This is a genomic window from Kluyvera sp. CHPC 1.251 (genome assembly GCF_036759945.1).
GTDB classification, from domain to species: domain Bacteria; phylum Pseudomonadota; class Gammaproteobacteria; order Enterobacterales; family Enterobacteriaceae; genus Kluyvera; species Kluyvera sichuanensis.
Window position 1 is genome coordinate 1 of sequence record NZ_JAPKIC010000016.1, and the last position, 47,050, is coordinate 47,050.

Here is a 47,050-nt window from a genome sequence, read left to right on the forward strand (position 1 = left end):
AAAAACAATATTATCAGCGGCTCGGAAGTGTCTAGATTATCTGTGGCGATTCAATTCATCTCCCTGGAATGGAGACATCAACCGGTTATAGGATTTTGGGATACGCAGATTCGGTCAGCTATGTAGATTATCTTTAACTGAATAAATCGTTTAATGGCTAACAGGAATACTTTAGTCTTTGTGTAGGATTGGCCTCTACTCCTCGCAGTCTAGTTTGTGGATGAAACGCTACACTGAAAACTATTGAATCAAAATCAATAAAATTAGGCATCTTCCCACAGCGACATCAATTCTCCAGGTAATTGTTCCTTATCAAACCCCTCAAACCAATATACTGAGCCTTGTGGTCCAACAATTGGTACTTCTCCCCACCCCTGATGAAACAATGCGCGATTCCAGTCCGGCTTGAGACGACCACGCCGTTTAAGGCGCTCACCATTATAAGCCGTTGCTCGTATTGAGGGAAAGTTAATAAAGAAACTTAACGGCATTTCCTCTTTTTGCGCACGTTGCAATTGCCTTGATATCCAGTCTTGGTTACGTTTGCGAAGTTTTTGTTTCATTGGCTACTGTTCTGATTCGATTCACTTATCAATCAATGATCTCACTGTAATCCGGTGCTATGCTTTGTACAAGAATGTCCGCTTCTCGCTCAAAGCAGACTTTCTTTTTCGTAAGTTAGTTCCAGTATTCATATTTCGCCGTCATTACGGCGTTATGTTTGTCCACATACTGTTTGCCGGTCCGATCGGTTGGGGTGATCGTGATATCCATATTGGCATGTGTGCACTCTCCATGTGAGTTCCACTCCTTGCAGGTGGTCAGGTTTTTTTCAATCGTGAAGTACGTCTGGGTCTTGCTCAGGGTCAACTCACGGCCCTCGTTATCATAGCCATACTCTTCTATGGTTGAAGGTGACTGGGTTCTGATCAGACGATGATTATCATCATAGCTATATACAATCGTATTATTGTCTATCGCCATACTTCCTTTGTTTACTGCGCTTGCCAGTAATCCGGATGAATTGAAGGTGTAGTCGATTGTGCCTACTGAGGTTTTGTCTTTATCTCCCGGTTTTGTAGCCACGAAAACGGAACGATTAATCGCGTGGCTGATAATTCCTTTGCTGTTAAGCTGGTACATTCCCTCAAGAGTCTGCCGATATATCTGCGTAGTTTTCTGGCTGTTTTTATCGGCTATGACCCCGTTTGAGTCTACCTGGATGCGCCAGCCAAATTCTGTTTTATCCAACTGAATGTCAGAGGTTGCCGTGAAAACGCCGTTCGGGCCCGTTGAGGCTTTGACCTCTTTCATATGGCCGCTCATTAGTTCACCGCATTGATTGAAGTTGCTTTGAAGCGATGTGCGGAGATATCCATCAGGGCTATCAATAGTGACTGATACAGATTTGGGCGTTTCAGTTCTTACCTGCTGACCAAGAAGGATGAAGTTGTTCAGTTTGTTTTTAGCGAGGGTTTCCACAGTGCATTGTGCTGCATAGGTCTGAAATGTGCAGAGAGATAAGAGAGTAATAAACAGATTTTTATTATTGAATGACACTATTTGTTGTCCTCATGAACCAGTCCGTTATCCAGATTATCTCATTAAGAGGTAACCTGCTCCTGAGTGCGCTGGTAAACATCATACATGGATGAACATTTCATCGGTTTAACCGACCAATGAAACCGTGTTCCTTTGCCAATGTAACACGTGGGAGAAATGCCGCGTGGGTATTCAATAGCAAACAGAGCATCGAGCCTGATGACATAAACACACCGTTTAAGATCCTCCTGACTAACGCCTCTGCATACCTGACTTTGTTATCAAATTGCAGACTTAACAGCCATAAGCGTCCTTTTTCGAATCCATCCACTACCTGCCCGTATTGCCAGCCAGTAAGCCGCCATTTTCAGCTGAGTGGCGCTATCCGGACAGTAAATAAACGTCTCAGTTTTCAGCTCGTATTGCCCTTCTTTCACTTTTTTTACTTGATAGCGCAGTAAGAGCTTTGCGCTCCCCGGCTTCACTGGCGCCAGAAAAGCATCAGTATTCGGCACATTTTCCAGACCGAAATCTGCGCGCCAGAATTGTCCACGCAGTCCGTAGCAGAGATCGGATGCCGACTCTTTAAGACGTGTAAAACTAGCCAGGCCAAAGTGGCTCATCGCCTGGTGTTGTTTATTGCGCCGGAATTTTTGCGGCAGTTGTCGTACAGACATCAATAACCGGATGACGGCATCCTGCTGAATATCGAAATTCGCTATTAACGGAAGGATTTTTTCAGGCGAGTGCGTCTTGATGACAGTCTGGTGTTTTTCATAGAACTGAAACTGTGGCAAAAACTCGGGTATATCCTGCCACTGAGCAAGAGCCCTACGGGTAACGAATCCAGGATTCAACATGCGCAAACTCAACAAGATAAACAATGCTGAAAAGCCGAGCGTACATTTTCGTATAGCACGGGTGAAAGTATGACATTTTCCCAAATATTATTGTGCCCAGCGTCAGGGGCTATCAGAAGTTGCTTTTGACAACAGCCTGAAGCAGAAGAGAGGATTTTTTCTGGTATTTCAGCGGGGATAATTACGTCATTTTCGGCAGCGATAACCAGTAAATTCCCTTTAAATTGGGCAGCAATCCCCCACGCATCTGAATGTTCCCAGCTTCTGTTTTTGCGTATGATGGCAGAAAAGTCAGAACCAAAATTAACGTGATAGGCCGTTGCTGAGTAAACACCGGGAACCATAAGGATAAGAGACTGAAAGCGCATCGTTTTACTAAGCTGAAGCGCATTGTAGGCTCCCATACTGACGCCCATGCAACCTGTAATCTCCTGTCCCTGTGAAGCAATCACCGCCTCAGCTTGCATCGTGCGACTAAAAAGAGAAGATTCGTGAATGTCTCCCCCTGTTTCACCATGCCCCAAAAAGTCAAATATCGTCGTTCCAAAACCTAAGGTATCCAGAAGATCCCTATATTTGTAGAAAACCGTCCGATCCTTGCCACCGCCATGCAGCATCAGAACATGTCCATTGCAGCCAAATGTGCTTTCAGCATGAATCGTTTTGCTTTGGAACGGGACCTGGAAGTGATGGCTAGAGATCATCTGCGTATGTGCTATTTGGCGACATGATTCATTCGTTGTATCAAACCCGATCGCGCCATGCAATTCTAGCGGCTGCGTTTGGCGTGGCGCTCCCAGTTTTCTTGCTTTGCCGCCTCCGACTTTCGCAGCGCGACATAGCACGCACCGCTACCGCCATGATGCGGTAGCGCACTGCAAAACGCCTGCACATCTTCAAACTCGGTTAGCCAGCGAGCCAGGTAGCTGCGAATGATATTGGCGTGAGCATTATCCGTTTTGCCTTTGCCGTGAATAATCAGCACATTGCGCAGATTTTCTTTTTGCGCCTGATGAATAAAGGCATACAGACTCTGACGGCATTTTTCCACCGGCTGATGCAGCAGGTTCAGGCTGGCCTGTTGGCCATACTTACCCAACCGGAGTTTATCCAGCACGCCAGTTTGCAGCCCTTCTCGTTTAAACTCCAGCGGTGTGGCAAGCGGGACGATATCCAGAAAACCGGTGGTAAGAAAATTATCCAGCTGCAGCGTGTCTAGCTGCTGTCGGGCGCGGGCATTTCGGGCTGGTTGCCAATGAACATCGTGGCACTGCTTCAGCGGCTGGACATCCTCCATGGCGTCAAGAAACAGCGATTTGTCGTCAAGATTCATGGGGCATCCTCTTCATTACGTCTGGCCCATACTATAGCCGTGTCGCCGGACGGGCTCAATGTGTTGTCTGCGTGTTGAGTAGATTCTCATCGCTCAAATATCTTCATTCGGAACCCATTGTTTATTTGAATATATTAATTCACACTTAAACTATGTAAATTGAAAATTAATTTTTCAATGGGCGTCACCAATACGTGAAATAAATCACCAAGAATTATCTGGAAAATTAACGCGAACCCGTTATAAATAGTAATACCCGCTGTTCGGAGCAAAAGTGGGCAACAGTACGGATACAATTGTGTGGTTGCTGCGGGGTCTGGCGATGTCGACAGACCCCGATTTTTATTCTGCAGCCCGGATGAAAATCACTATTACCTATGATTATCAATGCATTAATTATAACCCTAAGTCATAACGTTATATTATTGAGTGTTCCCTCTGTTATTTATCTCACTATCTATCCACGCTTTTCCGGTAGAAAATAAACAATCCTCTTAATTTATCGGGTTACACATCTGGGGTATAGAGAATGTTCACATTCACATGGTATGGTGGAGTATAGGAATAATTCATTTTAATGAGAGCGTACTGATGCTGACTTTGCTCGAAGATAAAATTGCTACACCGGTTGGGCCGCTGTGGATCCTTTGCGACGAGAGTTTTCACCTACGAGCGATTGAGTGGGAAGAACATAGCGATCGCATGGAACAACTGCTGGACATTCACTACCGTCAGCAGGGCTATACCAGAGTGGCTTCACGTAACCCAGGCGGGCTCAGCCAGAAACTTGCAGACTATTTTGAGGGTGATCTTGCCATTATTGACACGCTATCAACGGCAACCGGCGGCACGGATTTCCAGCGTGAAGTGTGGCAGACCTTACGCACCATTCCCTGCGGGCAGGTCATGCACTACGGTCAGCTTGCCGAACAACTCGGTCGCCCCGGCGCGGCGCGGGCGGTGGGTGCGGCTAACGGTTCGAACCCCGTCAGCATTGTCGTACCCTGCCATCGCGTGATTGGCCGCAACGGCACCATGACCGGCTACGCGGGCGGCGTGCAGCGCAAAGAGTGGCTCCTGCGCCATGAAGGCTACCTGCTACTTTGATTTTCTGTGCCTTATAACCGGGGTGACAACATCCCCTTTCACAATCGCACCTAAAAATTATTGATGCATATCAACAATATACACCACAACAGGAACTATCCCTTTTTAATATTGGGTGAATCCCTACGCCGAGACTTACCTGCTCCATAAAAAGATGTTAAAATTGACTAATATCAATTACGGCTTGAGCAGACCTATGATCCCGGAAAAGAGAATTATACGACGCATTCAGTCTGGCGGTTGCGCTATCCATTGTCAGGATTGCAGCATCAGCCAGCTTTGCATCCCGTTCACTCTTAATGAGCATGAGCTTGATCAGCTGGATAATATTATCGAGCGCAAAAAGCCCATCCAGAAAGGGCAAACCCTCTTCAAGGCCGGTGATGAACTGAAGTCTCTGTACGCCATTCGCTCCGGTACTATCAAGAGCTATACCATCACCGAACAGGGTGATGAGCAGATTACGGGCTTCCATCTGGCCGGTGATTTAGTGGGCTTTGATGCCATCGGGACAGGTCATCACCCTAGTTTTGCTCAGGCGCTGGAAACCTCAATGGTTTGTGAGATCCCATTCGAAACGCTGGATGACTTATCCGGCAAGATGCCGAACCTGCGCCAGCAGATGATGCGTCTGATGAGCGGTGAGATCAAAGGCGATCAGGACATGATTCTGTTGCTGTCGAAGAAAAATGCGGAAGAGCGTCTGGCTGCCTTTATCTACAACCTGTCACGGCGTTTCGCGCAGCGTGGTTTCTCTCCTCGTGAGTTCCGCCTGACGATGACCCGTGGCGATATCGGTAACTACCTCGGTCTGACGGTAGAAACCATCAGCCGTTTACTGGGTCGTTTCCAGAAAAGTGGCATGCTGGCGGTGAAAGGCAAATACATCACCATCGAAAACAGCGATGCGCTGGCGGTGCTGGCGGGTCATACTCGTAACGTTGCCTGATAGGTTCTGCACTTCCTGCCTGAAAACCCCGAATCTTCGGGGTTTTTTATTGCGTCTTTTAAATAAAACTGGCCCCTTTTCTCTCCGCTCAGTCACGCTTAGCGTTAGCCTTTCTGCACATCAAATTTATCCTGTTTATTGATCTGGCAAAGGTTATCCCCTGTTTCATTCTCCATATATGAGTTATCTTTTACTTACAAACTGTGGTTACAGCTGTAAGGAGACCTGTATGGCCAAGTATCAAAATATGCTCGTTGCTATCGATCCTAACCAGGACGATCAGCCTGCGCTGCGCCGTGCTGTTTATCTGCATCAACGGATTGGCGGTCGCATCAAAGCCTTTTTGCCTATCTACGACTTCTCTTATGAAATGACCACCCTTTTGTCTCCTGACGAGCGCACCGCAATGCGCCAGGGCGTAATTAGCCAGCGAACCGCATGGATCCGCGAGCAGGCGAAATTCTACCTGGAAGCAGGCGTTCCGCTGGAGATTAAAGTGGTGTGGCACAATCGGCCATTTGAAGCGATTATCCAGGAGGTCATCAGCGGCGGTCACGACCTGATGCTGAAAATGGCGCACCAGCACGACAAACTCGAGTCGGTCATCTTTACGCCTACCGACTGGCACCTGCTGCGTAAATGCCCTTGCCCGGTGTGGATGGTGAAAGACCAGCCCTGGCCGGAAGGCGGTAAAGCGCTGGTGGCCGTCAACCTCGCCAGCGAAGAGGAATACCACAACGCGCTGAACGAGAAGCTAGTAAAAGAGACGATTGAACTGGCAGACCAGGTTAACCATACCGAAGTGCACCTGATAGGAGCCTATCCTGTTACCCCTATCAACATTGCCATTGAACTGCCTGACTTTGACCCAAGCGTATATAACGATGCTATTCGCGGTCAGCACCTGCTGGCGATGAAATCACTGCGTCAGAAATTCGGCATTGATGAGAAGTTCACCCACGTAGAGAAAGGGCTGCCTGAAGAGGTCATCCCGGACTTAGCCGCGCATCTGGATGCCGGTATCGTGGTGCTGGGCACGGTTGGTCGTACCGGTATTTCGGCGGCGTTCCTCGGTAATACCGCGGAACAGGTCATTGACCATCTGCGCTGCGATCTGCTGGCTATTAAGCCGAACGATTACCAGACGCCGGTGGAGATGGATGACGAAGAGGACGATTAACGCGCCTGGTGATGGTAATAAAAAACCGGCTCAGGCCGGTTTTTTTCTGTCTGGAGCAGAATCCACGGCATCGCGATGTTCGGCCGGGATTCAAACGATACACCTATCAGTGGAGCCCTAGTCGCCAGGCAAAATCGATCTCTTCTTTAAGCTCGATGGCGGAAAGCGACATCAGGTCGGCAAATTCCAGCTCAAGCTGCTTAACGCGTTTCAGATATTGTGCGGGGGTTAACGGCGTGGTTTCACGGCGGAGATATTCGATGGCCAGTTGTGCAGGCGATAACAAGGTATCCATAATTTCCTCATAGGTGTGGACGACGTTGTGTAGTATAACACCGATGAGCGAGCAATTTTTGACCAAAAACAATCAAGCAACAAATAAAAAAGCCGCCGGTCAGGCTGACGCGGCGGCTTAGCATTCACATTACCTATCAGAGCGCTTTCAGAATCGCATCCACGCTGGCTTTGGCATCGCCAAACAGCATTGAGGTGTTCTCTTTAAAGAACAGCGGGTTCTGTACACCAGCGTAGCCGGTGTTCATTGAGCGTTTGAAGACGATAACGTTCTGCGCCTTCCACACTTCCAGCACCGGCATCCCGGCAATTGGGCTTTTCGGATCGTCCTGGGCAGCCGGGTTAACGGTGTCGTTCGCGCCGATAACCAGCACGGTATCGGTATCGGAGAAGTCGTCGTTAATCTCGTCCATTTCCAGCACGATGTCGTAAGGCACCTTCGCTTCCGCCAGCAGCACGTTCATATGACCCGGCAGACGCCCGGCAACCGGGTGAATACCGAAACGCACCTTAATGCCGCGCGCACGCAGTTTGTCCGTAATTTCAGCCACCGGATACTGCGCCTGCGCCACCGCCATGCCGTAGCCTGGGGTGATGATCACCGTATGGGAGTTTTTCAGCATTTCAGCCGTCTCTTCCGCGGTGATTTCGCGGTGCTCGCCCACTTCTTCGTCGCTGCCGGTAGAGGAACCATCGGTACCAAAACCACCGGCGATAACGCTGAAGAACGAACGGTTCATCGCTTTACACATGATGTAAGACAGGATGGCACCGGAAGAACCCACCAGCGCGCCGGTGACGATCAGCAGGTCGTTGCTGAGCATAAAGCCCGCCGCCGCCGCTGCCCAACCGGAGTAGGAGTTCAGCATGGACACTACCACCGGCATGTCCGCACCGCCGATAGAGGCCACCAGATGCCAGCCGAAAGCCAGCGCGATAACGGTCATCACCAGCAGGCAAAGCACCTGGGTACCAACGCTATCGGTACGCACGAAGGCCACCAGCAGCAGGAAGGAAACCACCAGCGCCGCCAGGTTCAGCTTGTGACGGTTTGGCAGCATCAGCGGTTTAGAAGACATCTTGCCGCACAGCTTGCCGAACGCCACGATCGAACCAGTAAAGGTTACCGCACCAATGAAGATACCGAGGAATACTTCGGTCAGGTGAATATTGACCAGAATCTGTTCCATGCCGGTTTCGTGCTGCAGGTAGCTGTTAAAGCCAACCAGCACCGCCGCCAGACCAACGAAGCTGTGCAGAACCGCCACCAGCTCCGGCATTTCGGTCATTTCGACTTTCTTCGCCAGGCGAATACCAATCGCGCCGCCGATGATCATCGCCAGCAGGATCCACGCTACGTTGCTGGTATCCGGTCCGAAGATGGTCGCAATCAGGGCGATAGCCATCCCGGCAATGCCGTAGTAGTTGCCCTGCTGGGACGTTTCGTGTTTTGACAGCCCTGCCAGGCTAAAAATAAACAGGATCGCGGCAACAATGTATGCAGCTGTAACTAATCCTCCAGACATTTGTTAACCCCTTATCCTTTGCGGAACATTTTCAGCATGCGCTGAGTGACGGTGAAACCACCAAAAATATTAATGCTGGCGATCAATACCGCGATAAAACTCAGGAAGCTGACCCAGCCACCATGGCCAATCTGCAGGAGCGCGCCCACCACGATAATGCCGGAGATGGCATTCGTGACCGACATCAGCGGCGTGTGCAAGGCATGAGAGACGTTCCACACTACGTAGTAACCCACTACGCAGGACAGTGCAAACACCGTAAAGTGACCGAGGAACTCTTTCGGCGCGACGTTTGCCAGCCAACCGAACAGAATAATCACCAGCGCCATCAGCGCGTATTTGCGCCATGGTGAAGCCGGTTTCGGCGCTTCTTTCGGCTCTTCAACCGCTTTCTTCGCCGCCTGAGGCTGTGCAGAAACCTGAATCGGCGGTGCCGGCCAGGTGACTTCGCCTTCGCGGATCACGGTCACACCGCGAATCACGACGTCGTCAAAGTCGATGGTGACGTTGCCGTCTTTCTCTTTGCACAGCAGCTTCAGCAGGTTAACGAGGTTAGTGCCGTAAAGCTGGGAGGATTGGGTCGGCAGGCGACCCGCAAGGTCGGTATAGCCAATCACCTTCACGCCGTTTGGCGTGGTGACGATTTGGTTTGCCACGGTGTATTCGCAGTTGCCGCCGTTTTGCGCCGCAAGGTCAACAATCACGCTGCCTGGGGTCATGGAATCAACCATTTCGCGAGTGATCAGCTTCGGCGCCGGTTTACCAGGAATCAGCGCCGTAGTGACAATGATATCGACCTCTTTCGCCTGTGCGGCAAACAGCGCCATTTCCGCCGCGATAAACGCTTCGGACATCACTTTCGCGTAGCCATCACCGCTGCCTGCTTCTTCTTTAAAGTCCAGCTCAAGGAACTCGGCGCCCATACTCTGCACCTGTTCTTTCACTTCTGGACGCGTATCGAAGGCACGCACAATCGCGCCGAGGCTGTTTGCTGCGCCGATCGCCGCAAGTCCTGCGACGCCAGCACCAATCACCATCACTTTCGCCGGAGGCACTTTCCCCGCCGCGGTGATTTGGCCGGTAAAGAAGCGACCAAACTCGTGCGCCGCTTCAACAATCGCGCGGTAACCGGCGATATTAGCCATCGAGCTTAAGGCATCGAGCGACTGCGCGCGGGAAATGCGCGGCACGGAGTCCATCGCCATCACGTTAACACCACGCGCGGCAAGTTTTTCCATCAGCGCAGCATTTTGTGCCGGCCAGATAAAACTAATCAGCGTAGCGCCAGGATTCAGCAGCGCAATCTCTTCGTCCAGCGGCGCGTTGACTTTCAGGATAACGTCAGAGTGCCAGACCGCATCGCCAGAGACAATTTCAGCCCCGGCCTGAACAAACGCGTCATCATCAAAACTTGCCAGTTTTCCTGCACCACTTTCAATTGCCACGCTGAAACCGAGCTTAAGCAGCTGCTCCACCGTCTTCGGCGTTGCTGCGACTCGCGTTTCCTGGGCCCACCTCTCTTTTGGTACACCAATACGCATAACTATTCCCTTACATCGGTTCTAATTTGATGGTTTGCCATTTTGTCAGTATGTTGCGGATGACCCGTCAGCGAACAAACAGGCGAGCAACCTGAATAAATAAAACAGTAACAAACTGTCTATAACCTACTGAAAATAACGATTGTGATCTAGCTCCGAAAAACACTATTTTTGCATTAAATGCCAAACACCGAGTGGTGACGGTTACAAACAGCGATATTTACCCCAGATTCGCTAAGCGAGCCTAATAAATCGCTTCATCCGCGAGTGAAAACATGATTATTTGCGGGCAAGATATACCAGTTAACATTCTATTAACTTAAAAAAGTCATATGGTTGACCGGTTTTTCCGGTCAAGAGCCCGTTTTTTCAACATATCAGGAAAAGTTATCCAAAACCGTCATCGGGTTCGCATCTGAAGTTAAAAATGACGCAGACAGTGGAGTCATTTCAATGCCATAATCAGGCGTTTCCCGTTTACACCATTTCCCGAATTTGGTTTGCGCAAGGCGAAGGATTATTTTTATGAAGCTTAAGAACACCCTCCTCGTGTCCGCCATGCTGACTGCCGCGGCCATGTCCGCTCAAGCAGCAACTGAGCTGACCCCGGAGCAAGCGTCCGCACTGAAGCCCTATGACCGTGTCGTGATTACCGGCCGTTTTAACGCCATTGGCGATGCCGTTCAGGCAGTTTCCCGTAAAGCGGACAAAGACGGCGCAGCCTCCTTTTACGTTGTCGACACCTCCGATTTCGGCAACAGCGGGAACTGGCGCGTAACGGCTGATTTCTACAAAGCCGATGCAGCAAAATCAGAAGCCCCGAAAAACCGCGTGATCAACGGTATCGTTGAACTGCCAAAAGATCAGGCGGTCGCACTGGTGCCTTACGACACCGTGACCGTACAGGGATTCTACCGCAGCCAGCCTGAAGTCAATGATGCGATCACCAAAGCGGCAAAAGCGAAAGGTGCGGCATCATTCTTTATCGTTCGTCAGGTTGATGCCAACGACGGCGGTAACCAGCGCGTCACCGCGTACATCTATAAAGCCGATGCAGAAAAACGCGTTCTGCAGAGCCCGGATGCGATTCCAGCCGACTCTGACGCTGGCCGTAAGGCGCTGGCCGAAGGTGGCGAAGCCGCCAAACAGGTTGAAATTCCAGGCGTAGCCACCACTGCAGCCGTGGGCGCAGGCACCGGCGTAGGTCGTTTCTTCGAAACGCAGTCCTCTAAAGGCGGTCGTTACAGCGTCACGCTACCAGACGGCACCAAAGTGGAAGAGCTGAACAAAGTGGCTGCCGCGCAGATGGTTCCGTTCGACAGCGTCAAATTCACCGGTAACTACGGCAACATGACCGAGGTTTCCTACCAGGTCGCGAAGCGCGCCGCGAAGAAAGGCGCGAAGTACTACCACATTACGCGTCAGTGGCAAGAGCGTGGCGGCAACGTCACCATCAGCGCCGACCTGTACAAGTAATATCAAAAAAGCCGGTGATACTCTCGCCGGCTTTTTTTCATCACGATCCTATCTTCCCGTATCTGTGTATTTTTAAACCAGCCACCCCGTCTCGCCATCCATTTTTTATCCTCCCTCATCCGATAGTGTGACTTTTTCGGACATACATTGTTGCATGTATGCACTGCACTCCGTAAAATCGCCGCCTCAGCGCAATCCTCCATTTTTATGCGATTTCGCCAAATAAATATTCTTGTTCTTCTTCTTCCACGACAGGATTCACATGGAAAAGAAATTAGGGCTTAGTGCCCTGACGGCGCTGGTGCTGAGCTCAATGCTTGGAGCAGGCGTTTTTAGTCTGCCGCAAAATATGGCGGAAGTCGCCAGCCCCGCTGCGCTGTTGATCGGTTGGGCGATCACCGGTGTCGGCATCCTGTTTCTCGCCGTCGCAATGCTGGTATTGACCCGCATTCGTCCTGACCTCGACGGCGGCATCTTTACCTACGCGCGCGAAGGTTTCGGCGAACTGGTTGGCTTCTGCTCCGCCTGGGGCTACTGGCTGTGCGCGGTTATTGCCAACGTCTCCTATCTGGTTATCGTCTTCTCGGCGCTAAGCTTCTTTACCGATACGCCGGAGATGCGCCTGTTTGGCGACGGTAATACCTGGCACTCCGTCGTCGGCGCGTCGATACTGCTGTGGATCGTCCATTTTCTGGTCCTGCGGGGCGTACAGACTGCCGCCAGCATCAACCTGGTGGCAACGTTAGCAAAACTGGTGCCGCTCGGGCTGTTTATCGTGCTCGCCGCCCTTGCCTTCAACAGCGACGTGTTTACTCTTGATTTCCACGGCATCGATTTAGGCGTGCCGGTCTGGGAACAGGTGAAAAATACCATGCTGATTACCCTGTGGGTGTTTATCGGCGTGGAAGGCGCGGTGGTGGTTTCTGCTCGTGCGCGCAATAAAAAAGACGTCGGGCGCGCTACGCTGCTGGCGGTCATCTCAGCACTGGGCGTTTATCTGCTGGTGACGCTGCTGTCGATGGGTGTCGTTGCGCGCCCTGAGCTTGCTGAAATGCGCAACCCGTCGATGGCGGGCCTGATGGTGCGCATGATGGGCTCATGGGGCGAAGTGGTGATTGCTGCCGGGCTGATTGTTTCGGTCTGCGGTGCTTACCTGAGCTGGACGATTATGGCGGCGGAAGTGCCGCTGCTGGCCGCTACGCACAAAGCGTTCCCACGTATTTTTGCTCGCCAGAACGCCAATAATGCGCCATCCGCTTCGCTTTGGCTGACCAACCTCAGCGTGCAGGCAAGCCTGGTGCTGATCTGGCTTACCGGGTCAGACTACAATACGCTGCTGACCATCGCGTCCGAAATGATCCTCGTGCCTTATTTCCTGGTCGGCGCGTTCCTGCTTAAAATTGCGAATCGTCCGTTACACAAGCTTATTGGTGTCGGCGCCTGCATTTATGGCTTATGGTTATTGTATGCTTCTGGCCCCATGCACCTGCTGCTGTCGGTTGTACTCTATGCGCCGGGGCTACTGGTCTTTATTTATGCGCGCCGCACCCATGTCGATAACGTCATGCTGAAGCGTCGTGAGTTGGCTTTAATTGGTTTGCTTCTGGTTGTCGCCGTACCGGCAACGTGGATGCTGGTGGGGTAACGCATGTGGCCCCATCATCTTTAATATAAGGAGAGTACGATGGGAAACATGCTGTCACGCCCGATTCTGATAACCGGTGGAGGCCGCCGCATTGGCCTCGCCCTTGCCCACCACTTTCTCACCCAGCAGCAGCCGGTTATCCTAAGCTACCGCACCCACTACCCGGCTATCGACGTGATGCAGCGGGCGGGGGCGGTCTGCATCCAGGCGGATTTATCCACCGATGAGGGGATTTACACCTTCGCGGATGCGGTGAGAACCCACTGCTCCAGCCTGCGCGCGGTTATCCATAATGCCAGCGGCTGGCTGGCGGAGAGCCCTGGCGCATCCCTTAGTCATGTGCTGAACGCCATGATGCAAATTCACGTTCATGCTCCCTATCTGCTTAACCACGCGCTGGAAGATATGCTACGCGGCCACGGGCACGCCGAAGGCGATATTATTCACTTTACCGATTATGTGGTGGAGCGCGGCAGCGATAAGCACATCGCCTATGCCGCCAGTAAAGCGGCGCTGGATAATATGACCCGTTCCTTCGCCCGCAAGCTGGCACCGGAAGTTAAGGTGAACGCGATTGCGCCTGCGCTGGTATTGTTTAATGAAGATGATGACGCAGAGTATCGCCAGAAAGCGCTCAATAAGTCGCTGATGAAGATTGCCGCCGGGGAGAAAGAGATTATCGATCTCGTCGAATATATCCTCGGCAGCTGCTACGTGACCGGGCGTACCTTTGCCGTCGATGGCGGTCGCCCGCTGGTCTAGCGTTTAGTGGAAACGCCCCCACAAAAAGATCAGCAGCCAGGCGCTGACGCCCCAGCAGGCCACAGCGCCTGCTAGCGCCAACGGCAGGCGCATCATACCGGTGAAGTACCACAGCGATAACAGATAGAGAAAATACGGGATAATCGACCACATACCGAACACGATGGTCGTCCGTAGCGCCTCAGTGCCTCGCTCGCTGGCGACAATATAGTGAGCGATCAGCGCAAAGGTGGGAAACAGCGGGATCAGCCCCGCAATCGCGTAGTTTTTGGTTTTCGCTAAAATACCGATCAGGACAACCACCAGCGCCCCAAGCAGCGCCTTAATTAACAATCCCATTGCATTATTTACCGATAAACAACATGTTGCCTGAGCATAACGGAAGTCTGCTCATAGATAAAAGGTTAATGCAGCTCGGGAATTGAGAAAGCAGAGGTGGCAGGCGACGGGCGCTCAGTGTATCGTAGCGTTTTTTCCGTCAGTGCGTAGAGTAATGAATAAGATCGTTTATGTTGAGGATGATCCGGATGTTGGGGCGCTGATCGCCGCTTATCTCGGAAAGCATGATATGGATGTGGTGGTCGAGCCGCGTGGCGACAATGCCGAAGCAACGATCGCCCGGGAAAACCCGGACCTGGTGCTGCTGGACATTATGCTGCCGGGCAAAGACGGCATGACGCTGTGCCGCGACCTGCGCGGCCAATGGACCGGGCCAATTGTACTGCTGACCTCGCTCGATAGCGATATGAACCATATTCTGTCCCTGGAAATGGGCGCCAACGATTATATTCTCAAAACCACCCCACCCGCCGTGCTGCTCGCGCGCCTGCGCCTGCATTTACGCCAGCGTCCAGCCGCCAGTAACAGCATTGCGCCTGCCCAGCCTACGCTAACGCCACACAAAGCGATTCGTTTCGGTACCCTTTCCATCGACCCGGTGAACCGTCAGGTGCTGCTGAGCGGCGAGAGCATCGCGCTGTCGACGGCGGATTTTGATCTGCTGTGGGAACTAGCGACGCACGCCGGACAAATTATGGATCGCGATGCGTTGCTGAAGAACCTGCGCGGCGTAACCTACGACGGCATGGACCGCAGTGTAGACGTGGCGATTTCGCGCCTGCGTAAGAAACTACTCGATAGCGCCACCGAGCCTTACCGCATTAAAACCGTGCGTAATAAAGGCTATCTGTTTGCGCCGCACGCCTGGGAATAACACTCATCCCAACAGCATAATATGCTGACTATAAAACTATAACCCTCGAGAGACGGCGCACCACCCCTCTCAAAAACAGCGTGTTTATGCTGCCAGCTGCGCACTAAACACGCTGCTGGCAATATTATCTATAATTCCGTTCGCTATTGCGTCAGCTCGGCCGTCGTCACACCTCGTGCAAAGCCCGCTTCAAGCAACCCCAGCGTCACGTTGAAGATAGCTTCAGCGCTCAACCCCTCGCCCAGAGGAAAACTCAGCACCGCATCGCGAACGATCGTCATGTGCAAGCCCAGATCGGCCCCGGATCGAATCGTTGAGTTAACGCAGAAACCGGCCACGGCGCCAATCACCGTTAATTCGTTAATGTTCTCGCGCTGTAGCCACTGGTAGAGATCGGTCGAACTAAACGCCGACGAGGTTCGCTTGATAAAGACGTTTTCTTCGCCCTGCTCCTCAAATCCTTCGACCGGCGGAAAATGCGGGGAATCTTTTTGCAAATCGGATCCGGGTTCTGTCGTTTCATGGCGTACATGAAGCACAGTTTTCCCGGCAGCCCTGAAAGAAGCCAGAATCGTTTTCATATTCTCGATGCTCGCGGCGGGAAAATACTCCACGCCACGCGTGATTCTATCGCTGACAAACCGCTGCATATCAATAACCAGTAAAGCCTGCATAACGCCCCCGACAGTTCAGAAAAAAGACAAATTACGAGAATCATGGTGCGAAAACAAGCCGCTAAATATTGTTCAGCCTTCCCTGTCATCCAAACGCATAAAGTCACACTTTTTGCATGCCATATCAGAATCTTTCTCTCTATAATGCGCGACGGCACTATTATCCATCCGGGATAATAGGTTAATTAATTGAAAACAACTCTTTCCGGCATTTCAGGTGCTGAATGGGGCAAGAGGCTTAAAGATGTTCATTACACTCGCGTATATTGCGCTTTTTTTGATCTGCTCATGGGGCATTTTCGAAATAGATAAACGCAGCTCATCGCTTTCCCGTTCTGTCTTCGCGGCTATTTTTATCGGCGCGCTCATCGGGCTTTCTCTCCACTTTATCGCCAGCGACAGCAGAACCACCGTGATTGATTGGTATAGCGTCATTGGTAACGGTTACGTTAATTTATTAAAGCTGGTCGCCATTCCGCTGATCTTTATTTCCATTCTCTCAGCGATTAATAAGCTCGAAAATAATGCGGGGATCGGCAAAATGTCGCTGACCATCGTCGCCTGTATGCTGATTCTGGTGATGATCGCCGGGTTTGTTGGCCTGACGATGGCGCATACCCTGGGGCTGAGCGCCAGCACTTTCGGGCAGATGCAGTCCACGCTGACCGCTGACGATGTCTCCAAAACCGCCGCCGTTTCGCTGCCGCAGCTTATCACCTCTTTGATTCCCACCAATCTGTTCCTCGACCTGACCGGCGCCAGAAGCGTTTCGGTGATCGGGATTGTGATATTTACTCTGCTGGCGGGTATCGCGCTGCTGAAAGTAAAAAAAGAGGCACCGGAAGAAGGCGCAAAATTAAGTGCCGGCATTAACGCCATTCAGATTTGGGTCATGAAGATGGTACGCATCGTTATTACCCTCACTCCTTACGGGGTGCTGGCATTAATGGCGAAGGTGTTCTCCACCTATCAGCTCGCGCAATTTACCAGCCTGCTCGGCTTTATTGTCGCCTGTTATCTGGCGGTGGCGATGATGTTTGTCGTGCACGCCATTTTGCTGGTGCTAAGCGGACATAACCCGCTGCGCTATTATAAAACCGTCTGGCCGGTGTTGACCTTTGCCTTTGTTTCCCGCAGCAGCGCGGCGGCCATTCCGCTGGCGATTACCGCGCAGGAAAAATTTGGTGTACCAAGCACCATTGCCAATATCGCCGCCTCATTTGGCTCCAGCATGGGACAAAACGGCTGCGCCGGGATTTATCCCGCCATAATGGTGGCGATGATTGCGCCAACAATGGGTATCGACCCGTTCTCCGTGCATTTCCTGGTGACGCTGCTGCCCGCTATCGCGCTGGGCTCCATCGGCGTGGCTGGTGTAGGCGGCGGCGGTACCTTCGCCGCGCTGATTGTACTCTCCACCCTGAATTTTCCGGTGGCGTTGGTCGGGATCTTTATTGCGATTGAGCCCATTGTGGATATGGCGCGTACCGCGCTGAACGTGAATGGCTCGATGATGTCCGGAGTGATTGCCAGCCGGGTATTGACGAAGAACGAGACAACGCAAGAAACAGAAGCGTCGCTTAACTGAATAGCACGCGCCTCGGTGCCCTGAACGCCGAGGCGCGCTAAATCGCGGTATCGCTCAGAAACGATTAACGCAGCACTACTTTGCCTATCAGATAGGTCGTCGCCTGCCCGCCAATATGAACGCGGTCACCCAGGTGACGACAGCGCAGTTCCCCACCACGATCCACGCCCTGATGCGCCATCATCTCCATTTTGTTCAGCTTTTCCGCCCAGTAAGGGATAAGCATGCTATGCGCCGATCCGGTTACCGGATCCTCAGCCACGGCTTCACCTGGGCAGAAGAAGCGGCTGACAAAATCGTACTCGCCCGTCCCTGGCGCGGTGACGCAGACCATTTTACCCAGCGGTACCATGGCGTTAATATTCGGCCGCAGCGCCTCGACCTGCTGCTGATTTTCCAGTACCACCAGGTAATCGCGCGCTACGCGCACTTCTTTGTATTCGGTGATGCCCAACGCTTCCAGCAGCAAAGCGGGCGGCGCGGCCGGTTCGGTCTTCCAGGCCGGAAAATCAAGGGTTAACCACTCCCCATTGCGAGTCACGGTAAGTGGCCCAACAAAACGGGTATCGAAGTGAATCGTCGCATCAGGGAAATTCAGGTATTCAAAGATGACGTGTGCGGCCGCCAGCGTCGCGTGCCCGCAGAGGTTGATTTCCCCTTGAGTGGTGAACCAACGGAGTTCAAAACCGTTATCCGTGGTGACAAAAAAAGCGGTTTCCGACTGGTTATGCTGCTTCGCCATCTTCAGTAATGTCTCATCCGGCAGCCATTCGGTGAGTGGGCAAACGGCAGCGGCATTGCCACCAAACGTCGTGGTGGTGAAAGCATCTACCATATAAAAATCGATCTGTTGCATAGCCTAACCTCTCATCAAGCGCAGGAGAATCCGCATCTTTTCCATAGCGGAATGACACAATTTAGATTTTTTTTATGCAGTTACACCATAACAGGTCTTATCCCCGACGCGACAGATTTTCTTGCGTCGGAGACACGATGGCAGTGGAGAGTAAAAGAATAGAGAGAACGTATTATTTCAGTAGCTTTATCATCATCTGGTTAAACATTGGCACATCTTTATTCAGCGAAAACGCTGGGTTTATCGCCTTGCGAGCAATCAACCCATCAATAAACGCAAACAGAATAATGGTCATTTCTTCCGGGTGAATATCCTGGCGAAACTCCCCTGCCGTTATCCCTTGTTCAATAATTCCGGCAATGCTTTTTCGCATAATGCAGTCGCTGGAAATAAAGGTTTCCTGTAGCTCAGGATTACGCGAGGATTCGGCCATAATTTCAACCCACAGGCGGTGCGTAACGGGATAGCCGACATCGCTGATACAAGAGATGACCTGATGGCAAAGACGTTCAAAATACGTGTCACCGGAAAGTTGTTCATGTGAATTCAACGCTGAGTTCTGCTCTTCCAGTACAATCGCCCGAATAAGCTCATCCTTACCCTTAAAATAGGTGTACATCGCCCCCTGGCTAATACCGGCACGCGTAGCAATCTCGCGTACGCTCGTTGCGCTGAAACCTTTTTCCGCGAAGCAGGCTGCAGCTGCGGTAATCAGCTTATGGTAAGTTTCAGTATCCTTTGACATATTCGCCCTTTGCTTTGTCTCTATCCGCAAACTTTACCGTCCTTTCGCGCCAGTCGCCATATATGATGCCCCCTCTGACTACCGGCTTGATTCTTATTTCAGCAGCGGTAACTCGCTCAGCATATTCTTCAGATTCAACATATCCCACGGTAAATGCTCCGCGAGAGTAATCCCGACGACCTCAGCCTGTGAGGTAGCCTGATGAACCAATCTGAGCACTTCCGCCATCGTCAGCTTACCTTCCGCCACATCACCGAAATCATGCTCCCCTCTGCCCGGTTGTGCGAACAGCACCGAACGGAAAAATGCGGGATCCAGAACGTCGAGATCGATATGAATGGCCAGATAAGCGATGTTCTCTTGGGCAATCCACGCCAGAACCTCATTCGCGCCGTTTTTAATCTCTTCAGGGCTCGACGTTGCGATGCGATGCGCATCGAGATATTCCTGTTCATGGGCCAGCGGTTTGTGGATGCCAGCAATCATGACTTTGGCCGGTGAAAGCGGGGTAGCGACGCTCGCCACCAGATCTTTATCGCCCGTCCCCATTAGCGCCCCTAGTACGTGAGCATGTGCATTTGGATACTGCGCGGCGGTCTGGACGTCAGGATGAGAATCAATCCATAACACGCCCAGCTTATCGCCGTATTTATTCAACAGATGGGCAAACGGTGCCAGCGAAACCAGGCAGTCTCCGCCCAAAACGACCATCGCATCAGGGTCGTGTTTCTCGATAAGCGCTGCCGCGTCACGCAACTGTTGAATTATTTGCGGTTTGCCGGTGATGCCATCGACCTGAGTAAGAGTGTCCACGTCAGGTAACGCGACCGGAACCTCTTCTACCGGCCCCTTCGCCGTGGGAGCGAGAAAGGAGAGCAGCCGTGAACCAAGGTAATAAGGCGGGTTATTGCCGCCCTGCCATTGAGGGAAATCGAGTCGAAGCGTTTTTTTGCTCATGATGTCTCTACTATAAAAATAATAATGAATGAACGTTCATTCATTGTCATTCTGAGATAAAAATGATGCAAGCAAGGATGGTTGACCCCCACATTTATCGTCGCTCATCAACGTCATGGCATGCAGAACCGCGTTATACAGTGTACTCTGCCTGGATAAGCAGGCTTGATGGCCATCTCATCCCCCTGCGTATCGGCAAAGCGCTGACCGCCCCTGAAATTCTCTGGGGAATACGTATTAGCTAACATATTGAACGTTCGGTGATTTTTCATGAAAAAGCTGTTTGTGCAGTTTTACCTCCTGCTGTTTGTCTGCTTTCTGGTCATGACCATGCTGGTCGGGCTGGTCTATAAGTTCACCGCCGAACGAGCTGGTCGTCAGTCGCTTGACGACCTGATGAAAAGCTCCCTGTATCTTATGCGTAGCGAGCTGCGTGAAATTCCACCACGCAACTGGAGCAAGACGCTCAACGAGCTCGATCTTAACCTGTCGTTTGACCTGCGCATTGAGCCGCTGAGTAAATTCCAGCTGGGTGAAAGATCGATGCAGCACCTGCGCGAAGGCGATATCGTCGCACTTGATGACCAGTACACCTTTATTCAGCGCATTCCGCGTAGCCACTACGTACTGGCCGTCGGGCCGATCCCCTACCTCTACTTTATGCATGAGATGCGGCTGCTGGATATTGCGTTAATGGCGTTTATCGCCATCTCGCTCGCCTTCCCGGTGTTTATCTGGATGCGGCCGCACTGGCAGGATATGCTCCGCCTCGAGAGCGCCGCACAGCGCTTCGGCGAGGGGCATTTGACCGAGCGTATTCACTTTGACAGCATGTCCAGTTTCGAGCGCCTTGGCGTCGCCTTTAACCAGATGGCCGATAACATCAATGCACTGATTGCCAGTAAGAAACAGCTGATTGACGGTATTGCCCATGAACTGCGCACGCCGCTGGTACGCCTGCGCTATCGGCTGGAGATGAGTGAAAACCTGACCGAAGCCGAGTCATTGGCGCTCAATCGCGATATTGGGCAACTGGAAGCCCTAATTGAGGAGCTGTTGACCTACGCTCGCCTTGACCGCCCACAGACCGAGCTTTCACTGACCACGCCAGACTTGCCGCAGTGGATCGCTACGCACGTTGAAGATGTGCAGGCCGTGAACCCACAACGTGAAGTGACCGTTGACCAGATTTCGCCGGGCGATTACGGCGCGCTGGATATGCGTCTGATGGAGCGCGTCCTCGACAACCTTATCAACAACGCCATGCGCTACAGCCAGTCGCGTATTCAGGTCAGCCTGATGCTGCACGGTAGCATTGCCTGCCTGCAGGTCGATGACGACGGCCCCGGCATTGCCGAAGGCGAGCGTGAGCGCGTGTTCGAGCCGTTTGTCCGCCTCGACCCAAGCCGAGACCGGGCGACCGGCGGCTGCGGATTAGGTCTGGCCATCGTCCACTCTATCGCGGTAGCGATGGGTGGGCAGGCGCACTGTGACATCAGCCCGCTGGGCGGCGCACGTTTCAGCCTGACCTGGCCTATCTACCACCATATCTCCCTGCCCGCGGCTAGCTGACCGCGGTTTGCACGGTGCCAGATTCTGGCTTATAGTGAACGGCACACATAGTATGTTGTAACTAATTTAATAGCGGAGCGCTAATCATGGCGAGCTACGACCTCGTAGAGCGGTTAACAGACACCTTTCGTCAGATTGAGCGTAATCTGCTGGACCTACGCGATGAACTCTCCGCCTGCCGCCTGCTTACCGCACGTATTTTTGAACTGCCGGAAGTGAAGAAGACGTCGGAGCACGCGCCGCTATCTCAAATTCAGGTTGTCCAGCATTTGGGGCAAACCGCCTTTGAGATGGCGCTGAAACACTTTAACCATCTGTTTATTCAGCAGCAGTCGGAGAACCTCAGCAGCAAGGCGGCGGTACGGCTTCCCGGCGCTATCTGCCTGCAGGCAACCAGCGAGCAGCATGAAGCGCTCACCGCGCGCGTGCAGCACATTAATGCGTTAAAGGCCGCACTGGAGCAGATAATCACCGTCGATTCGGGCCTGCCGTCAGTGGCCCGTTTTGAATGGGTTCATCGCTATATCCCCGGTTTGATCACCCTCAACGCCTACCGCTCGCTCACCCTACTGTCTGACCCAAGCACCATCCGCTTCGGCTGGGCGAATAAACATATCATCAAGAATCTGACCCGCGATGAAGTGCTGGCGCAGCTTGAAAAAAGCCTGAAGTCACCGCGTGCGGTGCCGCCGTGGACCCGTGAACAGTGGCAGTCGAGACTGGAACGAGAATACCAGGATATTGCAGCGCTGCCGCAGCAGGCGAAGCTGAAAATCAAACGCCCGGTGAAGGTGCAGCCGATTGCCCGCGTGTGGTACGCCGGTGAGCAGAAACAGGTGCAGTACGCCTGCCCCGGCCCACTGATTGCGGTGATTTCCGGGCGTAACGGCGTCAGTGTGCCTGACCTTGGTGAACTGCTGAACTATGATGCCGATAACGTCCAGCACCGGCATAAGCCGGAAGCGCAGCCGCTTAAGCTGATGATTGAGCGGCTGCACCTGTGGTTAGCGCCGGATTAAGCGCCGTTGATTTGGCTGCCGACCATCTCTTCTGGTCGCACCCAGCGGTCAAACTCCTCGGCGCTGAGATAGCCTAACGCCAGCGCCGCGTTCTTCAAGGTCAGCCCCTCTTTATGCGCTTTCTTGGCAATCTCCGCCGCTTTGTCATAGCCGATATGGGTATTCAGCGCCGTCACCAGCATTAACGACTCGTTGAGCAACTGATCAATACGCTCGCGGTTAGGCTCAATCCCCACCGCGCAGTGCTCGTTAAAGCTCTCCATGCCATCGGCCAGCAGACGCACGGATTGCAGCACGTTGTGGATGATCATCGGGCGATAAACGTTAAGCTCGAAATTACCGGATGCGCCGCCCATATTGACCGCCACATCGTTACCCATCACCTGGCAGCACAGCATGGTCATCGCCTCACACTGCGTCGGGTTTACTTTCCCCGGCATAATGGAGGAGCCCGGTTCGTTTTCCGGAATGGAAAGTTCGCCAATGCCACAGCGCGGGCCGGAGGCCAGCCAGCGAACGTCGTTGGCGATTTTCATCAGCGACGCCGCCAATCCCTTTAACGCCCCGTGGGCATGAACCAGCGCATCGCAGGTCGCTAACGCTTCGAATTTATTCGGCGCCGTGATAAACGGCTGCCCGGTCAACGACGCCAGCTCTTTCGCCACGCGTACCGCGTATTCTGGATGGGTGTTCAACCCGGTTCCCACGGCGGTGCCGCCCAGAGCCAGCTCGCTCAGGTGCGGGAGGCTCTGTTCCAGATGGCGACGATTATGTTCCAGCATCGCCACCCAGCCGGAGAACTCCTGGCCGAGCGTCAGCGGCGTAGCGTCCTGTAGGTGAGTACGACCAATTTTGACGATATCGCGGAAACTCTCAGATTTCTGGCGCAGCGTCTCCTGCAGTACCGCCAGCTGCGGCAGCAGGTGCTCACGCAGCGCAATCACCGCCGCCACGTGCATCGCCGTTGGGAAGACGTCGTTCGAGCTTTGGCTTTTGTTCACGTCATCATTCGGATGCACTTTACGCGACATGCCTCGTTCGCCGCCCAGGAGTTCGCTGGCACGGTTAGCCAGCACCTCGTTCATGTTCATATTACTTTGGGTGCCAGAGCCGGTCTGCCAGATAGCCAGCGGGAACTCGTCGGGGTGCTTATCCTTCAGGACTTCATCGGCGGCCGCCATAATGGCATCGGCTTTGTCCGCGGCCAACAGGCCTAAATCCAGGTTAACCTTCGCCGCCGCGCGCTTGGTCAGCGCCAGGGCATAAATCAGCGAAAGCGGCATTTTCTCGGTGGAGATCCGGAAATGCTCTAGTGAGCGCTGGGTTTGCGCGCCCCACAGTTTGTCGGCAGGAACCTCAATCGGCCCCATAGAATCGCTTTCGCGGCGTGACGTTGTCATTACCTTCTCCTTGAATTCAAAGTGATTGTGAAGTGACATTGCTCTTGCGAAAAAGATAAGTATGAACGGAGAAACAAAAACCGCCCCGAAGGGCGGTAAAAGAGATTATTTCACGCAGCGGGCGCACTGCGACGCCTGAATCTGCTGGAAGAAATCGTTGCCTTTGTCATCCACCAGAATAAACGCCGGGAAGTCTTCCACTTCAATTTTCCAGATGGCTTCCATACCCAGCTCAGGGTACTCCACACATTCCAGACTCTTGATGCTGCTTTGCGCCAGCACCGCCGCCGGGCCGCCGATGCTGCCGAGGTAGAAGCCACCGTGTTTATGGCAGGCGTCGGTCACCTGCTGACTACGGTTGCCTTTTGCCAGCATGATCATGCTGCCGCCTTCCGCCTGCAGCTGGTCAACGTAGGAGTCCATACGCCCTGCGGTGGTTGGGCCAAGCGAGCCAGAAGCATAACCTTCAGGGGTTTTTGCCGGGCCTGCGTAGTAGATCGGGTGATCTTTAATGTACTGCGGCAGCCCTTCACCTTTATCCATACGCTCTTTCAACTTGGCGTGCGCAATGTCGCGGCCCACGATGATAGTGCCGCTCAGCGACAGGCGCGTAGAGACCGGGTACTGGGACAGCTGCTTGAGGATATCGCTCATCGGACGGTTCAGGTCAACCTTCACCGCTTCACCTTCACCCGCTTTACGCAGCGATTCTGGAATGTACTTGCCTGGGTTATTTTCCAGCTTCTCAATCCAGATGCCGTGGCGGTTGATTTTGGCTTTGATGTTACGGTCAGCGGAGCAGGACACGCCCATCCCGACCGGGCAGGACGCGCCGTGGCGCGGCAGACGCACCACGCGGATATCGTGAGCAAAGTATTTGCCGCCGAACTGCGCCCCGAGGCCCAGATTCTGCGCTTCAACCAGCAGCTCTTTTTCAAGCTCAACGTCGCGGAATGCCTGGCCGTGCTCGTTACCTTCGGTTGGCAGACCGTCGTAATATTTAGTCGACGCCAGCTTCACGGTTTTCAGCGTGGCTTCGGCAGACGTACCGCCAATCACAAAGGCAATATGGTACGGTGGGCAAGCCGCAGTGCCGAGGGTACGCATCTTCTCAACCAGGTAATTTTTCAGCTTGGCTGGAGTGATCAGCGCTTTGGTTTCCTGGTAGAGGTAAGTTTTGTTCGCTGAGCCGCCGCCTTTGGCGATGCACAGGAACTTATATTCGTCGCCGTCCACGCTATAGAGGTCAATCTGCGCCGGCAGGTTAGTGCCAGTGTTGACCTCTTTATACATATCCAGCGGCGCGTTTTGCGAGTAGCGCAGGTTGTCTTCGATAAAGGTGTCGTACACACCGCGAGCCAGCGCCGCTTCATCGCCACCGCCGGTCCAGACGCGCTGGCCTTTTTTGCCCATGATGATTGCCGTGCCGGTGTCCTGACAGGTCGGCAGGATACCTTTCGCCGCGATATCCGAGTTACGCAGGAACTGCAGCGCCACGTACTTGTCGTTTTCGCTGGCTTCCGGGTCATTCAGGATATCGGCGACCTGCTGCTGGTGCGCGGGGCGAAGCATAAAGGAAGCATCGTGGAAGGCGTGTTTGGCAAGAAGCGTCAACGCTTGCGGGGCAACTTTGAGGACTTCCTGCCCTTCAAATTCTGCGACGGAAACGTAGTCGTTGCTTAACAGGTAGTATTCGGTCTCATCCTTTTCTAACGGAAAAGGATCCTGATAGTAGAAAGGTTTATTCGACATTGTGCTCTCACTTACTGCTTTGATGATGTTATGAAGGGCAGTCTTTCCATTTGCCCAGGTTAAAAGCGAGTTACCCTATCGTACACAATTTTTTAACAAAAACTGAGACAAGTACGACTTTTTATTTCTACGGCATACGACAGCGCATTTTTTTGCTTTAATACAGCCCAAAGAATCCACATTGAAACAGGGCTTGATAATGCAAAAACTCATCAACTCAGTGCAAAACTATGCCTGGGGCAGCAAAACTGCGTTAACGGAACTCTACGGTATGGCAAATCCTGAAGGTCTGCCGATGGCAGAGCTGTGGATGGGCGCACACCCAAAGAGCAGCTCAAAGATTACCGACAGCCATGGCGTTGTGCAGTCGCTGCGCGACGTGATTGATGCCGATAAAACCACGCTGCTGGGGGCCAACGTTGCCACTCGCTTTGGCGAATTACCTTACCTGTTTAAGGTACTTTGCGCCGCACAACCGCTCTCTATTCAGGTCCATCCGAGCAAAAAAGCAGCAGAAGTCGGTTTTGCAAAAGAAAACGCCGCCGGAATCCCACTGGACGCTGCCGAGCGTAACTACAAAGATCCAAACCACAAGCCGGAGCTGGTCTTTGCGCTGACGCCGTTCCTGGCGATGAATGCCTTCCGTGAGTTTGCCGAAATCGCCTCACTGCTGCAGCCGGTTGCCGACGCCAACCCGGCTATCGGTGAGTTTATCGCCCAGCCGACCAGCGAGCGCCTGAGTGCCCTGTTCGCTGGCCTGCTCAATATGCAGGGCGATGAGAAAGCCCATGCGCTGAAGGTGCTGCGCGCGGCGCTGGAAAACCAGCAAGGCGCAGCCTGGGATGCGATTCGCCTGATTGCAGAGTTCTATCCGGACGACAGCGGCCTCTTCTCCCCGCTGCTGCTGAACATCGTTCAGCTTAATCCTGGCGAAGCGATGTTCCTCTACGCTGAAACCCCGCACGCCTACCTGCGAGGCACCGGGCTTGAGGTGATGGCGAACTCCGATAACGTCCTGCGCGCTGGCCTGACGCCGAAGTATATTGATATCCCGGAACTGGTGGCGAACGTCAAGTTCATCGCCAAACCGGCGAACGAACTGCTGACTCAGCCAGCACAGCACAGTGAAGCGCTGGAGTTCCCGATTCCGGTTGAAGATTTCGCTTTCTCCCTGCACGCGCTTAGCGCCACTGAAGCCACGCTGTCTCAGGATGGCGCTGCCATTCTGTTCTGCGTGGACGGTGAATCCGTGCTGAGCAAAAACGACCAGCGTCTGGTGCTGAAACCGGGTGAGTCCGCCTTCGTCGCGGCGAATGAATCGCCAATTCAGGTCAGCGGTAGCGGCCGTTTAGCGCGTGTTTATAATAAGTTGAAGTAAATACTGAAGTTTCAGGACAGGCTTGCTACTCTTTTGCATAGCCTTATGACTCAACCAGGCGGCTTTCCCGCCTGGTTTCATTTTTATGGACAAATACTATGAAAAAAACGCTGGTAGCCGCAGGTATTATCGTCGCTTTAGGGGTGGTCTGGACAGGCGGAGCCTGGTATACGGGCAAACAACTGGAATCACATATTGCGGAAATGGTCTCTCAGGCGAACGCCCAGTTGAAGCTGAGCGCGCCGGAAGCCGGTCTTGAGATTAGCTATCAGGACTACCAGCGCGGTGTTTTCAGCAGCCAGCTAAAAATGGTGGTGAAACCGCTGGCTGGCGCGGAAAATTCATGGTTAAAACCGGGTCAGAGCGTGATTCTGGATGAGTCCGTCAGCCACGGGCCAATCCCGCTGGCGTCGCTGAAATCCTTCAACCTCGCCCCTGCGATGGCAAGCGTAAATACCGTGCTGGTCAACAATGAGGTGACCAAACCGCTGTTCGACATCGCTAAAGGCACCTCGCCGTTCGATATCAACACCCGCATCAGCTACAACGGCGATACCGAATCATCCATTGCGCTCAAACCGCTGGATTACGAAAAAGATGCCGAGAAGGTCACCTTCAGCGGCGGCGATTTCGTGCTCTCTGCGGATAGCCAGGGCAGCCTGGTGTCGCTGACCGGTGAAGCGAAAAGCGGCCAGGTCAACGCGGTTAACGAATACGATCAGAAGGTACAGTTCACCTTCAACAACCTGAAAACTGACGGCTCCAGCAAGCTGACCTCGTTTGAGGAGCGCATCGGTGACCAGACCCTCTCCCTGGAGCGCCTGGCGGTCTCCGTTGAAGGAAAAGATCTGGCCGAATTAACCGGTATGACCATTGCCGGGAAATCATCCCTGACGCCTGATGGTAAAAAGATTAACAGCCAGCTCGACTACACGCTGAATAATCTCAAGCTGCAGAATCAGGATTTCGGTAGCGGCCAGCTGACGCTGAAAGTTGACGGAATTGACGGCGTGGCGATGCATCAGTTCAGCCAGCAGTATCAGGCGCAGACTCAGGCGCTGATGGCACAGCCGGATCTAGCGCAGAACCCAGAGCTGTATCAGCAAAAAGCGGTTGATGCGCTGTTCAACACCCTGCCGATTCTGCTGAAAGGCGACCCTGTAGTGACACTGTCACCACTGAGCTGGAAAAACGCCAAAGGCGAAAGCTCGCTGAACCTCTCCCTGGCGCTGAAAGACCCTGCGCAGGCAACCGGTGAAGCTACCACGCTGGCGCAACAGGTCGATCGCGGCGTGAAATCGCTGGATGCCAAGCTGGTGATCCCAATGGAGATGGCAACCGAGCTGATGACTCAGGTCGCGCGTCTGGAAGGCTATCAGCAGGAAGATGCAACCAAGCTTGCTGCACAGCAGGTTCAGGGTCTGGCAGCGATGGGCCAGATGTTCCGTCTGACCACCACTCAGGACAACGCGATTAGCAGCAGCCTGCAGTACGGTGAAGGTCAGGTCACGCTGAACGGGCAGAAAATGCCGCTGGAAGAGTTTGTCGGCATGTTCGGCATGCCGGGCTTAGCCCAGCCAGACGAACCCGCCACCATCCCGGCACCATAATCAAAAAAGCGCCTTTTCAGGCGCTTTTTTATTACCGTAACGCAGTAGCCCGGCCGAGCAACGCAACGCCGGGAACACATCCCGCGCCCTATTTCCTCGCTACCAGCCGCGGCGGCATAATCAAGTTTCTCGCCGTCCCTTGCCCGGTATCAATGCGCTGCAAAATTCGCTCGGCGACGCTTTGCCCCATCTCTCGTGCCGGGGTTGTCACCCAGGTCAGCGGCACGTCATCAAGCGCCTTTTCCGGCACGTCGGCAAATGCCGCCAGCGCCACGCGCTGCTCAAAATAGCTTTCGACGCTGTCTTCACCGCTCTGCTTACCCGCCCGCATCAGTCCAAACCACGCGCCCATCGCAATCACGCTGTTATAGCACAGCACGGCGCTAATCGTCGGGTTATGACGCAACAGCGCGGTGATAGCCTCCGACGCCTGCTTCTGGCTGGTCTCACACTCCAGCACCCAATCGCTGTGAAACGGCAGCCCATACTTAATCAGCGTGGCGCAGTAGCCGCCGACCCGCTCAGCGCGGGTCAACGATGAGCTTTGTCCCCCGAGCCATGCAATACGCTGGTGACCGCGGCGGATCAGGTGCTCGGTGACCAACTGCGCCGCCTGCATATTGTCCGGGCGAATAATATCAACCTCATCGAGGTAGCTGGCGCGCGAAGCGAACACCAATGGCGTTTCGGTTTCTGACGCTTTTGCCCGCAGCTCGGAGGCCTGATCGACCGAACCGGCAATCACCACGCCATCCACGCCCTGCGATACCAGCGCATCAAAACGTTGCAGCATCTGCTCGCCCCGCTTCCCGCCCTGGGTCAAAAACACCATTTTGCCCTGTGATTCGAGGGCGGCGGTCATCCCCGCGGTCAGTTCGGCATAAAACGGTGACGAAAGATCGCCGACAATCAGGCCAATCACCCCCGTTTGTCCCCCGCGCAGCGAGACGGCCTGGCGGTTACGCACAAACCCTAACTGGTCAATCGCCTGGTAGACGCGCTCACCCGTCGCGGAAGATATTCGCCCTTTACCGCTGAGAACCAGCGAAACGGTACTGACGGATACGCCCGCCGCCAGTGCAACATCGTTAATGGTGACTTTTTTTGCAATCGCCATGGTTCCAGCGAGGCTCCTTTTGCTCAAGAGATAAAACGATTTATCAACAGACTCACTTTATAAACCTTATTATCACTTGCTTTTGTGATTTGTTTCTCACTAAAAAATGGTAAAACGTTTTATCTTCCTGTCCCGTGATTGTTAGAAACCCTTTTTTCAGGATTAAGGAGTCGTTTCATGACGGCGAATACCGCACCAAAAGTCACCCTCTGGGAGTTTTTCCAGCAGCTTGGCAAAACCTTTATGCTGCCGGTTGCCCTGCTTTCCTTCTGCGGGATCATGCTTGGGATCGGCAGCTCGTTAAGTAGCCATGACGTCACCACGCTGCTGCCGTGGCTTGATACGCCGTTCCTGCAGGCCGTTTTTATCTGGATGAGCAAAGTTGGCTCCTTCGCCTTTAGCTTCCTGCCGGTGATGTTCTGTATCGCCATTCCACTGGGGCTGGCGCGTGATAACAAAGGCGTCGCCGCTTTCGCGGGTTTCGTCGGCTATGCGGTGATGAACCTGGCGGTAAACTTCTGGCTGACCGCTAAAGGCATCCTGCCAACCACCGACGCAGCAATTCTGAAAGCGAATAACATTCAGAACATTATCGGTATTCAATCCATCGACACCGGTATTCTCGGCGCGGTTATCTGCGGGATTATCGTCTGGATGCTGCACGAGCGCTTCCACACTATCCGTCTGCCGGATGCGCTGGCCTTCTTCGGCGGCACCCGTTTTGTGCCGATTATCACCACCATCGTGCTGGGTCTGGTAGGTCTGGTGATCCCGCTGGTATGGCCGGTATTTGCCATGGGCATCAACGCGCTGGGTCATGTGATCAACAGCGCCGGTGATTTTGGTCCGATGATCTTCGGTACCGGTGAACGCCTGCTGCTGCCGTTCGGCTTGCACCACATTCTGGTGGCGCTGATCCGCTTTACCGAAGCGGGCGGCACCATGGATGTCTGCGGCCACGACGTGAGCGGCGCGCTGACTATCTTCCAGGCGCAGCTGAGCTGCCCGACCACCCACGGCTTCTCCGAAAGCGCTACCCGTTTCCTGTCTCAGGGTAAAATGCCAGCGTTCCTCGGCGGCCTGCCAGGTGCGGCTCTGGCGATGTACCACTGCGCTCGCCCGGAAAACCGTCATAAAATTAAAGGTCTGCTGATTTCCGGCGTCATCGCCTGCGTCGTGGGTGGCACCACTGAACCACTGGAGTTCCTGTTCCTGTTCGTTGCACCGGTGCTGTACGTTATCCACGCGCTGCTGACCGGTCTGGGCTTCACCATCATGGCGGTGCTAGGCGTGACCATCGGTAACACCGACGGCAATATCATCGACTTCGTGGTCTTCGGCATTCTGCACGGTCTGTCAACCAAATGGTACCTGGTGCCGGTCGTCGCAGCCATCTGGTTCGCGGTTTACTATGCGATTTTCCGCTTCGCTATCGTGCGCTTTAACATCAAAACGCCGGGTCGCGATGTGGATACCGCGCCGGCAGCAGAGCACACCACCAGCGGCGCAACCGGGAAATCCGGCTACAACGTGCCGGTTATCCTGCAGGCGCTGGGCGGTGCTGAAAATATCGTCTCGCTCGACAACTGCATCACCCGCCTGCGCCTGTCGGTAAACGACATGGACAAGGTGGACGTTGATACGCTGAAAGCCAACCGTGCCATTGGCGTGGTGAAACTTAACCAGCACAACCTGCAGGTGGTCATTGGCCCGCAGGTACAGTCGGTGAAAGACGAAATGTCGGTACTGATGAACTCCGTTCAAGCGTAAAGCCCTTTGCCCCTGTGCGTAACAGGGGCAAAATAGCCCAATCTTCCCTTCGTTAGGATCTCCACATGTTTGATTTTTCAACGGTGATTGACCGACACGGCACCTGGTGCACCCAATGGGACTATGTTGCCGACCGCTTTGGCGACGCCGACCTGCTGCCGTTTACCATTTCTGATATGGATTTTGCCACCGCGCCCTGCATTCTGGATGCGCTGAGCAAACGTCTCTCCCACGGCGTGTTCGGCTATAGCCGCTGGAAAAACGATGAGTTTCTGCCGGCCATCGCCCACTGGTACGCCCACCGTTTTCATGCGGTGATTGATACCAACACCCTTGTGTACGGCCCTTCCGTCATTTATATGGTAGCCGAGATGATCCGCCAGTGGTCAAAACCCGGCGACGGCATCGTGGTGCATACCCCTGCCTATGACGCGTTCTTTAAAACCATCGAAGGTAATCAACGCCGCGTGGTTGGCGTGCCGATGGATAAGCACGACGGTCAGTGGTTCTGCGATATGGACAAACTTGAAGCCGTGCTGGCTGAACCACGGAACAGTGTGCTGTTGTTGTGCAGCCCACAGAACCCGACGGGTAAAGTCTGGACGCGTGAAGAGCTTGAGACCATGGCGGCGCTGTGCGAAAAACATAACGTGCGGGTGATAAGCGATGAGATTCATATGGATATGACCTGGCAAGGCCATACGCATATTCCGTGGAGCGAAGTGGCTCGCGGCCAATGGGCGCTGTTCACTTCAGGGTCGAAAAGCTTCAATATCCCGGCATTTACCGGCGCATACGGCATGATTGTTGATGATGCCGCGCGCGAAGCCTATCTCACCTCGCTGAAAAACCGTGACGGTCTCTCTTCCCCTTCCGTTCCCGCGCTGGTCGCCCATATTGCGGCTTACGAACACGGTGAATCCTGGCTGGATGCGCTGCGCGAATATTTGCAGGACAATATGCGCTATATCGAGAAAACGCTGAACGCCGCCTTCCCGGAACTGCAATGGTCTATGCCACAGGCAACCTATCTGGCATGGATTGATTTACGTCCGCTGAATATTGACGATCGTAAACTGCAGGAAGTGTTAATTAAACAGCAGAAGGTCGCCATTATGCCGGGCTATACCTACGGCGAAGAAGGCAACGGTTTTATTCGTCTGAATGCCGGATGCCCGCGCGTGAAGCTGGAACAAGGCGTCGAACGACTGATCGCGGCGATTCGTACGCTGCGTTAGCTCCCCTTGCGCAATGCTGTCAGGCGTTGCGCAAGTTTTAAGCCTTAGCCTTCATTTGTTAATATTAGATCCCGTCATTCACATTTCCTAGACATAGCACAATTACTCAATCTAAGACTATTCCTAATCTCTATTCTCCGCCCTCGTTAATATCCCCCCAGAATAATTGAAAATTTAGTGAGTTTTAAAATGATTAACCGTCAAGCCACTGCATAAACTCTGACTGCGATTAGCATTTTATTTTCATCCGCAGTATTTGCGGATGACAGCGTGAAATTAGATCAAACGACCAGTGCAGATATGCATGTGAAGCTAACCGTCGAGAAATCGTGCAAGTTCAGCGTAGACGATATGGATTTTGGCTCACATGCCAGTGACTCAGGCGAAATTGATGTTGCCACCAATGCCAATATCACCTGTACAACCGGAACTGCGTACAGCATCAGCAGTGCATCTAATCATGACTATTCGATGAAGAACAAAGATGCATCTGAAGAGGTTGCCTACGCGCTGTATGGCGATGATTCCAGATCGCAAGAACTCTCCACTACTTCACTGGCTGAGACGGGAACGGGTACCGTACAAAATATCCCTATCTACGGCAAAGTCACCGCTGACGCTCTCTCGCAGGCTCCGGCTGGTGATTACACCGATACCGTAACCCTGACCGTCACCTACTGATTCACCACCTGGGGAGTAGCATATGAAACGTAAACTGGCTGGCATCCTGCTCGCGACATTGGGCTCGCTCTTTGCCCTCTCTTCCTATGCTGCCACCCTTCAGGTTTACCCGGTTAACGTCGGCTTTTGCGCCGGAGAAACGGCGCAGGCTATCTACGTAAAAAACGTTGGTAGCGCCGCTATTGGCGCGCAAATCCGCGTATACGCCTGGCATCAACAAAACAATAAAGATGTACTGAGTGACACCGAGGATTTGCTGGTCAGCCCGCCGATGACCACCATTCCTGCTGCTCGCCAGCAGCTTATCCGCATCATCCTCCCGATACCGCCCCGCGGCGATACCGAACAGGCCTACCGTCTGGTGGTCGACGAATTGCCCGGCAGCAGCAACATGGCGGAAAAAGATGGCGTGCGCTTTCTGCTGCGCTACTCCATTCCGGTGTTTGTGAACTGTCATGACCAGCCGGTGGACCTCAAAAACGTGAGCGTATCCATTGACTCTCTCACCCACCCGGCAATGCTCAAAATCCGCAACGGCGGCACGCAGCACATTAAATTAAGCAACATTACCCTGTTATCCGGCAGCCGCCGCGTGCCAATGAGTAAAGGGTTACTCGGCTATGTCCTGCCGAACAGTGAAAAGGAATGGCCCCTGCCAAAAGGAATCAATACGGCGTCATCTTTGTCACTTAATTTGAATGATAATGAGCAAGAACAGACCATCGCTATTACTCCGTAACGCCATTCCTCTTTGGGTTCTGCTCTGTCACTGCGCATACGCCGCCAATGATGAAACGCTCTACCTGACCGTCAGCGTTAACGGTCAGCCGGTTAAAGGCTTTGTAAAAGCCAAAAATATTGATAATAAACTGTATATCTCGGCTAATGACGCCAAAAAACTGGACATCAAAACCGCCTCGTTACCAGAGAACCAGGGATTCTTCGACTTAAGCGCGCAGGACGGCCTGGACGTCACGTTCGATAACCTGAGTCAGAATATCAACATCGTCGCCAGCAAAGCGTGGTTAGGGCGCGATAGCCGTCTGGCCAACCGCAATGGTTCCCATCTGATTCACACCTCTCAGCTCTCGCCGGAAGTACGCGGGTTGGCGCTGAACTACAATGCGTTCACCCGTCACGAAAACGGCGAGCAGGAGGCTTCACTGTTCAGCGAGTTGCGCACCTTCGGCCTGGGGCCCGGTTTTTTTAGCACCTCGTTTAATAGCCAGAACTCCACTAACGCCGCTGACAGTGAGCGCGGTACCCATCGCCTGATGAGCAGTTGGGTCTACCAAAACGTCGACAAATTGTTCTCCATGACGCTTGGCGACAGCTTTACCAGTAGCCAAAGCTGGAACAACAGCGTGCGTTTTGGCGGTATCAATATCGCCCATAACTATTCGACACAGCCAAACTTCAGCACCTCATCGCAGGATATTCTGACCGATAGCGTCACCCTGCCATCAACCGTTGACCTCTACGTTCGCGGGGTGAAGACCTCCTCACAGCGGGTGGACCCGGGGCAGTTTACGCTTAATACCGCGCCTATTTTCACCGGTAATGAAGGCGCGCAGGTAGTGATTACCGATATTAACGGCCAACAGCGGGTAGTCAATCTGGATCTCTACGGCGCCACGCAGCTACTGTCGGACGGGCTAAATACCTGGGGCATTAGCGCAGGCTGGGTACGAAAGGATTACACCTACACGTCGTTTAGCTATGACAGCGAGTTTGTCGGCGTCGGAGACTGGCGCTACGGGGTCAGCAACAAATCCACCCTCGGGCTGCATACCGAGCAAAGCGCCAGCCTGCACAATCAGGGGGCGGGCTGGGATTACCTGCTATCGCCTACGCTTGGGGTGCTTCACGCCAACGCGTCGAACAGCCGCTATGGACAAGAGAGCGGGACGCAGTGGGGATCGGGCTGGCAGTGGAACAATCGCCGTTTTAACGTGGCGTTGAATCATTCGCAGGCGAGCCGGGGCTATCGGGATGTTTCATCCCTGGCGGACAATACCCTGACCACGCGGGAGGATTCGGCATTTACCAGCGTTACCGTGGATGCGGTCGGTACCTTCGGCATAAGCTGGGTAAATCAAACTTACCCGGACGCCTCATCGCAGTACGTTGGTCTCTCCTGGTCAAGAAGCTTTACCCACCAGATAACCTTAGCCACCAGTCTCACCAGGGAACTTGGCGATGATCGCAATACGACGGTGTATCTGAACTTCAGTATGCCGTTGAATCAGAATAAAGATTACCTTTCGCTGCAGGACAGCCACGATAACGCCGGCAATGCAATACAGGCCAGTCTGTCCCACTCTCTTGATGCCAATAAACCCGGCTGGGGGTGGAATATGTCGGCTCAAAGCGGTGATAACGCCGCTCTGCACGCGACCGTTCAGCACCGTAACCACTGGAGTGATATGGCGCTGGGTCTTAACCGCCAGGACAATAACAGCGATTACTACGGTTCAATGTCTGGAGCATTGGGGCTGTTTATGGGCCATCTGTACGCCACCCGTATGTTGGGCAGCGCGTTCGCCATTGTCGATACTTCAAACGTGCCTGACGTACCGGTTTATCTGGAACATCGGCCCGTTGGCCATACCGATAAGAACGGTATGCTATTTCTCAACAACCTCAATGCGTATCAGGAAAACCGGTTGGATATCGATGTGCTGCAGCTCGATGAAGCCTATCGTGCGCCCTATACCGGCGAAGTGTTGATCCCGAAAGCCGCCAGCGGCGCGCTGGCTAAGTTCACTATCTACAAAACCCAGGCGCTGCTGATGACGGTGAAAACGATCGATGGAAAAGCGGTGCCGTTTTCGGCGCAGGTTAACGTACTGACCGCAGCCGGTGAAGCCCCCGCACACGGCACACAACACACTATTGCGGGCTATGAAGGAAAGATTTATCTGGAAGATCCCCCGACCGGCGGCCATGTAGAGGTTAAATGGGCCGCTTCATCCTGTCAGGTGATGCTGCCTCAGCGGCTTCACCCTACCCATTCCGTGGAGACAATCAACGCGCTATGTCAGTCACTCGCTCAATAGGATTCATCGGCCTGTTTATGCTGTTGATGTTCACCTTTAATCCCGCCGCGCATGCGGCAAACTGCTGGAACGGTAGCCCGCCGGGGCTGAGTTTTGGTACCGTTACGCCTGGCGCTAGCAGCGCGACCAGCACCAGGTTGACCTTTACCTGCAACAACTACGACGGGCAGCCGGAATACGTGCGCGCCTGCCTGAAGCTAATGGCAAACGACCCGATTCCGATGAGCCTGAATGAGCCGTCTACCACACCGCTCTATTTTTCGCTGTACTCGCTGTACGACCTGAGACACCCGCTGAGTCAGAACAGTGACGTCTACGCGCAGATTGATATGTCGCTGGCGTCCGGCCAGGGTAACGTTGAGCATGACATTCCGCTCATCGGCAAAATCAACCCCGGCCAGAGCAACATCAGCGCCGGGAGTTATTACGATTACGCCACCGGCGTTCAGATACGCTATGCATCAGCGTCGTCGATGCAATCGCTGCCTTCGTGCAGCGAGGAGTCAGGCACGCTCATCACCGATCAAATCAGCGCCACCGCCACGGTGAAAAATGGCTGCGAAATCGTCAGCGTCGATAGCATGGAGTTTGGTAGTAAATCACCTGCCGAAGCGGACACATTGCGGGCAAACTCAACCGCCGATATCAGCATTCAGTGCCCGACGGGCACGACTTATGCCGTAGACATCGGCCGCGGCCTGCACACGGACGGTAACGCTCGGCAGCTTTGCCACGACGGCGAGTGCATCAGCTATGGCCTATATCAGGATGCAATGCATACCGTCGAATGGTCGCCGGACAACCCAGAGAAACAGTACTCCAGCGACGGTCAGCCACAGAATCTGGTGGTCTACGGCAATGTACCCGCGCAGAAGTGGCCTTCGGCAGGGGTTTATTCGGATACGGTGGTGATTACGCTGACCTATTAACCGCTGGCAGTAGCGCGTTCAGGATTTGCCACAGTTGCGTCGACACCACCTCAACGGGTAGCCCCATCTGTGCGTGCATAATCGCGCCATCCAGCGCCACCACAACCGCCGCCGTCTCAACGTCCGGCCAGCGCCCTGCCAGTTCGGCGGCAACGGCAGCTTTATGTTCACGGGTCAACTGCTCAACCTCGGGCAGCGCATCGCCGATCTCCGCCGTCGCATTCAGAAAAGCACAGCCGCGAAAGTCAGGCTGCTCCCACCACTGCCGCATCGTGGCGACCAGCGCCGAAGCAGGCGCCTGCCCGGCGTCACTTTGCTGCTGTAGCGTACGGCTAAACCACGTCATCCACAGCGTGTGCCGATAGTCCAGATAGGCGAGAATCAGCTGATTCTTACTGGGAAAGTGACGATAGAACGTGACTTTGGTCACCCCGGCCTGCTCGATAATTTTATCGATACCGGTGGCACGAATACCGTGTAGGTAAAATAGCGCATGCGACGTGGTGAGAATTTTTTCCCTGGCGCTGATGGCCTTTGAACCGTTTTTTACCGCGTTACTCATCGTTGTTTCACCGTTGACAAACTCTGGAGACGGGAATACGTTAACACCAAGTAGACAGATCTGTCTACATCACCCCTCTGGAGGTCTTTATGAGCAACCGTCGCCCGCCGCTGCCGCCTTTCACTCGCGAAAGTGCTATTGAAAAAGTTCGCCTTGCTGAAGATGGCTGGAACAGCCGCGATCCGGTGAAAGTCGCGCTGGCCTACACTACCGATACCCAGTGGCGAAATCGCGCTGAGTTTATCCACGGGCGTGCCGAAGCGCAGGCCTTCCTCGAGAGAAAATGGAAAAAAGAGCAGGAGTATCGGCTGATCAAAGAACTGTGGGCCTTTGACGGTAACCGTATCGCCGTGCGCTATGCCTATGAATGGCATGATGATTCCGGAAACTGGTTTCGTTCCTACGGCAATGAAAACTGGGAATTTAACGAGGATGGCCTGATGCAGCGCCGCTTTGCCTGCCTGAACGACCTGCCGATTCGCGAAGATGAACGTCTGTTCCACTGGCCTCAGGGCCGACGCCCGGACGATCATCCGGGGCTTAGCGAATTAGGACTGTAGCAGCAGCTACTCTCCGCGCATTCACGCGGGGAGTGTTTATCCACCGCGATATTATTTTTGCATCAGTACAGAAACCGCGCTCAATAGAAAAATAGCAATCATCACGATACTCATGATAATTACTGCTAAACGGGCGCGGCGCAAAGTCTGGGTCATTGCGAATATCCTTACAGAGAAAAATAGTGACGTAACAACGCAGTAGCGAACACGCCAATAATAACGGTCACTGGCATGGAAAAACGGATAGCGGCAATAAATGTGATCCCCAGGCCAATTAAATCAATAAAATTACCTGAGGCAAAATACGGGGCAATAAACGCCAGCATGACGCATCCCGGCGATGCACGCAGTACCGCCATAGCGCCCGGCATCAGTGTACGATTTCGTAAAATGAGCCACGCAGAGATGCGCGTTAAATAGGTGGTTGCCGCCATCAATACGATGGCAAACAGCGTTTGCTGATCCGGCATTATTTCTCCCCCCACCGCCAGGCCACCGCTAACCCAGCTAGCGGCCCGGCAATAACGTACCAAACGCCGGGTATAAAGTGATACACCGCCACGGCCGCCAGCAGACTGGTCAGCCACGGCAGCGCCTTGCGCGCCCCGCACCACATGCCCCGGACCAGCACCAGAAACACCGCCGGGAACGCCATATCAAAACCATAACGGTGAACATCACCCAGCACCGGCCCCGCCAGTGCACCAAGGGCAGTGAAGCCCACCCACATGGCATAAAACGACAGCGACGCGCCAAGATAATAAGGCAGACTAAAACTGAGCGTTCCGCGTCCGGCACGCTTTTGCGCATCGCTGTAGCTCAATGCCCAACTCTCGTCAGTCATCAAAAACAGCGCCGGGAGCACCTTACGTTTCGGAAAACGCGCCAGCAGTGGCACCAGCGTCGCCCCCATCAGAATATGTCGGCTATTCACCAGAAAGGTCACGGCCATAATTAATAAAATATGCGGCGGATTGGTCCAGATTTGTATTGCCGCAAATTCAGAACCACCGGCAAAATTAAGTCCGGTCATTAGCGGCACTTCAAAATGACTTAATCCTTTATGGCTCGCCTGTGCGCCAAGCACCAGCGCAAATGGAATAACGCCAAGTAATACCGGCAGCCCTTCTTTAATCCCACGACGAAATTCAGCCCTCGTGGAGTCACTTTGTGCAGACGTGTCTGGTCCGTCCGCAATAACGGAAATATCTTTTATGCTCATATTGAATGCCTGTTTCGGATGCTGCTTTAGCTGGCATTAGCATAGAATGCGTGACACTATTAGTAAACATATATAGTGTCACATTACACTTAGGTAATCAGATGCGCAAACGCTCCCCCTGGCAGCCACGGCTTGCCGAACAGACAACGTCCCCCACCGAACGGCTGGTACAGGCTTTATCGGAAGATATTCTTTCCGGTTTACTGCCCTACGGCGCACGCTTACCGGCGCATCGGGATCTCGCGGATACCCTGAGTATTGGCCTCGGCACGGTGACAAAAGCCTATGGGATACTCGAAAAACGTGGTCTGGTCCGCAGCGTTAAGGGCAGCGGAATGTTTGTCGCGCTGACAAACGCACGTAGCGCAGAGGTTATCGATCTTTCGCAGAATACGCCGCCTGCCGCCCTGACGGCGCGTTCGCTCGGCGCAACGCTCACCGCCATTGCACGTCGGCCGGATATGGATATGTTTAACTTTTATGCCCCGCCGGCCGGTCATGATGAGCACCGCCGACTGCTGGCGCGCTGGTTCACCCAGCTTGGCGTTGAGGCCGATGCCGAACAGCTCATTATTACCAGCGGCGCGCAGCACGCGCTGTCGGTTGCGCTCTCCACCGTCTGTAAACCGTTTGGTACGCTGTACGTTGAGGCGCAGACCTATTCCGGACTGATTCAGCTTTCACGGCTGCTCAATCTGACGCTGGTCGGCATTCCGATGGATGATGACGGTATGGATGTGAAGGCGTTGGAAGCAGCGCTCGACGCCCGTGGCGAGCACAACGCGGCGGTGTATGTAACTCCGCTGCTGCAAAGCCCTTCGACGCGGGTGATGAGCCTGACGCGTCGGCATGAACTGGTGCACGTTTGTCGGGAACGGAAGTTGTTTATTATTGAAGATGATGTTTATCGGCTCAGCCGAAATATCGCGATACCGCAAATCACCCGTCTGGCACCGGATATCACCCTGTATGTGAATAGTCTGTCGAAGATCCTTAATCCAGCCCTTAGAATTGGCGGGCTTCTGCTGCCCAAGGCGCTCTACGCGCAGGGGGAATCTATGCTCCAAACAACGGCTATCATGGTTTCGCCGGTGAGCTGTGCCATTATGGAGCAGTGGCTGCTGGACGGTACGGCAGAAGCCGTCACCCTGGCCATTGAGCAAGAGACCGCACGGCGATACGACCTGGCACTCGATATTCTGGGCGAAGACCTGTACCACTCGGGGCTACCAAGCTTCCACCTCTGGCTGCCACTACCTCGGGAAAACGTACACCCTTTTTACGAGGCAGCGCTTGCTGCCGGTATTAAAGTGACGTCGCCCGCCTCAACGGAGGTGGCGCCGTTCGCCGATCAGGCGGGGATTCGATTGTGTATTGGTGGGCCGGATATGGAAAAGCTTACTCAGGCGATGTTGATGATTAAGCGGATTATCACCCAGCTTAAACGACCTGCGATGCTGAATTATCCGGTTTAAGTACGCCTCGCGGCTGAATATCAAAACCTCGGCGCCATCCCATACTTCGGTGATTTGATATTGGCCGCCCATACCTTGATGTTATTCTGCAACAACAAGGTGAAATCAGATTCGAGGTGGCTCACCATCTCATTGATTTGCTGTGAGTCGTTAAGGGCAAAATGTTCGATCCGGTCCTTGCCTACCGGCACGCAGCTGTATTTGGCTGGAATATCTTTACCATTGACATTGAACGTTTTAGAGCCACTTGCGCACGGCCCCTCTGCCAGGTAAGACACCACCATATTGGCCCCGATTCGACCTGGTTGGGCGATACTCAGCATGACGGGAAACCCATCTGAGGTCTGCGTCATGTCATAAAGAATGGCATTTCTTAAGTACCAGGTGTTGTATTCCCGTTCCTGCTGTTCAGAATATGAAAGAGAAGGAAAGAAAAGCAGCGCAATAATGGTAATAGCGTGAATTTTCATAAAACGTTGCCTTTATGGGTTATCATACACATTATTCAGATCAGGATAAAAACAACAACATATTAAGATTATTCCTACTATTTTTGGCTGCCACCTTTTGGCTTTAATTTTAAAACAGGTCCTTCTGGGTATACCGCACGACAGGACGCAATCGCTGCACTACACGAAAAAATGCTGAAAATAACCCCACACCCCCCCAAGCGATTGTAAAAGCATCTATTTTTCAACACTTTTAACTGGTTACCGGCATGTTGTATAATGGTTTGCACTTTAACTAAAAAATGAGTGCGATCATGATTGATACCAACCTGCCTTTAACCGATGTCCACCGCCACCTTGACGGTAATATCCGTGCCCAGACCATCCTCGATCTTGGCCGCCAGTACAATCTCGCGCTCCCTGCTACTACGCTTGAAACCCTGCTGCCCCACGTGCAGGTGACCAGCAATGAACCCGATCTGGTGAGCTTCCTGAGCAAGCTTGACTGGGGCGTGAAGGTTCTGGCTTCTCTGGACGCCGTACGCCGCGTAGCCTATGAGAACATTGAAGATGCAGCCCGCCACGGCCTGCACTACGTTGAACTGCGTTTTTCTCCACGCTATATGGCAATGACTCACCAGTTACCGGTTGACGGCGTGGTTGAAGCCGTCATCGCGGGCGTAAAAGAAGGCTGCAAAACCTTTAACGTTGAAGCGCGTCTTATCGGCATTATGAGTCGCACCTTCGGCGAAGCGGCCTGCGAAGAAGAACTCAATGCCCTACTGGCGCACCGTGACGGTATTACCGCGCTTGACCTGGCCGGTGATGAACTGGGCTTCCCGGGACATCTGTTCCTGAACCACTTTACCCGTGCGCGCGATGCGGGCTGGCGCATCACCGTTCACGCGGGCGAAGCCGCAGGCCCGGAAAGCATCTGGCAAGCCATTCGCGACCTTGGCGCTGAGCGTATTGGTCACGGCGTAAAGGCCATTCAGGATCCGGCGCTGATGGATTTCCTCGCGGAAAAACGTATCGGCATTGAATCCTGCCTGACCTCTAACATCCAGACCAGCACCGTGCCATCGCTGGCACAGCATCCGCTGAAAACGTTCCTTGAACACGGCGTGCTGGCAAGCATCAACACTGATGACCCAGCGGTTCAGGGCATTGATATTCAGCACGAGTATCACACTGCCGCCCCGGCGGCAGGCTTAAGCCCGGCACAGATTCGCCAGGCGCAGATCAATGGTCTGGAAATGGCGTTCCTTTCCGCTGCCGAAAAACAGGCGCTTTCCGCCCGCGTTAAACAGGCATAAAAAAATCCCGGCAGGTACGCCTGCCGGGATTGTTCAATATCCTGACGATTAAACTAAAGTCAGCGCCGCACGGTGTTTCGCTGATTCCATCCCCAGTTCAATCAGTTCCATAATCTGGATCGCCTGACCGGCCGGTACCGGATTCTCACCGATGCCGTTCAACGCATCACGAATTGCCGCGTAGTACGCAGGATAGTTACCCGGCTGCGTCAACAGCGTCGTTTCCACCCGCGTTTCACCGTCCACCGTCGTTAACACGCCATCGCGCATATCGTAGCCCCAGTCGGCCTGCGGTAGGCGTTCCCCGCTTTTCAGGCGATCTTCCTGCGGGTCGAGGCCAAACTTCACATAGCTTGCCTCGGAACCGTGGATGATATAACGCGCCGTTTCCGCCGCCGCCAGCAGCGTGCCGTGCAGTACGACGCGACGCTGCGGATAGGTTAACACCGCGTGGAAGTAGTCCGTTGACTGCGCGCCGGGGCGCAGCTGGCCAAGATCGACATACAAGCTCTGCGGTAAACCAAACAGCGTAACGGCCTGATCCAGCAGATGCGGGCCTAAATCATACCAGATGCCGCTGCCCAGCCCGGCCTGCTCGCGCCAACGGGCGCGTACCTGCGGACGATAGCGGTCAAAATGTGATTCAAAGTGAGCGATATCGCCCAGCTTGCCTTCATTAATCAACGCTTTCACCGTCAGGAAGTCGCTATCCCAGCGGCGGTTATGGAACACCGACAGCAGTTTGCCCTGCTGTTTAGCAAGCGTATCCAGCTCACGCGCCTGTGACAGTGTCACGGTAAACGGTTTATCCACCACCACGTTTTTGCCCGCTTCCAGCGCCGCTTTCGCTAACGGGAAATGGGTATCGTTTGGCGTCGGGATAACAATCAGATCGATATCTGGGTTGGTAAACAGCGCAGTAGGGTCGGAGACTACCTGCACAGCAGGCCAGTCGGCATGAACCTTGCTGGCATCGCTGCTGGAGACGACGGCAAGCGCCATACCCGGCGTGCCGCTGATGAGCGGCGCGTGAAATGTCTTACTGGCATAGCCATAACCCACTAATCCAACACGGATTTGGTCACTCATGTGTCGCCTCACTTCTCTATTTGGTGTGCTTTGAACTGATTTTGTAATCGATTTCTTTATTTGAACTCATCTGAAGATTTCATACAACAGTTTAATAACATTATGACCCATCACCCCGCCAATTGGTGAAATAACCACCATCTGTCGAAACGATTCGGCTGAAAACTTGCGTTGTGACGCAAGCACGCTAAGATCTTGCCCTGGCTCTCTTTTATCAATGGACTGTAAGTAAAACTTCATGACTTCTGTAATGACGCGTATTGTTGAATTAATTGGTTGGATTATTCTGGGTTTTTCCGTTCTGCTTCTGTTTGTGGCGCATCACATCGACAACTACCAGCCGCCGGAACCTGCTACCGCAACGCTGCAAAAAAATGTCCCGCCGTCATCGTAAAAGAGTGATTCAGATCTCATCAATGGAACCGGTTTCAGAAACCGGTTGCTCCGTTTAAAAGCACTCCTTACACTCGTGTTATCACACAGGTAAGGAGTGTTATATGTCTGCTTTTCCCCCAAATTTTCTCTGGGGAGCTGCCACGGCAGCGTACCAGGTTGAAGGTGCACATAATGAAGACGGTAAAGGCCCGTCTATCTGGGATATTTTCTCCCACCAGCCAGGGACAACCTATCAGGGTACAAACGGCGACGTTGCCGTCGATCACTACCATCGCGTAAAAGAAGACGTCCAGTTAATGGCGGAAATGGGGCTGCAAAGCTACCGCTTCTCCATCTCATGGCCCCGCCTGCTGCCGAACGGCCGTGGCGAGATCAACGAAGCTGGGGTGAAGTTTTACAGCGATCTGATTGATGACCTGTTAGCACATAATATTGAACCCATGATTACCCTCTATCATTGGGATCTCCCACAGTCGCTTCAGGACGAAGGCGGCTGGGAAGCCCGCTCCACGGCGGAAGCTTTCGAAGAGTATGCACGCCTGTGCTATGCCCGTTTTGGTTCCCGCGTGAAGAAATGGGCTACCTTTAACGAAACCATCGTCTTTATTGGTCACGGTTACATTACCGGTAGCCATCCCCCTTCCGTGCGTAACCCAGCACGCGCTATTCAGGCCTGTCACCACGTCTTTATTGCCCATGCCATGGCGGTTAAAGCATTCCGCGGGATGCAAATCAACGGTGAAATTGGTTTCGTTAACGTGCTGCAACCGCACTCCGCGTTGACCAATAGCCCGGAAGACAAAGCCGCTACCGATCTGGCGGACGCTATTCATACCCACTGGTTCTACGATCCGGTGCTCAAAGGTCGCTACCCGGATGAACTGCTGGCGCGATCTCAGGCGCTGTGGGGTGTACCGCGTTTTGCGCCGGGAGACGATGAACTGCTGCGTAAAAACCGCTGCGATTTCATCGGGCTGAACTACTATCGTCGTGAAACCGTTTCCGCGACACCGCCGAAAGAAAAAGTCAGCGGTGAACAAGGCGTTGAGGGGCTGTTCTACTTCGTCCGCAACCCAGAAAGCGTCTACACCGAATGGGGCTGGGAGATCTGGCCGCAAGGGTTAACCGACGGCATTATGATGATCAAAGAACGTTACGGTGATATTCCTATCTATATTACCGAGAACGGTCTGGGCGCCGTCGACCCTATCGTTGATGGTGAAGTGGTGGATACCCCGCGCATCGATTTCTTACGCGTTCATATTGATGCGCTGGAAAAAGCCATGGCACTTGGTGCTGACGTCCGCGGTTATTATCCATGGTCGTTTATCGACCTGCTGAGCTGGCTTAACGGTTACAAAAAACAGTACGGTTTTGTTTATGTCGACCATAAGCAAAATCTGATGCGTAAGCGTAAAAAAAGCTTCTTCTGGTATAAAGACGTGATTGCCAGTCGCGGTGAGAATCGTTAATTTGACTTTGTCAGGGCGGCCTAAACGCCCTGACAGCCTAAAAAATCACATTTTTTGTATCGAAATCAATAAGCACATTTTCTGTTATTGTAATTCCCGCCTATAAGCCAAATAATCCAGGCCGTCCTGCTGAGGTTTAGTCGTATGCGCTGAACTCTCTATAAAAACGGATGTCGATACACCTATTGGCTGCACAGCCCTTTATCCGCTTCGTCATTCAGTTCTTTCTCACGGACTGAAACACGCTGTACGGTGAGCCCTAACATTATAAAATGGATACCCTTAAATGACCGTTCTGGATTATTTATTAAAATTCCGCAAAGTCAGTTCGCTGGACAATCTTGAAAAACTCTACGATCACCTGAACTATTCGCTGACCAACACCGAAGAAATCATCAATATGTATCGCGCTGCCGACCATCGTCGCGCGGAGCTGGTTTCCGGCGGGCGGCTGTTCGATGTCGGTCAGGTGCCAAAATCCGTTTGGCGATTTGTGCAATAGTAGTTTTTTCCAGAGCGCCAGTTGCTTATACTCCTCGGCCTGTATTTTTTCCTCTTCACTGGCGCTGATTTTCAGGAGACACAATGTCGGATAATTCTGCGGAACGTATCGGCGGATGGCTGCTTGGCCCGCTGGCCTGGCTGATTGTTCAGTTAATAAGCATCTGCATCACGCTAGGGCTTTGTTGAATAAATCGAACTTTTGCTGAGTTGAAGGATCAGATCACGCATCTTC

45 protein-coding genes and 1 pseudogene are annotated in these 47,050 nt (G+C 53.3%); 25 read left to right on the top strand and 21 right to left on the bottom strand.

Annotated features, from left to right (window positions below):
- Positions 1 to 263: 263 nt before the first annotated feature.
- From V6940_RS21445 to smrA, 5 genes are all read right to left on the bottom strand, one after another.
- Positions 264 to 563 carry a hypothetical protein gene (locus tag V6940_RS21445; protein ID WP_333497242.1) on the bottom strand — a complete coding sequence of 100 codons (300 nt, stop codon included), beginning with the start codon at positions 561 to 563 and terminating at the stop codon, positions 264 to 266.
- Positions 564 to 678: 115 nt separating this feature from the next.
- Positions 679 to 1,560 (bottom strand): hypothetical protein, encoded by an 882-nt coding sequence (locus V6940_RS21450; protein WP_333497243.1) that lies wholly within the window; start codon positions 1,558 to 1,560, stop codon positions 679 to 681.
- 263 nt (positions 1,561 to 1,823) lie between these two features.
- Complete coding sequence (locus tag V6940_RS21455) at positions 1,824 to 2,402, bottom strand: hypothetical protein (protein WP_333497244.1); 579 nt, start codon at positions 2,400 to 2,402, stop codon at positions 1,824 to 1,826.
- An 8-nt stretch (positions 2,403 to 2,410) separates the two neighbouring features.
- Positions 2,411 to 3,019 (bottom strand): alpha/beta fold hydrolase, encoded by a 609-nt coding sequence (locus V6940_RS21460; RefSeq protein WP_333497245.1) that lies wholly within the window; start codon positions 3,017 to 3,019, stop codon positions 2,411 to 2,413.
- Positions 3,020 to 3,171: 152 nt separating this feature from the next.
- A complete protein-coding gene (gene smrA / locus V6940_RS21465) occupies positions 3,172 to 3,735 on the bottom strand; it encodes a DNA endonuclease SmrA (RefSeq protein ID WP_333497246.1) in 564 nt (187 codons plus the stop codon).
- 591 nt (positions 3,736 to 4,326) lie between these two features.
- Here smrA and ogt point away from each other — a divergent pair.
- From ogt to uspE, 3 genes are all read left to right on the top strand, one after another.
- Positions 4,327 to 4,842, top strand: coding sequence for a methylated-DNA--[protein]-cysteine S-methyltransferase (gene ogt / locus V6940_RS21470; RefSeq protein ID WP_333497247.1), 516 nt, complete (start codon positions 4,327 to 4,329; stop codon positions 4,840 to 4,842).
- Positions 4,843 to 5,038: 196 nt separating this feature from the next.
- Complete coding sequence (gene fnr / locus V6940_RS21475) at positions 5,039 to 5,791, top strand: fumarate/nitrate reduction transcriptional regulator Fnr (protein ID WP_015964308.1); 753 nt, start codon at positions 5,039 to 5,041, stop codon at positions 5,789 to 5,791.
- A gap of 229 nt (positions 5,792 to 6,020) precedes the next feature.
- Positions 6,021 to 6,971: a universal stress protein UspE gene (gene uspE / locus V6940_RS21480; protein ID WP_123650393.1), complete on the top strand. Its 951-nt coding sequence runs from the start codon at positions 6,021 to 6,023 to the stop codon at positions 6,969 to 6,971.
- A gap of 106 nt (positions 6,972 to 7,077) precedes the next feature.
- On the opposite strand, the gene V6940_RS21485 is transcribed toward uspE, so the two are convergent.
- The 3 genes from V6940_RS21485 to pntA form a co-directional block, all read right to left on the bottom strand.
- Positions 7,078 to 7,266: a YdiH family protein gene (locus tag V6940_RS21485; protein WP_035895467.1), complete on the bottom strand. Its 189-nt coding sequence runs from the start codon at positions 7,264 to 7,266 to the stop codon at positions 7,078 to 7,080.
- A 136-nt stretch (positions 7,267 to 7,402) separates the two neighbouring features.
- On the bottom strand, positions 7,403 to 8,791 hold the full coding sequence (gene pntB / locus V6940_RS21490) for a Re/Si-specific NAD(P)(+) transhydrogenase subunit beta (protein ID WP_035895466.1): 1,389 nt from the start codon (positions 8,789 to 8,791) through the stop codon (positions 7,403 to 7,405).
- 11 nt (positions 8,792 to 8,802) lie between these two features.
- Positions 8,803 to 10,332 carry a Re/Si-specific NAD(P)(+) transhydrogenase subunit alpha gene (gene pntA, locus V6940_RS21495; protein ID WP_333497248.1) on the bottom strand — a complete coding sequence of 510 codons (1,530 nt, stop codon included), beginning with the start codon at positions 10,330 to 10,332 and terminating at the stop codon, positions 8,803 to 8,805.
- Positions 10,333 to 10,857: 525 nt separating this feature from the next.
- Between pntA and ydgH the strand changes: the two genes are divergently transcribed.
- The 3 genes from ydgH to folM all read left to right on the top strand — a co-directional run bounded on the left by ydgH (position 10,858) and on the right by folM (position 14,215).
- A complete protein-coding gene (gene ydgH / locus V6940_RS21500; protein ID WP_333497249.1) occupies positions 10,858 to 11,808 on the top strand; it encodes a DUF1471 family protein YdgH in 951 nt (316 codons plus the stop codon).
- Positions 11,809 to 12,070: 262 nt separating this feature from the next.
- Positions 12,071 to 13,453 (top strand): amino acid permease, encoded by a 1,383-nt coding sequence (locus V6940_RS21505; RefSeq protein ID WP_333497250.1) that lies wholly within the window; start codon positions 12,071 to 12,073, stop codon positions 13,451 to 13,453.
- A 39-nt stretch (positions 13,454 to 13,492) separates the two neighbouring features.
- The gene (gene folM, locus V6940_RS21510; RefSeq protein ID WP_333497251.1) at positions 13,493 to 14,215 is read left to right on the top strand and encodes a dihydromonapterin reductase; all 723 of its coding nucleotides are present in this window, start codon (positions 13,493 to 13,495) and stop codon (positions 14,213 to 14,215) included.
- Positions 14,216 to 14,218: 3 nt separating this feature from the next.
- Here folM and V6940_RS21515 read toward each other — a convergent pair whose 3' ends face one another.
- Entirely contained in the window at positions 14,219 to 14,554 is a 336-nt protein-coding gene (locus tag V6940_RS21515) for a GlpM family protein (RefSeq protein WP_333497252.1), read from the bottom strand.
- A 154-nt stretch (positions 14,555 to 14,708) separates the two neighbouring features.
- On the opposite strand from V6940_RS21515, the gene rstA reads away from it, so the two are divergent.
- On the top strand, positions 14,709 to 15,428 hold the full coding sequence (gene rstA / locus V6940_RS21520; RefSeq protein WP_333497253.1) for a two-component system response regulator RstA: 720 nt from the start codon (positions 14,709 to 14,711) through the stop codon (positions 15,426 to 15,428).
- A 143-nt stretch (positions 15,429 to 15,571) separates the two neighbouring features.
- Here rstA and V6940_RS21525 read toward each other — a convergent pair whose 3' ends face one another.
- A complete protein-coding gene (locus tag V6940_RS21525) occupies positions 15,572 to 16,102 on the bottom strand; it encodes an isochorismatase family protein (protein WP_333497254.1) in 531 nt (176 codons plus the stop codon).
- A 244-nt stretch (positions 16,103 to 16,346) separates the two neighbouring features.
- Here V6940_RS21525 and V6940_RS21530 point away from each other — a divergent pair, with 244 nt between their 5' ends.
- Positions 16,347 to 17,690: a cation:dicarboxylate symporter family transporter gene (locus tag V6940_RS21530; protein WP_333497255.1), complete on the top strand. Its 1,344-nt coding sequence runs from the start codon at positions 16,347 to 16,349 to the stop codon at positions 17,688 to 17,690.
- A 64-nt stretch (positions 17,691 to 17,754) separates the two neighbouring features.
- On the opposite strand, the gene V6940_RS21535 is transcribed toward V6940_RS21530, so the two are convergent.
- The 3 genes from V6940_RS21535 to V6940_RS21545 all read right to left on the bottom strand — a co-directional run bounded on the left by V6940_RS21535 (position 17,755) and on the right by V6940_RS21545 (position 20,248).
- Positions 17,755 to 18,546 carry a PhzF family phenazine biosynthesis protein gene (locus V6940_RS21535; protein WP_333497256.1) on the bottom strand — a complete coding sequence of 264 codons (792 nt, stop codon included), beginning with the start codon at positions 18,544 to 18,546 and terminating at the stop codon, positions 17,755 to 17,757.
- 172 nt (positions 18,547 to 18,718) lie between these two features.
- On the bottom strand, positions 18,719 to 19,291 hold the full coding sequence (locus V6940_RS21540; RefSeq protein WP_333497257.1) for a TetR/AcrR family transcriptional regulator: 573 nt from the start codon (positions 19,289 to 19,291) through the stop codon (positions 18,719 to 18,721).
- A 93-nt stretch (positions 19,292 to 19,384) separates the two neighbouring features.
- Positions 19,385 to 20,248 (bottom strand): arginase family protein, encoded by an 864-nt coding sequence (locus V6940_RS21545; protein WP_333497258.1) that lies wholly within the window; start codon positions 20,246 to 20,248, stop codon positions 19,385 to 19,387.
- A gap of 270 nt (positions 20,249 to 20,518) precedes the next feature.
- Here V6940_RS21545 and rstB point away from each other — a divergent pair, with 270 nt between their 5' ends.
- Complete coding sequence (gene rstB / locus V6940_RS21550) at positions 20,519 to 21,820, top strand: two-component system sensor histidine kinase RstB (RefSeq protein WP_333497259.1); 1,302 nt, start codon at positions 20,519 to 20,521, stop codon at positions 21,818 to 21,820.
- A gap of 86 nt (positions 21,821 to 21,906) precedes the next feature.
- The gene (gene tus / locus V6940_RS21555; RefSeq protein WP_333497260.1) at positions 21,907 to 22,839 is read left to right on the top strand and encodes a DNA replication terminus site-binding protein; all 933 of its coding nucleotides are present in this window, start codon (positions 21,907 to 21,909) and stop codon (positions 22,837 to 22,839) included.
- Here the strand turns inward: tus and fumC are convergent.
- Together fumC and fumA are read right to left on the bottom strand one after the other, a co-directional pair.
- Positions 22,836 to 24,239, bottom strand: a complete 1,404-nt coding sequence (fumC, locus tag V6940_RS21560; RefSeq protein WP_333497261.1) for a class II fumarate hydratase — start codon at positions 24,237 to 24,239, stop codon at positions 22,836 to 22,838. The genes tus and fumC overlap by 4 nt on opposite strands.
- A gap of 105 nt (positions 24,240 to 24,344) precedes the next feature.
- Complete coding sequence (gene fumA, locus V6940_RS21565; RefSeq protein WP_035897082.1) at positions 24,345 to 25,991, bottom strand: class I fumarate hydratase FumA; 1,647 nt, start codon at positions 25,989 to 25,991, stop codon at positions 24,345 to 24,347.
- A gap of 199 nt (positions 25,992 to 26,190) precedes the next feature.
- On the opposite strand from fumA, the gene manA reads away from it, so the two are divergent.
- Complete coding sequence (manA, locus tag V6940_RS21570) at positions 26,191 to 27,369, top strand: mannose-6-phosphate isomerase (protein ID WP_333497262.1); 1,179 nt, start codon at positions 26,191 to 26,193, stop codon at positions 27,367 to 27,369.
- A gap of 98 nt (positions 27,370 to 27,467) precedes the next feature.
- Positions 27,468 to 28,979, top strand: a complete 1,512-nt coding sequence (locus V6940_RS21575) for a YdgA family protein (RefSeq protein ID WP_333497263.1) — start codon at positions 27,468 to 27,470, stop codon at positions 28,977 to 28,979.
- Between the two features lie 88 nt (positions 28,980 to 29,067).
- Here V6940_RS21575 and V6940_RS21580 read toward each other — a convergent pair whose 3' ends face one another.
- Complete coding sequence (locus tag V6940_RS21580) at positions 29,068 to 30,096, bottom strand: Mal regulon transcriptional regulator MalI (protein ID WP_333497264.1); 1,029 nt, start codon at positions 30,094 to 30,096, stop codon at positions 29,068 to 29,070.
- A gap of 177 nt (positions 30,097 to 30,273) precedes the next feature.
- Here V6940_RS21580 and malX point away from each other — a divergent pair, with 177 nt between their 5' ends.
- The 6 genes from malX (at position 30,274) to V6940_RS21610 (ending at position 37,773) form a co-directional block, all read left to right on the top strand.
- Positions 30,274 to 31,866, top strand: coding sequence for a maltose/glucose-specific PTS transporter subunit IIBC (malX, locus tag V6940_RS21585; RefSeq protein ID WP_333497265.1), 1,593 nt, complete (start codon positions 30,274 to 30,276; stop codon positions 31,864 to 31,866).
- A gap of 65 nt (positions 31,867 to 31,931) precedes the next feature.
- Positions 31,932 to 33,104 carry a MalY/PatB family protein gene (locus V6940_RS21590; protein ID WP_333497266.1) on the top strand — a complete coding sequence of 391 codons (1,173 nt, stop codon included), beginning with the start codon at positions 31,932 to 31,934 and terminating at the stop codon, positions 33,102 to 33,104.
- 270 nt (positions 33,105 to 33,374) lie between these two features.
- Complete coding sequence (locus tag V6940_RS21595; RefSeq protein ID WP_333497267.1) at positions 33,375 to 33,785, top strand: Csu type fimbrial protein; 411 nt, start codon at positions 33,375 to 33,377, stop codon at positions 33,783 to 33,785.
- 22 nt (positions 33,786 to 33,807) lie between these two features.
- A complete protein-coding gene (locus V6940_RS21600) occupies positions 33,808 to 34,524 on the top strand; it encodes a fimbrial biogenesis chaperone (protein ID WP_333497268.1) in 717 nt (238 codons plus the stop codon).
- A complete protein-coding gene (locus tag V6940_RS21605; RefSeq protein ID WP_333497269.1) occupies positions 34,490 to 36,844 on the top strand; it encodes a fimbria/pilus outer membrane usher protein in 2,355 nt (784 codons plus the stop codon). The genes V6940_RS21600 and V6940_RS21605 overlap by 35 nt, the downstream gene beginning before the upstream one ends.
- A complete protein-coding gene (locus V6940_RS21610) occupies positions 36,823 to 37,773 on the top strand; it encodes a spore coat protein U domain-containing protein (protein ID WP_333497270.1) in 951 nt (316 codons plus the stop codon). The genes V6940_RS21605 and V6940_RS21610 overlap by 22 nt, the downstream gene beginning before the upstream one ends.
- On the opposite strand, the gene V6940_RS21615 is transcribed toward V6940_RS21610, so the two are convergent.
- A complete protein-coding gene (locus V6940_RS21615) occupies positions 37,757 to 38,335 on the bottom strand; it encodes a TetR/AcrR family transcriptional regulator (RefSeq protein WP_333497271.1) in 579 nt (192 codons plus the stop codon). The genes V6940_RS21610 and V6940_RS21615 overlap by 17 nt on opposite strands.
- Positions 38,336 to 38,424: 89 nt before the next feature.
- Here V6940_RS21615 and V6940_RS21620 point away from each other — a divergent pair, with 89 nt between their 5' ends.
- The gene (locus V6940_RS21620) at positions 38,425 to 38,895 is read left to right on the top strand and encodes a nuclear transport factor 2 family protein (RefSeq protein WP_333497272.1); all 471 of its coding nucleotides are present in this window, start codon (positions 38,425 to 38,427) and stop codon (positions 38,893 to 38,895) included.
- 167 nt (positions 38,896 to 39,062) lie between these two features.
- Here V6940_RS21620 and V6940_RS21625 read toward each other — a convergent pair whose 3' ends face one another.
- Together V6940_RS21625 and V6940_RS21630 are read right to left on the bottom strand one after the other, a co-directional pair.
- Complete coding sequence (locus tag V6940_RS21625) at positions 39,063 to 39,365, bottom strand: AzlD family protein (RefSeq protein WP_333497273.1); 303 nt, start codon at positions 39,363 to 39,365, stop codon at positions 39,063 to 39,065.
- A complete protein-coding gene (locus V6940_RS21630) occupies positions 39,365 to 40,117 on the bottom strand; it encodes an AzlC family ABC transporter permease (protein ID WP_333497274.1) in 753 nt (250 codons plus the stop codon). The genes V6940_RS21625 and V6940_RS21630 overlap by 1 nt, the downstream gene beginning before the upstream one ends.
- Positions 40,118 to 40,218: 101 nt before the next feature.
- Here V6940_RS21630 and V6940_RS21635 point away from each other — a divergent pair, with 101 nt between their 5' ends.
- Positions 40,219 to 41,592, top strand: coding sequence for an aminotransferase-like domain-containing protein (locus tag V6940_RS21635; RefSeq protein ID WP_333497275.1), 1,374 nt, complete (start codon positions 40,219 to 40,221; stop codon positions 41,590 to 41,592).
- Between the two features lie 20 nt (positions 41,593 to 41,612).
- Here V6940_RS21635 and V6940_RS21640 read toward each other — a convergent pair whose 3' ends face one another.
- Complete coding sequence (locus V6940_RS21640) at positions 41,613 to 42,062, bottom strand: hypothetical protein (RefSeq protein ID WP_333497276.1); 450 nt, start codon at positions 42,060 to 42,062, stop codon at positions 41,613 to 41,615.
- 293 nt (positions 42,063 to 42,355) lie between these two features.
- Between V6940_RS21640 and add the strand changes: the two genes are divergently transcribed.
- Complete coding sequence (gene add / locus V6940_RS21645) at positions 42,356 to 43,357, top strand: adenosine deaminase (RefSeq protein ID WP_333497277.1); 1,002 nt, start codon at positions 42,356 to 42,358, stop codon at positions 43,355 to 43,357.
- A 48-nt stretch (positions 43,358 to 43,405) separates the two neighbouring features.
- On the opposite strand, the gene V6940_RS21650 is transcribed toward add, so the two are convergent.
- Entirely contained in the window at positions 43,406 to 44,446 is a 1,041-nt protein-coding gene (locus V6940_RS21650) for an oxidoreductase (protein ID WP_333497278.1), read from the bottom strand.
- 238 nt (positions 44,447 to 44,684) lie between these two features.
- Here V6940_RS21650 and blr point away from each other — a divergent pair, with 238 nt between their 5' ends.
- The 4 genes and pseudogenes from blr to V6940_RS21670 all read left to right on the top strand — a co-directional run.
- The gene (gene blr / locus V6940_RS21655) at positions 44,685 to 44,840 is read left to right on the top strand and encodes a division septum protein Blr (RefSeq protein WP_185666178.1); all 156 of its coding nucleotides are present in this window, start codon (positions 44,685 to 44,687) and stop codon (positions 44,838 to 44,840) included.
- A gap of 103 nt (positions 44,841 to 44,943) precedes the next feature.
- Entirely contained in the window at positions 44,944 to 46,314 is a 1,371-nt protein-coding gene (locus V6940_RS21660) for a GH1 family beta-glucosidase (RefSeq protein ID WP_333497279.1), read from the top strand.
- Between the two features lie 286 nt (positions 46,315 to 46,600).
- The gene (gene ydgT, locus V6940_RS21665) at positions 46,601 to 46,816 is read left to right on the top strand and encodes a transcription modulator YdgT (protein WP_185666176.1); all 216 of its coding nucleotides are present in this window, start codon (positions 46,601 to 46,603) and stop codon (positions 46,814 to 46,816) included.
- Positions 46,817 to 46,899: 83 nt separating this feature from the next.
- Positions 46,900 to 46,992 (top strand): annotated as a pseudogene (locus V6940_RS21670) (DUF2569 domain-containing protein); the annotation flags it as partial.
- Positions 46,993 to 47,050: the final 58 nt, after the last annotated feature.

Excerpts from the sequence above, each read along its gene's own strand:
- V6940_RS21445 (WP_333497242.1), bottom strand. The coding sequence starts at position 563 with ATGAAACAAAAACTTCGCAAACGTAACCAAGACTGGATATCAAGGCAA.
- V6940_RS21455 (WP_333497244.1), bottom strand. The coding sequence starts at position 2,402 with ATGTTGAATCCTGGATTCGTTACCCGTAGGGCTCTTGCTCAGTGGCAG.
- V6940_RS21460 (WP_333497245.1), bottom strand. The coding sequence starts at position 3,019 with ATGCTGCATGGCGGTGGCAAGGATCGGACGGTTTTCTACAAATATAGG.
- smrA (WP_333497246.1), bottom strand. The coding sequence starts at position 3,735 with ATGAATCTTGACGACAAATCGCTGTTTCTTGACGCCATGGAGGATGTC.
- ogt (WP_333497247.1), top strand. The coding sequence starts at position 4,327 with ATGCTGACTTTGCTCGAAGATAAAATTGCTACACCGGTTGGGCCGCTG.
- fnr (WP_015964308.1), top strand. The coding sequence starts at position 5,039 with ATGATCCCGGAAAAGAGAATTATACGACGCATTCAGTCTGGCGGTTGC.
- uspE (WP_123650393.1), top strand. The coding sequence starts at position 6,021 with ATGGCCAAGTATCAAAATATGCTCGTTGCTATCGATCCTAACCAGGAC.
- V6940_RS21485 (WP_035895467.1), bottom strand. The coding sequence starts at position 7,266 with ATGGATACCTTGTTATCGCCTGCACAACTGGCCATCGAATATCTCCGC.
- pntB (WP_035895466.1), bottom strand. The coding sequence starts at position 8,791 with ATGTCTGGAGGATTAGTTACAGCTGCATACATTGTTGCCGCGATCCTG.
- pntA (WP_333497248.1), bottom strand. The coding sequence starts at position 10,332 with ATGCGTATTGGTGTACCAAAAGAGAGGTGGGCCCAGGAAACGCGAGTC.
- ydgH (WP_333497249.1), top strand. The coding sequence starts at position 10,858 with ATGAAGCTTAAGAACACCCTCCTCGTGTCCGCCATGCTGACTGCCGCG.
- V6940_RS21505 (WP_333497250.1), top strand. The coding sequence starts at position 12,071 with ATGGAAAAGAAATTAGGGCTTAGTGCCCTGACGGCGCTGGTGCTGAGC.
- folM (WP_333497251.1), top strand. The coding sequence starts at position 13,493 with ATGGGAAACATGCTGTCACGCCCGATTCTGATAACCGGTGGAGGCCGC.
- V6940_RS21515 (WP_333497252.1), bottom strand. The coding sequence starts at position 14,554 with ATGGGATTGTTAATTAAGGCGCTGCTTGGGGCGCTGGTGGTTGTCCTG.
- rstA (WP_333497253.1), top strand. The coding sequence starts at position 14,709 with ATGAATAAGATCGTTTATGTTGAGGATGATCCGGATGTTGGGGCGCTG.
- V6940_RS21525 (WP_333497254.1), bottom strand. The coding sequence starts at position 16,102 with ATGCAGGCTTTACTGGTTATTGATATGCAGCGGTTTGTCAGCGATAGA.
- V6940_RS21530 (WP_333497255.1), top strand. The coding sequence starts at position 16,347 with ATGTTCATTACACTCGCGTATATTGCGCTTTTTTTGATCTGCTCATGG.
- V6940_RS21535 (WP_333497256.1), bottom strand. The coding sequence starts at position 18,546 with ATGCAACAGATCGATTTTTATATGGTAGATGCTTTCACCACCACGACG.
- V6940_RS21540 (WP_333497257.1), bottom strand. The coding sequence starts at position 19,291 with ATGTCAAAGGATACTGAAACTTACCATAAGCTGATTACCGCAGCTGCA.
- V6940_RS21545 (WP_333497258.1), bottom strand. The coding sequence starts at position 20,248 with ATGAGCAAAAAAACGCTTCGACTCGATTTCCCTCAATGGCAGGGCGGC.
- rstB (WP_333497259.1), top strand. The coding sequence starts at position 20,519 with ATGAAAAAGCTGTTTGTGCAGTTTTACCTCCTGCTGTTTGTCTGCTTT.
- tus (WP_333497260.1), top strand. The coding sequence starts at position 21,907 with ATGGCGAGCTACGACCTCGTAGAGCGGTTAACAGACACCTTTCGTCAG.
- fumC (WP_333497261.1), bottom strand. The coding sequence starts at position 24,239 with ATGACAACGTCACGCCGCGAAAGCGATTCTATGGGGCCGATTGAGGTT.
- fumA (WP_035897082.1), bottom strand. The coding sequence starts at position 25,991 with ATGTCGAATAAACCTTTCTACTATCAGGATCCTTTTCCGTTAGAAAAG.
- manA (WP_333497262.1), top strand. The coding sequence starts at position 26,191 with ATGCAAAAACTCATCAACTCAGTGCAAAACTATGCCTGGGGCAGCAAA.
- V6940_RS21575 (WP_333497263.1), top strand. The coding sequence starts at position 27,468 with ATGAAAAAAACGCTGGTAGCCGCAGGTATTATCGTCGCTTTAGGGGTG.
- V6940_RS21580 (WP_333497264.1), bottom strand. The coding sequence starts at position 30,096 with ATGGCGATTGCAAAAAAAGTCACCATTAACGATGTTGCACTGGCGGCG.
- malX (WP_333497265.1), top strand. The coding sequence starts at position 30,274 with ATGACGGCGAATACCGCACCAAAAGTCACCCTCTGGGAGTTTTTCCAG.
- V6940_RS21590 (WP_333497266.1), top strand. The coding sequence starts at position 31,932 with ATGTTTGATTTTTCAACGGTGATTGACCGACACGGCACCTGGTGCACC.
- V6940_RS21600 (WP_333497268.1), top strand. The coding sequence starts at position 33,808 with ATGAAACGTAAACTGGCTGGCATCCTGCTCGCGACATTGGGCTCGCTC.
- V6940_RS21605 (WP_333497269.1), top strand. The coding sequence starts at position 34,490 with ATGAGCAAGAACAGACCATCGCTATTACTCCGTAACGCCATTCCTCTT.
- V6940_RS21610 (WP_333497270.1), top strand. The coding sequence starts at position 36,823 with ATGTCAGTCACTCGCTCAATAGGATTCATCGGCCTGTTTATGCTGTTG.
- V6940_RS21615 (WP_333497271.1), bottom strand. The coding sequence starts at position 38,335 with ATGAGTAACGCGGTAAAAAACGGTTCAAAGGCCATCAGCGCCAGGGAA.
- V6940_RS21620 (WP_333497272.1), top strand. The coding sequence starts at position 38,425 with ATGAGCAACCGTCGCCCGCCGCTGCCGCCTTTCACTCGCGAAAGTGCT.
- V6940_RS21625 (WP_333497273.1), bottom strand. The coding sequence starts at position 39,365 with ATGCCGGATCAGCAAACGCTGTTTGCCATCGTATTGATGGCGGCAACC.
- V6940_RS21630 (WP_333497274.1), bottom strand. The coding sequence starts at position 40,117 with ATGAGCATAAAAGATATTTCCGTTATTGCGGACGGACCAGACACGTCT.
- V6940_RS21635 (WP_333497275.1), top strand. The coding sequence starts at position 40,219 with ATGCGCAAACGCTCCCCCTGGCAGCCACGGCTTGCCGAACAGACAACG.
- V6940_RS21640 (WP_333497276.1), bottom strand. The coding sequence starts at position 42,062 with ATGAAAATTCACGCTATTACCATTATTGCGCTGCTTTTCTTTCCTTCT.
- add (WP_333497277.1), top strand. The coding sequence starts at position 42,356 with ATGATTGATACCAACCTGCCTTTAACCGATGTCCACCGCCACCTTGAC.
- V6940_RS21650 (WP_333497278.1), bottom strand. The coding sequence starts at position 44,446 with ATGAGTGACCAAATCCGTGTTGGATTAGTGGGTTATGGCTATGCCAGT.
- blr (WP_185666178.1), top strand. The coding sequence starts at position 44,685 with ATGACTTCTGTAATGACGCGTATTGTTGAATTAATTGGTTGGATTATT.
- V6940_RS21660 (WP_333497279.1), top strand. The coding sequence starts at position 44,944 with ATGTCTGCTTTTCCCCCAAATTTTCTCTGGGGAGCTGCCACGGCAGCG.
- ydgT (WP_185666176.1), top strand. The coding sequence starts at position 46,601 with ATGACCGTTCTGGATTATTTATTAAAATTCCGCAAAGTCAGTTCGCTG.